This is a genomic window from Corynebacterium sp. NML140438 (assembly GCF_001875725.1).
Classification (GTDB): Bacteria; Actinomycetota; Actinomycetes; order Mycobacteriales; family Mycobacteriaceae; genus Corynebacterium.
Map to the genome: position 1 here is coordinate 1 of NZ_MLCQ01000025.1, position 52,822 is coordinate 52,822.

The 52,822-nt window shown below is 58.8% G+C and carries 73 protein-coding genes and 4 tRNA genes (1 of these 77 cut by a window edge); 19 read left to right on the plus strand and 58 right to left on the minus strand.

Translation table 11 applies throughout. From position 1 onward, the window contains the following. Window positions 1-165: 165 nt before the first annotated feature. The 5 genes from BJP08_RS08025 to BJP08_RS08045 all read left to right on the plus strand — a co-directional run bounded on the left by BJP08_RS08025 (window position 166) and on the right by BJP08_RS08045 (window position 2,480). Window positions 166-594: a hypothetical protein gene (locus BJP08_RS08025; protein ID WP_143110065.1), complete on the plus strand. Its 429-nt coding sequence runs from the start codon at window positions 166-168 to the stop codon at window positions 592-594. Further along, window positions 587-916 (plus strand): hypothetical protein, encoded by a 330-nt coding sequence (locus BJP08_RS08030; protein WP_071569112.1) that lies wholly within the window; start codon window positions 587-589, stop codon window positions 914-916. Before BJP08_RS08025 ends, BJP08_RS08030 begins: the two co-directional genes overlap by 8 nt. A 5-nt stretch (window positions 917-921) precedes the next feature. Further along, the gene (cmrA, locus tag BJP08_RS08035; protein ID WP_071569113.1) at window positions 922-1,728 is read left to right on the plus strand and encodes a mycolate reductase; all 807 of its coding nucleotides are present in this window, start codon (window positions 922-924) and stop codon (window positions 1,726-1,728) included. After that, window positions 1,729-2,364, plus strand: coding sequence for an oligoribonuclease (orn, locus tag BJP08_RS08040; RefSeq protein WP_071569114.1), 636 nt, complete (start codon window positions 1,729-1,731; stop codon window positions 2,362-2,364). It abuts the gene before it with no gap. Window positions 2,365-2,407: 43 nt separating this feature from the next. Next, a tRNA-His gene (locus BJP08_RS08045) sits at window positions 2,408-2,480 on the plus strand. 218 nt (window positions 2,481-2,698) lie between these two features. On the opposite strand, the gene BJP08_RS08050 is transcribed toward BJP08_RS08045, so the two are convergent. Next, a complete protein-coding gene (locus BJP08_RS08050; protein ID WP_071569181.1) occupies window positions 2,699-3,871 on the minus strand; it encodes an Ig-like domain-containing protein in 1,173 nt (390 codons plus the stop codon). Window positions 3,872-4,088: 217 nt separating this feature from the next. Between BJP08_RS08050 and BJP08_RS08055 the strand changes: the two genes are divergently transcribed. Then, window positions 4,089-4,164, plus strand: a tRNA-Lys gene (locus BJP08_RS08055). 104 nt (window positions 4,165-4,268) lie between these two features. Further along, window positions 4,269-4,832 (plus strand): nicotinamidase, encoded by a 564-nt coding sequence (locus BJP08_RS08060; protein ID WP_071569115.1) that lies wholly within the window; start codon window positions 4,269-4,271, stop codon window positions 4,830-4,832. 50 nt (window positions 4,833-4,882) lie between these two features. On the opposite strand, the gene BJP08_RS08065 is transcribed toward BJP08_RS08060, so the two are convergent. Next, window positions 4,883-5,158 carry a DUF3618 domain-containing protein gene (locus tag BJP08_RS08065; RefSeq protein WP_070361996.1) on the minus strand — a complete coding sequence of 92 codons (276 nt, stop codon included), beginning with the start codon at window positions 5,156-5,158 and terminating at the stop codon, window positions 4,883-4,885. Between the two features lie 70 nt (window positions 5,159-5,228). Here BJP08_RS08065 and bcp point away from each other — a divergent pair, with 70 nt between their 5' ends. The 4 genes from bcp (at window position 5,229) to BJP08_RS08085 (ending at window position 7,073) form a co-directional block, all read left to right on the plus strand. After that, window positions 5,229-5,720 carry a thioredoxin-dependent thiol peroxidase gene (gene bcp, locus BJP08_RS08070; protein ID WP_071569116.1) on the plus strand — a complete coding sequence of 164 codons (492 nt, stop codon included), beginning with the start codon at window positions 5,229-5,231 and terminating at the stop codon, window positions 5,718-5,720. Window positions 5,721-5,738: 18 nt separating this feature from the next. Then, window positions 5,739-5,957, plus strand: coding sequence for a hypothetical protein (locus BJP08_RS08075; protein WP_071569117.1), 219 nt, complete (start codon window positions 5,739-5,741; stop codon window positions 5,955-5,957). 745 nt (window positions 5,958-6,702) lie between these two features. After that, on the plus strand, window positions 6,703-6,828 hold the full coding sequence (locus tag BJP08_RS11890) for a hypothetical protein (RefSeq protein ID WP_255364804.1): 126 nt from the start codon (window positions 6,703-6,705) through the stop codon (window positions 6,826-6,828). Between the two features lie 2 nt (window positions 6,829-6,830). Continuing rightward, window positions 6,831-7,073: an AlpA family transcriptional regulator gene (locus tag BJP08_RS08085; RefSeq protein ID WP_071569119.1), complete on the plus strand. Its 243-nt coding sequence runs from the start codon at window positions 6,831-6,833 to the stop codon at window positions 7,071-7,073. A gap of 81 nt (window positions 7,074-7,154) precedes the next feature. On the opposite strand, the gene BJP08_RS08090 is transcribed toward BJP08_RS08085, so the two are convergent. The 47 genes from BJP08_RS08090 to BJP08_RS08295 form a co-directional block, all read right to left on the minus strand. Then, entirely contained in the window at window positions 7,155-7,457 is a 303-nt protein-coding gene (locus BJP08_RS08090; protein ID WP_071569120.1) for a hypothetical protein, read from the minus strand. Next, window positions 7,433-7,849, minus strand: a complete 417-nt coding sequence (locus BJP08_RS08095; RefSeq protein WP_143110066.1) for a hypothetical protein — start codon at window positions 7,847-7,849, stop codon at window positions 7,433-7,435. The genes BJP08_RS08090 and BJP08_RS08095 overlap by 25 nt, the downstream gene beginning before the upstream one ends. Window positions 7,850-7,901: 52 nt before the next feature. Beyond that, the gene (locus tag BJP08_RS08100) at window positions 7,902-8,192 is read right to left on the minus strand and encodes a hypothetical protein (RefSeq protein WP_071569122.1); all 291 of its coding nucleotides are present in this window, start codon (window positions 8,190-8,192) and stop codon (window positions 7,902-7,904) included. Continuing rightward, window positions 8,193-8,954, minus strand: a complete 762-nt coding sequence (locus BJP08_RS08105) for a peptidoglycan recognition family protein (RefSeq protein WP_071569123.1) — start codon at window positions 8,952-8,954, stop codon at window positions 8,193-8,195. A gap of 30 nt (window positions 8,955-8,984) precedes the next feature. Continuing rightward, complete coding sequence (locus tag BJP08_RS08110; RefSeq protein WP_071569124.1) at window positions 8,985-9,563, minus strand: carbohydrate-binding protein; 579 nt, start codon at window positions 9,561-9,563, stop codon at window positions 8,985-8,987. 47 nt (window positions 9,564-9,610) lie between these two features. Continuing rightward, on the minus strand, window positions 9,611-9,967 hold the full coding sequence (locus BJP08_RS08115) for a hypothetical protein (protein ID WP_071569125.1): 357 nt from the start codon (window positions 9,965-9,967) through the stop codon (window positions 9,611-9,613). Between the two features lie 28 nt (window positions 9,968-9,995). Further along, window positions 9,996-10,346: a hypothetical protein gene (locus tag BJP08_RS08120; protein ID WP_143110067.1), complete on the minus strand. Its 351-nt coding sequence runs from the start codon at window positions 10,344-10,346 to the stop codon at window positions 9,996-9,998. A gap of 418 nt (window positions 10,347-10,764) precedes the next feature. Further along, entirely contained in the window at window positions 10,765-13,146 is a 2,382-nt protein-coding gene (locus BJP08_RS08125) for a hypothetical protein (RefSeq protein WP_071569127.1), read from the minus strand. Continuing rightward, entirely contained in the window at window positions 13,139-14,119 is a 981-nt protein-coding gene (locus BJP08_RS08130) for a hypothetical protein (RefSeq protein WP_143110068.1), read from the minus strand. The genes BJP08_RS08125 and BJP08_RS08130 overlap by 8 nt, the downstream gene beginning before the upstream one ends. 138 nt (window positions 14,120-14,257) lie before the next feature. Continuing rightward, on the minus strand, window positions 14,258-14,965 hold the full coding sequence (locus tag BJP08_RS08135) for a hypothetical protein (RefSeq protein WP_071569129.1): 708 nt from the start codon (window positions 14,963-14,965) through the stop codon (window positions 14,258-14,260). Then, a complete protein-coding gene (locus BJP08_RS08140; protein ID WP_071569130.1) occupies window positions 14,966-21,076 on the minus strand; it encodes a phage tail tape measure protein in 6,111 nt (2,036 codons plus the stop codon). A gap of 22 nt (window positions 21,077-21,098) precedes the next feature. Then, window positions 21,099-21,716: a hypothetical protein gene (locus BJP08_RS11195; protein ID WP_083428481.1), complete on the minus strand. Its 618-nt coding sequence runs from the start codon at window positions 21,714-21,716 to the stop codon at window positions 21,099-21,101. A gap of 3 nt (window positions 21,717-21,719) precedes the next feature. Continuing rightward, window positions 21,720-22,076 carry a hypothetical protein gene (locus BJP08_RS08150; protein ID WP_071569131.1) on the minus strand — a complete coding sequence of 119 codons (357 nt, stop codon included), beginning with the start codon at window positions 22,074-22,076 and terminating at the stop codon, window positions 21,720-21,722. 96 nt (window positions 22,077-22,172) lie between these two features. Continuing rightward, window positions 22,173-22,229, minus strand: a tRNA-OTHER gene (locus BJP08_RS08155). 102 nt (window positions 22,230-22,331) lie between these two features. Beyond that, window positions 22,332-23,330, minus strand: a complete 999-nt coding sequence (locus BJP08_RS08160; protein WP_071569132.1) for a hypothetical protein — start codon at window positions 23,328-23,330, stop codon at window positions 22,332-22,334. A gap of 3 nt (window positions 23,331-23,333) precedes the next feature. Further along, entirely contained in the window at window positions 23,334-23,741 is a 408-nt protein-coding gene (locus BJP08_RS11435) for a hypothetical protein (protein ID WP_143110069.1), read from the minus strand. 15 nt (window positions 23,742-23,756) lie between these two features. Then, a complete protein-coding gene (locus BJP08_RS08165) occupies window positions 23,757-24,110 on the minus strand; it encodes a hypothetical protein (RefSeq protein WP_071569133.1) in 354 nt (117 codons plus the stop codon). Beyond that, entirely contained in the window at window positions 24,097-24,462 is a 366-nt protein-coding gene (locus BJP08_RS08170) for a hypothetical protein (RefSeq protein ID WP_071569134.1), read from the minus strand. Before BJP08_RS08170 ends, BJP08_RS08165 begins: the two co-directional genes overlap by 14 nt. Continuing rightward, entirely contained in the window at window positions 24,462-24,884 is a 423-nt protein-coding gene (locus BJP08_RS08175) for a Gp19/Gp15/Gp42 family protein (protein ID WP_071569135.1), read from the minus strand. The genes BJP08_RS08170 and BJP08_RS08175 overlap by 1 nt, the downstream gene beginning before the upstream one ends. Before the next feature lie 12 nt (window positions 24,885-24,896). Continuing rightward, the gene (locus BJP08_RS08180; protein WP_071569136.1) at window positions 24,897-25,250 is read right to left on the minus strand and encodes a hypothetical protein; all 354 of its coding nucleotides are present in this window, start codon (window positions 25,248-25,250) and stop codon (window positions 24,897-24,899) included. Window positions 25,251-25,252: 2 nt separating this feature from the next. Continuing rightward, the gene (locus BJP08_RS08185; RefSeq protein WP_071569137.1) at window positions 25,253-26,182 is read right to left on the minus strand and encodes a hypothetical protein; all 930 of its coding nucleotides are present in this window, start codon (window positions 26,180-26,182) and stop codon (window positions 25,253-25,255) included. Window positions 26,183-26,205: 23 nt separating this feature from the next. Continuing rightward, on the minus strand, window positions 26,206-26,595 hold the full coding sequence (locus tag BJP08_RS08190) for a DUF2190 family protein (RefSeq protein WP_071569138.1): 390 nt from the start codon (window positions 26,593-26,595) through the stop codon (window positions 26,206-26,208). A 9-nt stretch (window positions 26,596-26,604) separates the two neighbouring features. Further along, window positions 26,605-28,047: a head maturation protease, ClpP-related gene (locus tag BJP08_RS08195; RefSeq protein ID WP_071569139.1), complete on the minus strand. Its 1,443-nt coding sequence runs from the start codon at window positions 28,045-28,047 to the stop codon at window positions 26,605-26,607. Next, a complete protein-coding gene (locus BJP08_RS08200) occupies window positions 28,047-29,411 on the minus strand; it encodes a hypothetical protein (protein WP_255364805.1) in 1,365 nt (454 codons plus the stop codon). The genes BJP08_RS08195 and BJP08_RS08200 overlap by 1 nt, the downstream gene beginning before the upstream one ends. 12 nt (window positions 29,412-29,423) lie before the next feature. After that, complete coding sequence (locus BJP08_RS08205) at window positions 29,424-30,998, minus strand: terminase large subunit (protein WP_177221740.1); 1,575 nt, start codon at window positions 30,996-30,998, stop codon at window positions 29,424-29,426. Then, a complete protein-coding gene (locus BJP08_RS11665; protein ID WP_083428483.1) occupies window positions 30,946-31,326 on the minus strand; it encodes a hypothetical protein in 381 nt (126 codons plus the stop codon). The genes BJP08_RS08205 and BJP08_RS11665 overlap by 53 nt, the downstream gene beginning before the upstream one ends. Before the next feature lie 121 nt (window positions 31,327-31,447). After that, window positions 31,448-32,218, minus strand: coding sequence for an AAA family ATPase (locus tag BJP08_RS08215; protein ID WP_071569141.1), 771 nt, complete (start codon window positions 32,216-32,218; stop codon window positions 31,448-31,450). A gap of 204 nt (window positions 32,219-32,422) precedes the next feature. Next, entirely contained in the window at window positions 32,423-32,848 is a 426-nt protein-coding gene (locus BJP08_RS08220) for a Panacea domain-containing protein (RefSeq protein ID WP_071569184.1), read from the minus strand. Next, window positions 32,841-33,752 carry a hypothetical protein gene (locus tag BJP08_RS11440; RefSeq protein WP_143110071.1) on the minus strand — a complete coding sequence of 304 codons (912 nt, stop codon included), beginning with the start codon at window positions 33,750-33,752 and terminating at the stop codon, window positions 32,841-32,843. Before BJP08_RS11440 ends, BJP08_RS08220 begins: the two co-directional genes overlap by 8 nt. Window positions 33,753-33,895: 143 nt before the next feature. Next, window positions 33,896-34,471 (minus strand): hypothetical protein, encoded by a 576-nt coding sequence (locus BJP08_RS08225; RefSeq protein ID WP_071569142.1) that lies wholly within the window; start codon window positions 34,469-34,471, stop codon window positions 33,896-33,898. Window positions 34,472-34,630: 159 nt separating this feature from the next. Continuing rightward, window positions 34,631-34,795 carry a hypothetical protein gene (locus tag BJP08_RS11670; protein ID WP_177221741.1) on the minus strand — a complete coding sequence of 55 codons (165 nt, stop codon included), beginning with the start codon at window positions 34,793-34,795 and terminating at the stop codon, window positions 34,631-34,633. Continuing rightward, a complete protein-coding gene (locus tag BJP08_RS08230) occupies window positions 34,792-35,058 on the minus strand; it encodes a glutaredoxin domain-containing protein (protein WP_071569143.1) in 267 nt (88 codons plus the stop codon). Before BJP08_RS08230 ends, BJP08_RS11670 begins: the two co-directional genes overlap by 4 nt. Before the next feature lie 30 nt (window positions 35,059-35,088). Beyond that, entirely contained in the window at window positions 35,089-35,883 is a 795-nt protein-coding gene (locus tag BJP08_RS08235; RefSeq protein ID WP_071569144.1) for a site-specific DNA-methyltransferase, read from the minus strand. Beyond that, window positions 35,883-36,383 carry a single-stranded DNA-binding protein gene (ssb, locus tag BJP08_RS08240; RefSeq protein WP_071569145.1) on the minus strand — a complete coding sequence of 167 codons (501 nt, stop codon included), beginning with the start codon at window positions 36,381-36,383 and terminating at the stop codon, window positions 35,883-35,885. The genes BJP08_RS08235 and ssb overlap by 1 nt, the downstream gene beginning before the upstream one ends. 141 nt (window positions 36,384-36,524) lie before the next feature. Next, window positions 36,525-36,650 carry a hypothetical protein gene (locus BJP08_RS11895; RefSeq protein WP_255364806.1) on the minus strand — a complete coding sequence of 42 codons (126 nt, stop codon included), beginning with the start codon at window positions 36,648-36,650 and terminating at the stop codon, window positions 36,525-36,527. After that, window positions 36,647-37,096 carry a hypothetical protein gene (locus BJP08_RS08245; RefSeq protein WP_071569146.1) on the minus strand — a complete coding sequence of 150 codons (450 nt, stop codon included), beginning with the start codon at window positions 37,094-37,096 and terminating at the stop codon, window positions 36,647-36,649. The genes BJP08_RS11895 and BJP08_RS08245 overlap by 4 nt, the downstream gene beginning before the upstream one ends. Beyond that, entirely contained in the window at window positions 37,093-37,899 is an 807-nt protein-coding gene (locus BJP08_RS08250) for a helix-turn-helix domain-containing protein (protein WP_071569147.1), read from the minus strand. Before BJP08_RS08250 ends, BJP08_RS08245 begins: the two co-directional genes overlap by 4 nt. Continuing rightward, window positions 37,896-38,225, minus strand: a complete 330-nt coding sequence (locus BJP08_RS08255; protein WP_071569148.1) for a hypothetical protein — start codon at window positions 38,223-38,225, stop codon at window positions 37,896-37,898. Before BJP08_RS08255 ends, BJP08_RS08250 begins: the two co-directional genes overlap by 4 nt. Beyond that, on the minus strand, window positions 38,222-38,503 hold the full coding sequence (locus tag BJP08_RS08260) for a hypothetical protein (protein ID WP_255364807.1): 282 nt from the start codon (window positions 38,501-38,503) through the stop codon (window positions 38,222-38,224). The genes BJP08_RS08255 and BJP08_RS08260 overlap by 4 nt, the downstream gene beginning before the upstream one ends. Window positions 38,504-38,513: 10 nt before the next feature. Continuing rightward, complete coding sequence (locus BJP08_RS08265) at window positions 38,514-39,338, minus strand: ERF family protein (RefSeq protein ID WP_071569150.1); 825 nt, start codon at window positions 39,336-39,338, stop codon at window positions 38,514-38,516. Continuing rightward, window positions 39,338-40,234: a YqaJ viral recombinase family protein gene (locus tag BJP08_RS08270; RefSeq protein WP_071569151.1), complete on the minus strand. Its 897-nt coding sequence runs from the start codon at window positions 40,232-40,234 to the stop codon at window positions 39,338-39,340. The genes BJP08_RS08265 and BJP08_RS08270 overlap by 1 nt, the downstream gene beginning before the upstream one ends. Beyond that, window positions 40,231-40,617: a crossover junction endodeoxyribonuclease RusA superfamily protein gene (locus BJP08_RS08275; protein WP_071569152.1), complete on the minus strand. Its 387-nt coding sequence runs from the start codon at window positions 40,615-40,617 to the stop codon at window positions 40,231-40,233. Before BJP08_RS08275 ends, BJP08_RS08270 begins: the two co-directional genes overlap by 4 nt. Next, window positions 40,604-40,828: a hypothetical protein gene (locus BJP08_RS08280; protein WP_071569153.1), complete on the minus strand. Its 225-nt coding sequence runs from the start codon at window positions 40,826-40,828 to the stop codon at window positions 40,604-40,606. Before BJP08_RS08280 ends, BJP08_RS08275 begins: the two co-directional genes overlap by 14 nt. Continuing rightward, on the minus strand, window positions 40,828-41,208 hold the full coding sequence (locus BJP08_RS08285) for a hypothetical protein (RefSeq protein ID WP_071569154.1): 381 nt from the start codon (window positions 41,206-41,208) through the stop codon (window positions 40,828-40,830). The genes BJP08_RS08280 and BJP08_RS08285 overlap by 1 nt, the downstream gene beginning before the upstream one ends. Next, the gene (locus BJP08_RS08290; RefSeq protein WP_071569155.1) at window positions 41,175-41,669 is read right to left on the minus strand and encodes a hypothetical protein; all 495 of its coding nucleotides are present in this window, start codon (window positions 41,667-41,669) and stop codon (window positions 41,175-41,177) included. The genes BJP08_RS08285 and BJP08_RS08290 overlap by 34 nt, the downstream gene beginning before the upstream one ends. Continuing rightward, the gene (locus BJP08_RS11675; protein ID WP_177221742.1) at window positions 41,666-41,836 is read right to left on the minus strand and encodes a hypothetical protein; all 171 of its coding nucleotides are present in this window, start codon (window positions 41,834-41,836) and stop codon (window positions 41,666-41,668) included. Before BJP08_RS11675 ends, BJP08_RS08290 begins: the two co-directional genes overlap by 4 nt. 130 nt (window positions 41,837-41,966) lie before the next feature. Then, window positions 41,967-42,200 carry a hypothetical protein gene (locus tag BJP08_RS08295; protein WP_071569156.1) on the minus strand — a complete coding sequence of 78 codons (234 nt, stop codon included), beginning with the start codon at window positions 42,198-42,200 and terminating at the stop codon, window positions 41,967-41,969. A gap of 205 nt (window positions 42,201-42,405) precedes the next feature. On the opposite strand from BJP08_RS08295, the gene BJP08_RS08300 reads away from it, so the two are divergent. Further along, on the plus strand, window positions 42,406-42,597 hold the full coding sequence (locus BJP08_RS08300; RefSeq protein ID WP_071569157.1) for a hypothetical protein: 192 nt from the start codon (window positions 42,406-42,408) through the stop codon (window positions 42,595-42,597). Window positions 42,598-42,612: 15 nt separating this feature from the next. On the opposite strand, the gene BJP08_RS08305 is transcribed toward BJP08_RS08300, so the two are convergent. Continuing rightward, the gene (locus tag BJP08_RS08305; RefSeq protein ID WP_071569158.1) at window positions 42,613-42,831 is read right to left on the minus strand and encodes a hypothetical protein; all 219 of its coding nucleotides are present in this window, start codon (window positions 42,829-42,831) and stop codon (window positions 42,613-42,615) included. Window positions 42,832-43,088: 257 nt separating this feature from the next. Between BJP08_RS08305 and BJP08_RS08310 the strand changes: the two genes are divergently transcribed. Continuing rightward, window positions 43,089-43,751: a hypothetical protein gene (locus BJP08_RS08310; protein WP_143110072.1), complete on the plus strand. Its 663-nt coding sequence runs from the start codon at window positions 43,089-43,091 to the stop codon at window positions 43,749-43,751. Between the two features lie 804 nt (window positions 43,752-44,555). On the opposite strand, the gene BJP08_RS11445 is transcribed toward BJP08_RS08310, so the two are convergent. The 4 genes from BJP08_RS11445 to BJP08_RS08330 all read right to left on the minus strand — a co-directional run bounded on the left by BJP08_RS11445 (window position 44,556) and on the right by BJP08_RS08330 (window position 46,500). Then, a complete protein-coding gene (locus BJP08_RS11445; protein WP_143110073.1) occupies window positions 44,556-45,017 on the minus strand; it encodes a hypothetical protein in 462 nt (153 codons plus the stop codon). Next, the gene (locus BJP08_RS08320) at window positions 45,018-45,797 is read right to left on the minus strand and encodes a phage antirepressor (protein ID WP_071569161.1); all 780 of its coding nucleotides are present in this window, start codon (window positions 45,795-45,797) and stop codon (window positions 45,018-45,020) included. Between the two features lie 221 nt (window positions 45,798-46,018). Further along, window positions 46,019-46,219, minus strand: a complete 201-nt coding sequence (locus BJP08_RS08325; RefSeq protein WP_071569162.1) for a hypothetical protein — start codon at window positions 46,217-46,219, stop codon at window positions 46,019-46,021. A gap of 47 nt (window positions 46,220-46,266) precedes the next feature. After that, complete coding sequence (locus BJP08_RS08330) at window positions 46,267-46,500, minus strand: transcriptional regulator (RefSeq protein ID WP_071569163.1); 234 nt, start codon at window positions 46,498-46,500, stop codon at window positions 46,267-46,269. Window positions 46,501-46,647: 147 nt separating this feature from the next. Between BJP08_RS08330 and BJP08_RS08335 the strand changes: the two genes are divergently transcribed. From BJP08_RS08335 to BJP08_RS08350, 4 genes are all read left to right on the plus strand, one after another. Then, window positions 46,648-47,145 carry a hypothetical protein gene (locus BJP08_RS08335; protein WP_071569164.1) on the plus strand — a complete coding sequence of 166 codons (498 nt, stop codon included), beginning with the start codon at window positions 46,648-46,650 and terminating at the stop codon, window positions 47,143-47,145. Further along, on the plus strand, window positions 47,126-47,515 hold the full coding sequence (locus BJP08_RS08340; RefSeq protein WP_071569165.1) for an ImmA/IrrE family metallo-endopeptidase: 390 nt from the start codon (window positions 47,126-47,128) through the stop codon (window positions 47,513-47,515). The genes BJP08_RS08335 and BJP08_RS08340 overlap by 20 nt, the downstream gene beginning before the upstream one ends. Next, window positions 47,512-48,831, plus strand: a complete 1,320-nt coding sequence (locus tag BJP08_RS11450) for an HIRAN domain-containing protein (RefSeq protein ID WP_071569166.1) — start codon at window positions 47,512-47,514, stop codon at window positions 48,829-48,831. Before BJP08_RS08340 ends, BJP08_RS11450 begins: the two co-directional genes overlap by 4 nt. A 101-nt stretch (window positions 48,832-48,932) precedes the next feature. Continuing rightward, entirely contained in the window at window positions 48,933-50,051 is a 1,119-nt protein-coding gene (locus BJP08_RS08350) for a site-specific integrase (RefSeq protein ID WP_071569167.1), read from the plus strand. 19 nt (window positions 50,052-50,070) lie between these two features. Here the strand turns inward: BJP08_RS08350 and BJP08_RS08355 are convergent. Continuing rightward, window positions 50,071-50,154: transfer RNA gene (locus BJP08_RS08355), tRNA-Leu, on the minus strand. Between the two features lie 194 nt (window positions 50,155-50,348). Here BJP08_RS08355 and BJP08_RS08360 point away from each other — a divergent pair. Further along, entirely contained in the window at window positions 50,349-50,822 is a 474-nt protein-coding gene (locus BJP08_RS08360) for a hypothetical protein (RefSeq protein WP_071569185.1), read from the plus strand. Window positions 50,823-50,835: 13 nt separating this feature from the next. Then, a complete protein-coding gene (locus BJP08_RS08365; protein WP_071569168.1) occupies window positions 50,836-51,204 on the plus strand; it encodes a DUF3817 domain-containing protein in 369 nt (122 codons plus the stop codon). 10 nt (window positions 51,205-51,214) lie between these two features. Here the strand turns inward: BJP08_RS08365 and rdgB are convergent, their stop codons facing one another. The 3 genes in view from rdgB to BJP08_RS08380 are tightly spaced (at most 23 nt apart) and all read right to left on the minus strand, a layout consistent with a single transcriptional unit that may run on beyond the window. After that, entirely contained in the window at window positions 51,215-51,838 is a 624-nt protein-coding gene (gene rdgB / locus BJP08_RS08370; RefSeq protein ID WP_071569169.1) for an RdgB/HAM1 family non-canonical purine NTP pyrophosphatase, read from the minus strand. After that, window positions 51,835-52,566 (minus strand): ribonuclease PH, encoded by a 732-nt coding sequence (rph, locus tag BJP08_RS08375; protein ID WP_070478462.1) that lies wholly within the window; start codon window positions 52,564-52,566, stop codon window positions 51,835-51,837. The genes rdgB and rph overlap by 4 nt, the downstream gene beginning before the upstream one ends. Window positions 52,567-52,589: 23 nt before the next feature. Further along, window positions 52,590-52,822, minus strand: the 3' portion of a protein-coding gene (locus BJP08_RS08380; protein WP_071569170.1) for an MBL fold metallo-hydrolase. It continues 544 nt past the right edge of the window; 233 of the gene's 777 nt are visible here — the last part of the coding sequence; its start codon lies beyond the right edge, outside the window; the stop codon is at window positions 52,590-52,592.

Below are 52,822 nucleotides of genomic sequence, written 5' to 3' on the forward strand. Positions count from 1 at the left end.
AGGTGTCAACCACCACCCCAGGTTGTTTCCTCGGGCTAAGTGTCAACTATGTCGCGGCTGAGGTGTCAACCATCAGGAAGGTTCTCGCAGGCACGCCGTGTCAACTATGTCGTGACTTCGGACACTGCTGGGGGCGCTTTTTATTACCCGATGTACCATGGCGCCATGTCCGTCTCTATCTCTTCCGCTCACGCCCGCGAGTTGCTGGCCACAGCGCATGAAACCGAGGAGCGCACCCGGGAGAAACCGGCCGTTCCTTGGGGGTGGATCTTGTGCGCAGCGGTCTGCTTCGGGGTGAGCCTGCCGCTGATCTTCGTTCTCGACCAGTTTTGGCCGTTCCTCCTGTTTGTACCGTGTGTCGGGTGCATCATTGTTATCGAGCGCCGGAGGTCAAACGGCGTGCGCTCAAGCATCCGACAGCCGATCAAAGAGGACCCCAAAATGTCGTTGCTCCCCTTCGGTGTGTACTTCCTCTGCATATCGCTCTTGCAGGTCGCCCCGCTCCAGAACAAGGTGTTCTCGAGCCTACTCGGTGCGTTCGCGACCGTCGTTTTCGTCGTTACGTACGTGAGGAGCTGGAGGAGCAATGCCTGATATTTTGTTGCAACCCTCGTGCTTGAGCATCTGCGCCGCACTCTTTGCCGCCGAGGCCACCACCAGCGACGTCGGCGCCGCGGAGAACAAGGAGATGCACCCCAAGCGGCTGCGTACTCTCACTCAGCTAGATAGCGACGCCTACCTCACGGCCATCAACGCACTCAAAGAAGCCGGCTACGTGTCCCTCTTTACGGACCGCAAGGCGAACCCGGACAAGAACGTGGACTGGGTCTCTCTGACCGCTACCGGTGCCCGCGCATACCAGGACTGTATCGAGGAGTTGCGCTCGATTGCGGAGTCGGGCAGTCGGGTACCCTGAGGTGCATGACATTTCCCTCCCCAACTACTGATTCGTTCGCGCTGATTACCGGCGCTTCGCAGGGCATCGGTGAGGCAGTTGCGCGCCAACTTGCTGCTGCTGGCTATAACGTGCTGCTGGTGGCGCGTCGAGAAGCGGTGCTGATGCAGCTTGCCGAAGAGCTGGCGCATGCGCACGGTATCAACGCCGAGGTCTTCGCAGCAGACCTGTCCAAGGAGCGCGACGTGACCGCGCTGCTGGACTACATCGGGCAGAAGAAGATCACCATCTGCGTGAACTCCGCCGGTATTGCGTCGTTTGGCCCGTTTATGAAGCAGGACTGGAACTACGAGACGGACCAGTTCAACCTCAACGCCACGGCGGTGTTCCGCATCACGAAGGCGGTACTGGACCAAATGGTGCCGCGTGGCGAGGGTTCGCTGTGCAACGTGGGCTCGGCAGCAGGTAACATGCCGATCCCGAACAATGCCACGTACGTGTTTACGAAGGCGGGCGTCAATACGTTTACGGAGGCGCTGCACTACGAGCTCAAGGACAGCGGCGTACACTGCACGCTGCTCGCGCCGGGGCCGGTGCGAGAGGCAGAAGTTCCTGAGGAGGAGCAGTCGATCGTGGACAAGGTCGTGCCGGACTTCCTCTGGACCACGTACGAGTCCTGCGCGAAAGACACCATCAGCGCGATGCGTAGCAACAAGCGCCGCGTGGTGCCGGGCCCGCTTTCCAAGGTGATGGATTTCGTATCGACGTACGCTCCGCGCGGCGCCCTCGCCCCAATCATGGGGCGGTTCTATGCACAGATGGGAGAAGAGTAAATGGATGTCCCTGCAAAAAACGACCGCATCGTATGGGTCGACCTGGAGATGACGGGTCTGGACACGTCCCGCCACGTCATTGTGGAGGTCGCAGCGCTCGTCACCGATGCGCAACTTGAGATTCTCGACGAGGGCCTGGACCTAGTGGTCCACGCCACCGAAGATGAGCTCGCCGAAATGGACGACTTCGTGCTGAACATGCACACCGAGAACGGGCTCCTCGACGAGATCCGCTCCTCCTCCGTGTCCATCAAGGAGGCTGAGGACGCGGTCCTCGCGCTGATTGCAAAGCACTGCGACCCAGACCACCCAGCGCCGCTTGCTGGCAATTCCATCGCCACCGACCGGTCATTCATCCGGGAGCAGATGCCGCGTCTCGACGCCGCCCTGCACTACCGCATGATCGACGTCTCCACCATCAAGGAGCTGTCACGCCGCTGGTTCCCGCGCGCCTACTACAACCAGCCCGAGAAAGGTCTGGCGCACCGCGCGCTCGCCGACATCGTGGAATCCATCCAGGAGCTCGACTACTACCGCCGTTCCGTGTTCACGCCGGACCCAGGCCCGGATTCCGAGCAAGCTGCCGACGCCGCAGCCGCCGCACACGCCCACTACCAGCGGTTTTTGCAATCTTAGGCTTTCGTTGTAAAGTAGTTCCCGCTGTTGAAAAACAGCGATGGTGGCTGTAGTTCAGCTGGTAGAGCACCAGGTTGTGATCCTGGGTGTCGCGGGTTCGAGCCCCGTCAGCCACCCCGAGAGTACCCCGTGACCTGCACAAACAGGTTGCGGGGGACATTGCTTTCAACGGCAGGTACGTTAAGCCAAGAATTGTTCCCGGGGCTTTCGATGAGCGGGGAACATTCTTCGTGGACAGGCGTCGCGAACTCGGGAAACGCGAATGGCGGTCGCCCGGAATGGGCCTGAAACCCAAAAAGCTCCCGGGCTCGGGAACTTTTTCTAACAGACCGGCTTAAGCGTTCGGGTCCTTCGACCCACCAGAGCGCTGCTCCCAGTCCAGGTTCCAGTAGCCCAGCCCGTCATAGCCGTTGAGTGTGCCACCGTTCGTATTCTTCACAACGACCGGGTCACCCCGCTTCACGGTCTCCTGGAACCACTGTGCATCCGCGTACGTCGCGTTGACACAGCCGTGCGACTGGTTCGTCGAGCCCATCGCCCACACCGCCCACGGTGCCGAGTGCACGTAGATGCCCGAATAGGACAGCTGGGTGGCGTAGTCGACCGAGGTGACGTAGCCGCCCTGCCCCAGCCCGAGGCCGAAGGTGCGGGAGTCCATCACCAGCGAGGTGTGTTCGTCGCCAACAACGTAGGTGCCGTTTGGAGTGTCGTATTTGAAGTCGGCACCCAGCGAGACCGGGAACGAACGGATCTGCTCGCCGTTTTTGTACACGCGCAGCACTTTCTCGTTGTTGTCGATGACGGTTTTCACCTCATCGCCGATCTCGAAGCTGGTCTCGTTGTCCTGCGCACCGTAGACGCCGCCGCCGAGGTCCTTACCGTAGAGGTCCGCAGTGACCTTCACCGTGGTGCCCGGCTCCCAGAAGTCCTTCGGGCGCCAGCGCAGCTCGTACGGGTCCAGCCAGAAGAAGCCACCCTCGGTGTCGTTCGAGGTCTCGACGTCGATGAGCTCCTCGAGCGCCTTCGTGTCCTGGATGGGGACGTCGAAACGGAACGTGATTGCCTGCGCAACGCCGACCGTCGAGCCTTCGAGCGGGCCCATGTACACGTTCGTGGTTGCGGTCGGCACCACCGTGGAAAAGCTCACGGTCTTCTTCTGACCCGCCCTATCCTTCGCCACGATGGTGTAGTAGCGGCCGTACCCAAGCGGTTCGGTGACTTCCCACTCGGTGCGGTCGTCGTTGAAAGACGATTCGATAACCTTGCCGGCCTCGTTGGTCATCTCGACTTCTTCGAGCCCGGCTTCAGACTTCACCGTGATCGGGTCGAGAGGCTCGACATCCGTCTCCTCGTCCTTCACGGAAAACGCTGGAGGCTCTGGCTTCACGGTCGTCTGACCAGTGGTTTCCGCCACCTGATTGATACCCTGACCCGCCCCGGACGAGCAGCCAACTACACCCACCGCCAACACGGCGACGAGACCAACACCGATGAGAGACCGCCGCATGTTTGTCACGTTTCTCGCTTCCTCACAACACCCGAAGTTTTAGCAACCAACAACACTATCGCCCCAGCGCAACGAAACGCTACTCTGCATCGACCCGAAACGATAACCGTTCCATAACGATCGAAAATAACCACGCTGACCTGGCGATTTTACACCTTGCAAACCTTAGTGTTACTGTATTCAACGTTGCCAACGAGGACAGCCTCCGAGACAACAAGCGCCATTAGCTCAATTGGCAGAGCAACTGACTCTTAATCAGTGGGTTCGGGGTTCGATTCCCTGATGGCGCACCACCTTAGCCCTCTGGCCAGCGGGATCAGTACCGCAGGCCAGGGGCTTTTTCGTATCTTAACGGCAATCCGGCCTACGCGCACACAACAACGACTAGGCTATCGGCATGACTATCGCTTGCATCCTTGTTGATATCCAAAATGACTTCTGCCCCGGTGGCTCCCTCGGCACCGCGAAAGGCGATACCGTCGCTGAGGGAGTGCGCAAACTGCTCGAGGAACACGGAGACGACTACGACTTCGTACTCGCCACGCAGGATTGGCACATTGATCCGGGCACACACTTCTCCGAAAACCCTGACTTTGTGGATACGTGGCCAGTCCACTGCGTCGCTGACACCGATGGCGCACAGCTGCGCGCGCCGCTGGCGTCGATAAGCATTGACAAGTACTTCCGGAAGGGCCACTACACTGCCGCGTACTCCGGTTTTGAGGGCATAACTGACGGCGATGTGCTGCTCGGCGATTGGCTGCGTGAGCACGGCGTCACCACCGTCGATGTGTGCGGCATCGCGACCGACCACTGCGTACGCGCCACGGTGCTCGACGCCCGCAAGGAGGGTTTCGACGTCCGCGTCCTCGCCGACCTGTGCTCCCCCGTCGACGAGGAGCGTGGCCAGGCGGCGCTGCGTGAGATGGAAGAAGCAGGGGCGACGATCGTCGCGAAGTAGCAGAAAACCCCGCTCCTCAACGTGGAGGGCGGGGCTTTCTTCTGCGCGTTTTAGCGCTGAGACAGGAGCTCCTGCAGCTTCTTCAGCTCGCTCTTGCGCTTGCGGCTGTTAAACACCTTGATGCCCACAAGTGCCGCGACGCCAACGCCAATGCCGATCAGGACCTTCTGGACGGTCTCGTCCTGCAGCCAGTTGGCAGCTTCGCTCTTCGCGCTGTCTGCAAGGTTGGATGGCTGAGCGCGGTCCGCGAGCTCATCGAGGGTGCTAGCGAGCTTCGAGCGGGTCTCTGCAAGGCTGCGCTCAATGTCATGAATATCTCGTGCCACGATCTACATACTCCTAGATGTGTTAACTATTTACAGAACTTCCAACCAATCTAGTGTAAAACGGGGAATTATGACTGACAACATTCGACTCGAACAAGGCGACACCGCCCCCGTATTCACCCTGACCAGCGACAAAGGCGACACCGTATCGCTCGCAGACTTCGCCGGAAAGCGCGTTATTGTCTACTTCTACCCACGCGCTAACACCCCTGGCTGCACCAAGGAAGCCTGCGACTTCACCGAACACCTCGAAGTATTTAACGACGCTAACATCGCCGTCGTCGGCATCAGCCCCGACAAGCCAGAGAAATTGGCGAAGTTCCGCGAAGACCACGACCTGAAGATCACCCTGCTTTCCGATCCGTCCAAGGAAACCATGACCGCCTACGGCGCGTTCGGCGAGAAGAACAATTACGGCCGCATCGTGCAGGGCGTTATCCGCTCGACGGTCCTCGTGGGCGCCGACGGCAAGGTTGAACAAGCACAGTACAACGTTCGCGCAACCGGTCACGTCGAGCGCATCCTGCGCGACTGGGACCTGAATGCAGCCACCGACGCATAAGATGCTATCTTTGGCGCCGTGGATAAGAATACGACGCCAAATCAAGACCCCTACCTCAAAGACGAGTACAACCCTGATCGCCCTGCCGAGCCCAAGAAGCAGCGCGCGATAGTCGCAACGATTGCGATTGCTGCCTTGGTGGCCCTCGGCGGCTGGCTCATCTACGGACCAGAACAGGAAGACACACCTACCCAGTCGACGGACGGCTCCGTCGAGTTCCCTATCGACGCTCCGTAGTTTTGCGGCTTCCGCCTCTCAGCTTTTGCGGCGCACACAAAAGAACCTCCGACACTGCGTCATTTGCAGTCCCGGAGGTTCTTTCCTCTTGTGCGCCCGGTGAGACTTGAACTAGCTATGTGTACTTTTTGAAGGTGCCTCGTTACCTGCGTTTTTGCTGGTGGCGGGGCATTTTTACTGTTTTGCCACTACGCCGTTTTCCGGGCGATTCCGGGACATTACGGGGCTTTTTGTAGTCAAAATGCAGTCACAAAATCCGCCCCGATCATCACCGTATACAGTAACGCGCCCACTACATACAGTGACGCCCCAAACACAAGAAGACCCCCACCTGAGTATCTAGCCAGAATGGGGCCAGTCGGGCTACAGGGGTAGTTTTTCTGCGGGCTCTTGGCATACTGCGGCGCGATCGAGTCCGGCGTCACCAAGTGTTCGAGGGTGTCGGCGAGCCAAACTGTCCACCGCTTAATAACAGTCCAAACATACGAAGCAATCACATAAAGTCCATTACAGCACTTGACACATAACGCATATTTACGTTATACTATGTGTATTGAGTCAATGAGACTCACGAACAACTAGATAGAGAGGAGGTGCAGAGATGTACACAGACATCATCGCAACAATCACCCTGATTGTGATGATTATTATCTGGCTCGACACTCGCAAATAGGGAAGCCCCCGGCTAGCCGTAATAGCCGGGGACAACCCCACCCCCTCAACACTACACACGAAAGGACCCACAATGACATTCACACTCCTCGGAGTCGGCACCGGCATCATCACCACACTCGCAGGTGCTAACCCCCTCTTCGCCCTCGCCTTCCTCGCCGTCGGCTACGGCATCGACAAAAACAAAAAGAAGGCATAACCATGCACCCCATCATCATCGACGAACACACTGGCAAACGCCTCTTCAACAGCGCAGAATGCGCCGAATACATCGGCGTATCCCCCCGCACCTGGTCCAACTACTACGCGAACCATCGCACCCCCGAACCCGTCGCCACATGGGGCAAATCAGCCCCACTATGGGACGCCGAAGAAGTAAAAACCTGGCACGCAGCACGCCCAGGCTCCCCCGTAAAAGGAAGCTCGAAACACTCCACCGACTAAAGCAAAAAGACCCCGCCAGACACACCTAGTGTTGGTGCGCCCGACGGGGTCTTGATACTTCTCGCCACATTGGCTTCTTGCCTACAGGTCGGCCTCCACGGACTCATGCACATCGATCCGCAGCGCGGGATAGCGCTGGCGGACCTGCCGCAGAGCAGCAAGCGAAAAGTTGTACTTCACTTCCAGCGCCTCCTGTGCTTCCTCGAGCTTCGCCACACGGTCAAGCAGCGTTTTCAACAAGTCCTGCATCTGCCGCTGCGCAGTATCCACCGTGTCCTTACCCCGCACATCAGCTTTCGGCTTCTCACGTGCCGTCAAAAAGCCAAGATAGGCCGGGATTACTGCCGCAAGGACAAGGGCTAAGCTCTCCCAGAACTGTTCCATGCTCTCGCCCCCTTCGGGTCTGCTCGAATATCAAGCGTGATCTCACCGCGCTTCCCCCGCCACACTGCCCACATCGTCATCACAGCCAGCGCCAAATACACACTGCCGCGCTCTAAAAACGTTGCGAGCGAGTCAGGAAGAAACGCCATGCCCCACAGGCTGATCAGTGCCACCGACAGTGCCAGCGTTATTACCCCGGCTGTGCTCTGATGCCACACAGCAACCACGAGGCAGGCCACACCGAGCACGACCGCCACCGCAATCCACGCAGCGACTGGAAGCCCAATCAACGTCAACGGGTGCGGGCCTGCTGGCCCATGCCGAATCAGCCAGCCCGCACCACGAGCCAGAAAACACAGCCCAAGGATCAGCAGCGCGGTGGCATCGGTCATCAAAAAAGCCCGCAGCTTGTAGGCTGCAGGCCGACACCTCAACGGCAATTTATCAATCGGCATAGCCACCACCACTTGTAGCCGCCTGCTCAAGTCGTGGTGCCATTGACGGGGTCATCGCGTCACGTGTAAACCGATTCACGATAAACCCCACTGCAGTGGCGAGTGCCGTCAAGACGGTGCCAGTCGTGGTGTTCTGCCAATCCGTGGACTCGCCCAGCTGTGCAAGGACTGCGACGACACCTGTCAGAACGATGATGATTGACCCCTTGTATCGACGCCACCACGGCTCGGAAGCAATTACCTGTTCTGCGACCCGGGCTGTCAAAGAATGCTGTCCCATCTACCGCACCCCCTTGGTGTCCTTGAAGCCGTCGATACCGAGCTTCGCGCCGATTGCCGCGACCGCATCAACGAGAGTGCGCCCGCCCAGCTGTGGCCAGCCGGGGTACTTCCCTAGCTCGCCTGAGCCAGTCAACTGTGCTTTCGCGTCCTTGCCGTAACGCTTGGCTTCGTCAAGCGCTGCGACCTGTTCAGATCCAAACATGGTGATTCCTTTCTCTTCGGGTTGTGACTGTTTTTCGCCCATCGCGTCGTACCAATACTGCGCACGGGCGATGTAGGCATCGTGGTACTTCCCGCCTGGCCGAAGGTGATACGGGCAGCCCGTCATGCCACCTGACTCAATGGAGTGAAAGCGCACGTTTTTCCCACTAACCGGGCGACCAAGCTTGTAGTAGCGACAAATCGCGGCAACCAGGTGCGCACCAGCCTCAAGGGTCTTCTCACTGATAGGCCAGTCCTGCGCCGCACCACCACAATTGGAGTGCTCAATAGCGATAGTCTCCTGGTTGGAACGCTGATTCGCGTTGGCCCACGCGGTATCGCGATCCCATACGGCTTGGCCGATCACCCCGTCACGGTCAATGCAATAGTGCGCGGACGCTGGCCGGTCCTGCCACACCCGCACACACTCCTTGACCCCACCGACCATTGCCATGTGATGCAAGGTGACGTGGCGGATGTTTTGCCCGCCACGCCCTGGGGTGAAGTGTTTTCCTGTCAGATGCACAAGGTCTGGCTCGAGTGTGAACCAATCTTTCATCGTGTCCTCCTTTGGGTATAAAAAATGCCCCTACGGTAGGGGCTGAAATAGGGCTTCCGATTCGTTTGGCGGCCAGTCTGCCGATGTGGTGTGGGGGCTGAGGACGCGGTACTGCTGACCCTGGTATTCGACCACGTCGCCCTCCTGCACGGGCAGGCCAGGCGCGAATTGGATGACAGCGGACGCCGTGTTCTCGTCTGGCGCGGTCTTCGGGGTCACCATGTCAGTGATGTCGCGCCAGATTTCCTCGTCCACGCCGTGTGCTCCTGGCTCGAGGCTGTTGAGCCCGAGGGCCCGCGACTCCCAGAAGTGGTTGTTGTGCGTGATGACGTTCCCGTGCAGGTACGCCTTTGCACGGTCGTTTAGCGGATTCTCCCAGGCTGGCACCTTGTCAGGGTGCGCTACGGCGTCCTCTACTGTTACCGCAGCGGGTCTTTCGATCAGCCCCGCGTCCTGCAGCTCCGAAATCAGCTCAGCTTGTGCCTGTTCGATTTTCGCCTGCATCTTTCTACGCGGCTCCTCTGTCAAGGTGATCCACGTGCGCAGGGTGGCTAGGTCCTCGAATGGGATTGTCTGCACTACTGCTTGGGCTTCTTCTAGCGTTGCCAAAATGTTCCTTTCATTAGTAGGTGCCCTGCGCAGTACCTGCGTAGGGCTTAGTCTTCTGCAGGGATGGGCATAATCACGAACGAGAACGTATCCGACTCTGTTGCCTGAGCTGCCCGCAAGTAGATATAGGCGCTATCCGTTGCTGCTTCGACAACGTTGATGCCGCCGGGATTTTCACGCCACCATTGCACATCACGCTGCCTCTCTCCATCTACGAGGACGAGTGTCGTCGTCCCCTCGTAGGTGCTGGTCAGCTGCACATGTGACACCCCTTTTGGAATGCTGATGCGGGCGATTGAGCTGCTCTGGTACTTCTTGCCAGCGACAATAATCGGGTTGCTGTTCGGTTTTCCGGCCATGACTACGGAGTACGGCATCAAGCCGCCAAGGTCTGGGCTGTTCATGCCGCCACCCCCTGGGCTACAGCGGGAACTAGGACGCAGGAATCTGGAAAATCGTCACGCCCAGCAGCGTTGGCTTCGACGGGTCCTCCGTTGAAACGAACGGGCGCACGGTTCCCGCCGTGTCCATGATGACTCGGACGATTCGGCCCTTGTGCGGCCCATTCATCCCGAATAAGACTCGCGACCCGGCGTAGAGCGACATCCACCGCTCCTCGTCGAAATCCAGCATGATTTGATGCACACCGGCAGGTAGCCAAAAATCGGTGGCCGTGTCTTTCGGCCCACGACCGGCGACGATCTGGCCCGGAGTACCGCCCTCCGTACTGACAGGCTGGATGACCAGGGAGCGCATCCAATCTGCTTCTAGTGGTGTCGTCACCTACACCACCACCCCAGCTGCTAGACCGGATAAATCGTGAGCGTCCCTCTGTGATCCTCGGCCACATCCGACGCAGTAGCTGCAGGCCGGATGTACACCACGACTTTCTCCCCGGGTTTTGCCCCGACTCTGACAGTCGCTCCCTCCCCCCCCCGTTAAATTCGGCGAGTTTTCGCCAATGAAAGCCCGCGCCAGTATTGTGATGATGCCAAATCTCAGCCTTTTGCGGCCCCGACCAGGACGCAGATACCAAGCTCGGACCCTCCAGGCGGTAGTGGTCGCCACCATCGACCCGCATCAGCTGGTCATTCCCAGCTTGTCTCACCAGTGTGAATGACACTGGCATCGCAAAATCAAGTGATTCTGTCATTTCTCCTCCTTAAATTGATAAAAGGGCACCAGGTAGTGCCCTGTAGGGTTAAATATCAAGCCCAAGCTTGCGGTACTTCGCCCGTATTTCTCCCCACAACCTTTCTGTCGCAGGGGTTATCCCCATAGGCAGTACGACCCCCCGAATGTTAATGCCGAAGAGACCTCCTCTCACGATCTCTAGCTGCTCAGCTGAAAATCGAAACACCATACCGGCGTTGTCAAAATCTTCCGTAATCGTCGTGACAATGGGATCGCCCTTACTTGGAAATACCGACATTTTTACAAGCGCGTAGCCCAACATATCTACACCACGTTTCCTCGGAATCCTGACAAAGACAGAACTCGAGCTAACACGTTCAGGTACATCAATGCATTCGTCCAAATCTGCGCCATGTCTGGTGGCCCACCTCATCCCGCCAGATGCCGTGCATTCCATACGCAAAGGCAGTGGCTCCGAACCGCGCATGCTAGCGTGGTTCATCTCAATTGAGTACTTCGCTGCCAGCACCGCCTGGTCAAGCTTCTTAATCGCTTCCCCGTTTAGCTGGTTCGCCTCCAACGCCGATTCCGCAGCTTTCGCGGCCCGCTCACCAGTCTGCGCCGCGTGCATACCCGTCTGCGCAGCAAACCCAGCAGCAGCACCAACCGCACGCACCGCCCGATTCGTCGCCCGCTGCGCATCCTCCAAATTCCTGGTGATCGCCTCGAGCTTCGCCTGCGCATCCGCAAGCTTCTCATCTGCAGCACGCAAATCCTCGTTGATTTTGTTCTGCAGCTTCGTCGCATCTTTCAGGTTGGTAATCGCCGCGGAGTTCTTCTCGTTCGCCTCCGACAGCTTGTGTGTCGCGGCCTCGAGCTTCGCCTGCGCTTGCTCCAAAATCACGATGGACTCTTTGTTTTTCTCCGCAGCGTCCAGCGCTGATTTCGCTGCACGCGACGCATCATCCGCCGTCAACTGCGCATACATCGCACCCATCGACGCAGACCCGGCTGCAGCGCCTGCAGCCTGCACACCACGCGCCACGGCCTTAATCGCCTCACCATGCGCCTCGGCAATCTCACCGTGCATCTCCAGCACACCCTGATGCAGCGCGAGGATCTTGTTCTGCTCCGCATCAACCTTGGAAAGCAGCTCCTTTGACTCCTCCTGCAGTTGCTTGAGCTTGCGCCCAGCCTCCGTCGACGCGGACTGCGCCTGCGTCTTCAGATCACTGACCGACTCCACAGTTGCTAGCGCTGCATCAGCCTGCTCTTTCGCCTCCGACGCATACCGCTGCGCGTCAGCCACAGCACCTGCAGCACTCTGCGCATGCGACTGCGCCTGACCCACGTACTTGCGCCCGTCAGCAATCGCCTGCTGCGCCTGCTGCACCGTCGCAGCCACCTTCTCCCGCACATCCGCAGCCTCATCCGTGGCCTGCCTGGCCTGCGCAGCCGCCGACTTCGCCGCCTCAGCATTCGTCGACGCCTCATCAGCCAGCCCACGCATCTGCTCATTCGCAACACTGATTTGTGCCTCAAGCGCGGACACCTGGGAATGCAGCACCGCTATTTCATCGCGCAGCGTGGAGTTCTTGTCCAGAATCTCGTCCGACTCGGAAAGCAAGCGCTCCATCTCCGCCAACGCGGACTGCGCATTCTCGTACGCCCCTTTCGCTAACTCATAAGCATCAGCAGCCTCTTTCGCGTACCCACGGCCCTTTTCCTCCGCTGCAGCAGCACCATCAAGCGCCCTCCGGATCACCCCCTCGGCATCATTGACCGCCGAGAGAGCCTCATTAGCCGTGGACTTCGCAGACTCCGCCGCAGACACAGCCTTAGCCGTCTGTGACTCCAGGCCTGCGACCTCACGCCGCGACTGTACCGCCGCCTGGCGCAACGTCTCATTCTCCGCGAGCCTGGCTTCATCATTCGTGAGGACTTGGCCGCCCACGTGGACTGCCCAGTCGTTCTCGTCATGGTCGGTGACTTTCGGCTCAATACGCGTCACCGGCAGAGGCACGCGACGCCCCCAAATCTCGACGGTGGCGAGGTCACCCTGCTCGAAGTGCGTGAACGGTATCCACGGCCCCAAGCCCGCCTTCGTGATGTCCGACTCGAGGAAGAAATCACCCTCCACACGAGCCGCAGCGTCAGTGAGCACCTTGTCCACGTCCGATGCAGGCACCCAATCCGGGTCCGTCGTATCCGCCGCGGTGACGTTCACATCGGCGCGCACGAACCGGCGGGCAAACCCACCCACACGATGCCCCGCGGGTGCGAGTGACGCGACGTAGCCCAGCTCATTACCTGGTGCTGCGAACTTGTAGATGTCGTTGATGTCAACGTCCTCCGGCACAGACAGCTTGTAGCTGCCGAAAGCCGACGACGCGACCGGCTTAAGCACCGTCACTGTCGCCTGGTCTGCGACGAAATACGGCCTAGACATGAGCAACCTCCTTGACAGTCAAAACAATCATCGCGTGCGGGAATGCGCGGTACGCCAGAGTGCGCTGCGACGCCCCCTGCGAGGGGCTGATGTCCACCTGCTGCGGGGTCATGGACGAGGTGGCTTGATTCCAACAACGCACCGGCTTATCCCCCGGCCACCACACACGCGCGCCCAGAATCACGCCAGCATTCCTGGCTTGTGCTGCGACCGTGTCCCACAGCGAACCGTCCGCCGCGTCCAAGGAAATGACCGGAGTGTTGTCGACCTCCGGCACCTCAACCACATGGAAAGGATCATCCACCCAGCGGGTGCCATCCGGATCCGCCTGCGTCATCATCATCGCGTCCAACGACTCCTGCGCCAGACGGCGAATCACGAAGCCCGCCTTGCCTTCTTTCCACCGGAACATGGCTTGCCCTGCGAGCTCGACGCGCGCCATCGACCATGCGCGGGAATACTTGAGCTGCGACTCGTCCGTGGTCTTCTCGTACGGCTTTGCCGCCCACCAAGCGGCGGGCCACGACACCGCAAAAATGGTGTTCCATACGTCGGCTGCGTTGAGCGCCGAAATGGTCATGGTCTGCGGCAGACCATCGTTGTCCGGGTCCTCCGCGGACGCGGTGATGATGACGCCGCCACGCCTGACGATGCCGCCGTCCTTACCTCGCCACGCCGCCAGCAGCGTGTACAAGGTCGGGTTGACCTCGAGACGCCCCGACGCGTCAATGTGGTCGAGCTCGTTGGCGATGAGCAATTGGTAGGCGCGCTGCTGCTCCCCCGCCGGGGTCATGACGGGCATCGTGAAGCTCACGTCGGGTGAGTCCATCCACTGCTCCGGCGCGGTTACACCGTCCGTGGTGGCGTCCGGCAGGGTCATAAGCGGGTTGCCGTCGGCATCACCCAATCCCCACCATTGTCCGCGCTGTGCCACGACGTAATCGACATGTTTTGACCAGGCGTCCCAATCCATAATGTGGTCCCCTCTCTATAAAAGTGGCGGGGTGGACGAACCCCGCAATTTGCTTAACGTCCAATTAATCGTCACAGTGACGTAACGTCCCTATATGGTTACAGTGTCGGTTTTCGTCACAGTAACCCAATAGTGGGTTTATCCCCACGGATTCGCCACCAACAGTTCCCACACCAGCTTTGCCCCATTAGGCAGCGACCAGGTTCCCGTCTCGCCCGGCTCCACGCCCTCCGGAAACGCACCATCAACCATGAGCCCCTCCGGGGCGAGGTCAACCAACGGTGCGACCGACGAGGCGGGCAATTTCCACGACGCACCCGACGGGCCACGCACCATGCCACCAGACCCGGTATTCACAATCCGCGGATACACGGTTGCATCACCCACATTCGCCACCGTCGTAGACGTACGCGAACTCGACCGGAACAGGCCAGTCGAGTTGAACACCGGCACCGCCAGACTCATCTGCGTGCGGCGGCGCGCATCCACATCCACGCCAGGCAGAACGCCCGCAACCACGTCCAGAAAAAACGCGCCCTGCGGATGGTCCGCCTCCACCTTGAACGTGCACATGCCATCCCAGCCACGACGAAACTCGCGATACACCCGCTCCATCTCATCGCCATTCTGGGCACGCAGATAAAACGTGATTTCCTGCTCAATCGCCGCAAACCGGCGCTTGCCCGGTAGCACGCCAGGACGCCCTGGCCGCGACAAATCCGACCGGCTGGCCACACCGCGCAGCTCCCGAAGATTGCCCTCCGGGGCCAACACCGGCTCCGTCAACGGCGACCCGGTAAGCACGTAGGTCTGGCCAGTCGCCATCGTCAACTCAACGTTGAGCATTTAGATACCTCCAATCCTACGTACCGTCGCCACCGTCGATGCCTTACGCGTCATACCGCGAACATTCGAACCAGCAGTGACCTCAGCCACCAGCTTGTCCACCTGGTCCGCGGTGTACATAGCCTCGCCATCCAGCGCGATATGCACCTCCTTGGCGACCTGGTCTCGCACACCCGGTGTCGCCACCGAGCTATCTAGCTTCCAGGTCACGCCGAGGTCCGCAGCCGAGGTCGCATTACGGTTCGCCGCGCGCAGATAATCACCGCGCAGCTTCTCGTTGCCCTTGGCAAACGCCTCCGACGTCTGGTTGAGCGACGTGATCGCTTTCTCTAAACCCGCGATGGTTTCCTCGAGCGGCTGCGTCTTCCCATACAGCTCCACCTCATTGGTGAAGTCCTCGATGGTGCGCCGCATATCCTGCGCGTCATCACGCGCATCCCAAATCGGCTTAAGCGCTTCATTGGTCCGTAGCTTCTCCTCCGCCGCCGCGAGCTGCGGCAACTGAGACCGCAACACCGCCATGGTGTCGCCGCTGCGGAACGCGGTCTCACCCATGAGCCGTAGCGTGCGATTCAACGCCTCCTCGTCAATTTGCACGCCCGTCTCATTCATGAGCGTGCCCAGCACATTGCGCAGCGAATTCACCTGAGCGAGCTGGCCGCGATACTCATTCGCAAACTGGCCGTTAGCACCCATCTGGTAGCCCCAACGGCCCAGGATGTTCTTATCGAGCGCCTGCTGCGCCTCGGCAAGCTCCGCCATAACCTTAGCGATCTGCTCCATGCCAGTCGCGTCCTCGAGGTCGACGCCGGCGACTTTCGCCGACATCTTAATCAGACGCTCCTGCGCGGTAAGCAAATCCTGCTGGTTGCGGAAGTTCTGCAGCGCTGCCTTACGCGCTGCGTCCTCCGCCTTAATCACGGACAGGCGCGACTCAAGCTCACCCTTGAGAGCTGTGGCCCGCGCCGACTCGTAGGCATACAGCTTCGAAATCGCCGTGTCACTCCACTTGTCGAGCATGCCAGCCGCCACATCCGCCTGGAACTGCATGTAAGAGTCCCAGTCCTCGAACAGACCATTAGCACGAATAGCACGAGCCTTAGCCTGCGCCTCCAACTCCTTGTCCAAGTCCTGGCGAGCCTTCGCCACGCTGATAGCAGACTCCATCTCCGCAGATGCCTTATCAGCCACAGCCACCCGCAGGTTAAACATGGCGGTGCGCTGCTCCATGAGCCCACGCACCAACTCCTGCTGCAGCGACGCAACGTTCTGCTGCATCGTCGCCACCAGCTTCGCGTACTCGGCAATCGTGCCGAGCCCGTCTGCCAGTGTCTTCAACGCTTCCAGCTGCGCCTTACGCACCCGCTCAATGATGTCCTTGATGAAGCCCACGATCTTCTTGATGATGCCGATCGCCTGCTTGAGCATGTCAACGGCAACACCCAAAGACAGGCCCGCAGGCCCAACCATGGACGCAGCACCACCCAGCGCGGACGTGACCGCGCCAAGGCCTTGGGAGACTATCGCAGCCGGGGCGCCCATAGCGGTGAGCTGGCTAGCCAGCCCCTCCGCCATCGGCACCATGCCCATGATGGACTCCTGCGACAGCAGGACGATGTTGTCGAGGTCCTGCGCTTGTGCTTTCTTTGCCGCCACGAGCTCCTGCTCGGACTTCTTCACGGCCTCGTTAGCCTTGGTGATTTCCTCCTCTCTCTTTGTCGCGTTCTCCGCCGCGTTGTCGGCCTGGTCCTCACGCACCCGCTTGAGCTTCTCTTCGGCGTCGGCCACCTTGTCGGCAGCCGCAGCGCGCTTCTCATCCGAATCCGCTTCGGCCTGCTTGGCCTTAGCTTCATCAACAGCCTTTTGTGCATCGTCGAGCTTGCGTTGCTCGGCCTTCGACAAGCCGCCCTCATCGTTCATGAGGTCCTCGAGTTCCTTGCGCGCGTCGGCGAGGGCTTTTTCTTTCTCGGCGATGGTGTCGAGGTGACCAAGTTGTCGGTCGCGTGCGTCCCAAATCGCGGACTCGCCGTCAACAACGGCTTTGATGATGTCCTGGCCGGGTAGGTCCAGGCCAAGGTCGAAGAAGGCGTTGACTCCGGCGCGCGCGTTGATGCCTTCAATCGTCTTCGGGTCGGCGGCTTTCGCCAGCCACTCCTGCGCACCCTCCGCGACGTCCGCCAGCACATCCGTCTGCGCCTTGATAGCAGGCACGAGAGTACCCACAGACCGGATAACGTCGGCGAGCGTCTTCCACTGCGCCGCATTAAAAACCGGCTCGGGCGAGCCAGACTTATTGATGGCCATGGCGCCGTGCTCAAGCCAGCCGCCATTATCAAATAGGCCCAGCTTCGGCAGGATACCGCCCTCGGCGTAGCCGTGACCGTGACCCCACATAGTGGTGAGGTCGGTTCCGTATCGACCTTTGTAGTAGCGCAGGGCCGCGTTCATATTCGCCCACGGGTCACGACGGTCATCCGGCAATTCCGGGTCACGGTGAGCAGCAAATGTGCCAGGGATAATCTGCAGCAAACCAACACCAGCAGACTCGCCCGTGCCGTTCACATCCACAATCTGCTGAGCAATATCAGCATTACCACCAGACTCCGACATGATCTGCGCCAGCATGGCATTAACCTGCGCCGGGTCATCGGCATTGAACCCCTGGCGACGCATAGCAGCCATAGCCATTTCACGCCATGATTCCGCACTACCTGTCGTACCCGATGCTCCTGCATAGCTTGTTGCCTCGTCGGCTTTGCCGAGAATGAAATCCTTAGCAGCAACCCATGCCTTATCAAAGAAGGCAGAAGGAAGATCACCGATAACACCAGGAGCATTGAACCCTGAGATTTTGCCCTTAACAGCATCAATAATGGGGTTAAACAGGTCGGTTACGCGCTCCTTGATAGAGCGGAATACAGCCTTAGCGCCGTCCCAGACCATCTCCACCATATTCTTCGGGTCACCCAATGGCTGCTGCGATGCCACGTGAACGTGGTTACGGTGAGCATTCATAGTCCCCGCACCATAGAAACCGAAACCGTCACCAACGTCTTTGCCATGTTTCACGTTGTGGCTGAACGGGCTATGGATAAGCTCGAGCAAGCCTTTTCCGTAGTTGTTGAAAAGGTTCATGGCAGCAGACTGCATTTGCGGAGTGTCGTCCGTTCCATTCGAAAAGTCCACGGCGAGACCCTGACCATGGTAATCATTCGAATTGCGCAGCGTTGATGTGATTGTCATCATCGGGTAGTACTTGTTGACCCAATCGGTGATGGACCCGATGACGCCGCCAGCGTAGAACCCTCCGATTTTTCGCTGGTCATCATCATAAAGGTACTGTGCGACACCCCGCTCGCCGCCCATTCGGGCTGCTGCGTTGACGCCATCGACCCAGGCTGTGCCGAGGACGCGGGTTGCTTCGGGCCGCATGACCGCTTCTCCACCAGACAGCCCAATCGACATGCCAGTTTTCGGTTCGATGAACGTGTACGGGTCCCGGCCTGGGGTGTACCCGGGAAGAATGCCACCACGGGCAAACTTGATTTCTTGCAACTGGTCGAGGCCGACAAGACCTGCAACTGCATTCCATGCCTTACGGATACCGCCGTTATATACAACGTCCACGACAAATTGCACGGGTGCTTTAGTTTTGTCTTTGATTCCGTCCCAGATTCGACCGATAGCGTCCACAGCAGTCTGGAACCAGCCTTTGACCGTATCGAGTCCGCGACCGAGTGGGGCGAAGACGTTTCCATCGATCCAAGTCCAACCGGCATGCAGCATATCGCGCATCCAATTCCACTTATCGACGAGCCAGCCGATAGCTTCCTGCGCCCGATTCCACAGATTCACATAGCCCTGAATGGAGCGCATGATGACGTTGTCCCAAATCCAGGACACCACCGTGACGAGGACACCGTAGAGCCAATTCCACTTATCGAATACCCAGCCCAGGGCCGAAGAAACAGCAGGCCACAAAGTATCCGTGAAGAACGACGCCAACGGGACGAGCACGTTATCGCGCAGCCAGCCCCACACGGCTGTCACCGCGTCGAGCATTGCCTGCCACTTATCAGATACCCACGTAAGCACCGAATCAATCGTCGGCCATAAAGTCTCTGTGAAGAACGCACCCAGAGGCCGGAATACTTTCTCGTTCAGCCATTCCCAGCCAGCCGACAATTTATCGACTACCCACTGCCAACCATCGGCAAGTGCCGCGGTGAACTTCGACCACAGCTCACGCCCAGTCTCCGTCTTCGTAAAGAACCAAATAAGGCCAGCAGTCAGAGCAGCAATCGCCGTTACCACAATGCCGATAACGTTGGCCTTCATCGCAAGGTTCATGCCTTCCTGGGCAGCCTTAGCGAGCTTAGTCGCCGTGGTCACGGCCGTCATGCCAAGTGACCACGCTTTCCACACACCGCTCGCAGTGCCTACCGCGGCAAGCAGTGGCACCAAGTAATCCTTATTCTTAAGTATCCACTCGCCAAGCGAGGTGAGCTTCCCGACAACGTTCTCAAGCACCGGTCCGAGTTGCTCCGCAAAAGACGCCGCCAGCGGCATGACCTTATCAATCACTAGCTGCATGGCAGGAGCAATAGAATCAAAAATCTTAGACGCTACCGGCTCCAAAGCAGCCAGCGCATTCAGCTTGAATTGATCCCAATTCTCCGCAAAGTCGGCAGTTTCCTCCGCAACACCATTAATAGTGTCCGACGTCGCACCAGTCGCAGCCATGAAATCATCAACTGACAGCGTGCCAGTCTTGACAGCGTCCACAAATTGCGCAGCGCCACGAGTACCGAAGATTCCCGACGCCATATCAATCGCGCCAGCGTCGTCACCCGCGTTAATAAGCTCCTCGATACTGCCAATCGTCTCTTTCAGCGCCTCCGGTGCATCACGCCCCTCGGACGAAAACTCCGCGAGAGCGCGCTGCATCGACTGCAACGTCTTATCTGCATCAAGACCAGCTTTATCCATCTGGCCTACCAAGGCAGCAGAATCGGCCATATCGAACCCAAAGCCACGCAACGACGGGCCAGCCTTCACAGCGGAGTTCGCAAGCTCAGACACCGACAAGCCAGTAGCCTGCGACACCTGGAACATTTTGTCCAACATGTCAGGCATGTCCTTGGCCTCTACACCGAAGCCGTTCATAGCCTGAGACAGCGAGTTAATGTCAGCGTCGACGCCGAGCTCTTGCAGCTGCAGCATCGACCGCGTCATATCCTCAAGCGGCTTACCCGTCAGCCCCAGGCGGGTATTCAGATCCGCGGCGGTTGAGCCAATGGCTTCGAAGTCCCCACCAATGCCCACAGACTCCTTCGCGACGTTCCGAATATTTTCTTTGAGCGCCTCGAATGCTTCACCCGTCGCACCGGTCCCGGCGCGCACCGTGTCCCACGTGTTGTCGAAGGTTGTTCCGACCTTGACCAGGCCCGCAAGCCCACCGGCTACAGCACCGGCCGCCACAGTCATGCCAGTCTTAAGCTTGGCGCCAATATCGTGAAACGAGGTTCCAGCGTCGTCGGCTGCGGCTTTCGCTTTGTCCATTTCTTTGCGAAGGCCGCCCATAACGCCCTTATGGCGGTCTTCCTCATCCTTTGCGGACTTCTGCGCATCCTCAAGCTTGCCGACTGTTTTAGCGTAGTCCTCGGCCTGGTCCGCAGCCTTCTTCTGCGCGGCAGTGGTGTCCTGCTCCGCCTTCTTCAGCTTCACATTCGCGTCTGCGACCTTGGCCTTGGCGTCCTCGAGCTTCGCGAGCTCCTTGGTTCCAGAATCGCCCTTGGCGAGAGCTTTCTGGTAGTCCTCCTCGGCGGCTTTTTGCTTCGCAATGGCAGCCTGCACCTTCTGGCGAGCAACCTCTTCCTTACCTGCAGCAGACTCTGCGGCCTTGCCAAGGTCATCGACTTTCTTCTTCGACGCCGCGGCCTGACGCTCGAGAGACTTCACCATGTCATCCGCAGTCTTCTGCACCGCGCCCGAAGCCTTTTTCGACGCCGCCTCCGCAGGCTTCACAAGCCCCTTTTCGATACGCTGCGTGATTCCCTCAAACGTCGGGACGAACGGGACGGACACCCAGCCGAGTGCGTTGTCTGCCATTGTGAAGTTCTCCTTTTATGATTTATCCAGCGGTCAAACCACGTGCTTGCATGCGCGCCATCGCCGCCTGCTTCTCCGCCTGGTCCTTGCGGTCCTTACGAGCCGTAAGAAGCGGGTGCTGCTGCCCGGTCAAAGCACCGAAAATTCCGGCGAGAATGATCGACTCCGAAGTCAACGGGTCAAACTCCGATGAGGTCTCCGCCCAGAACAAGGAATCTGGGCGCCGCCGTAGCCCCTCCATGAGAATCGCCAGCCTGCGGGTTGACAATTTGCCACGCGGCCAGTCCCCCAGGTCCACCTGGTAGAAGTGCTGCAGGTCCGCTTCCACGAGCTCGAGGTAATCCACGACCCGCGCCAGAATCGACAGGCGTTCACGGTTAATCCCAATCGCCACAAGCCACGCCTCCACCAGGCGACGAGCATCACCAGCACGTGGGAACGCTAACCCCCACGACATTTGCGAACGGGCAGTCATAAAGTTCGGGTCCAACCCTTCACCCCGCAGCAAGGCGATAGTCGACTCAAAGCCCGCCATGATCGGGTCGGCCACGCCCTCCATGTGGACGGTTCGGCCAGACCCCAGCCGAACATCAAACTTGACGGTGCGCGCCCCCGCGGCTTCAACCTCGAGAGGCAACACAGGCTAGTCCTCGTGGTCGATAGTGTTCTCCACCGCGCCCACAGCTTCGCCGTACGCCGTCGACACAGCCTCGTAGTCACGAACCTTGGCACCGGCGTTCTTCAGCAGGAAACGCGACTTCGCGGTAAGTGCACCGGCGAGGAACGTTGCGTAGTTTCCGCGCTGGGCGTGGTCAAGGAGTTCGAAGTCGAGGTCCTGGGGGTCCTTGATGGCTTCGAGGGTGACCTTGTTGCCGTTGGCAAGGGTCACGGAAAACTCGATGGTCTCCACGGTCGTGTCGGCTGGGGTGTTCGTGGTCTTTTCGTCGGTGTTGTTTTCGACGACTTCCACCTTGTCGCTAGTGGTCTTTCGTGTAGTCATGTGTGGTCCCTCCAATAGGTTTAACAAGGTGGCCCCTAAAACGATTTGAGGTGTTTTCTTCCCAGGGACCACCCGAAGATGGAAGAAAACACCAAGTGCGGATAGCAGGAATCGAACCTGCGCCCTCATGCTCTGCCACTGAGCTATATCCACAAGCGGCCCGCGCCCAGATGAATCACTCAGGCGCGGGCCTAACCAATTGCCGTACATTACGGCGCGAGGACGTCACCCTCGCTATTTACCGACGTACCCCCGTTACTTCACGGTGATGGTGGTAGAAGAACCGCCCTCGAGAGAACCACCATTGGCAGTGACCGCGGACGCGCCATTGACGGTGTACGGACCGCCAGCTTTACCGGTTACAGTGACGCCAGTAGCACCAGCGGTACGCAGTGCCGCCTGGATGGTGGCGCCCGTAGCGTTGTAGTCCTGGGCGGCGGTCGTGTGACCGTCTGCGGTGATGGTGAACGTGCCACCGGAAACACCAGACGGCAGGGTCACGGTCTTAGCGACCGTGGCCGTCTCACCGGACTTGGGATCCTTGAAGTTGATAAGGTCCACACCGTCGACGCCCTTAGCAACCTCATCAGTTTCCTTGACGTAGACAACGCCCTTCTCTCCACCCTGCGGGACGAAGGCATCACCGGAGGCGATCTTGGACTCGAGGTTATCGATGTCCTGGAAGATCTTCTTCTCAACCTTCACGACAGCATCCTCCGTAATCAGGTAGTAGTTCTCCTCAAACATGACCTCATCGTCACCATTGATGTAGTCAATATTGAGAGTGTGCGCAGTCGGGTCATTGCCCTGGTTACGGTCAGCGACCGTCAGGTTGGCCTTTTCACGAGAAACCTTGATGCCCATAACTCCAGACTGGAACTTGTGGACACGGGCGACATACGCCTGGGCAACCTCGTTGGTGTGCTTGCGGTACAGCACGGAATCCTGGTTAACGGTATCCGGCCATTCGATGTAGTCGAGAACCGGGGAACCAGGAATGAGGTCAACGGAGCCCGTGACGTCACCCGCGGTGTAGGACGTTGCTGACTGACCACCAGTGAGCGGGGTCTTGTTCGAATCGACGTTGCGAGTTTCGTTCCAAGTGGAATCATTCGGCTCAAGACCAGCGGAGTGCCAGCCAGGGCCGAACGTGCCGGTCTTAATGTCAATTGCGGGGTTCTCCCCGAAATGCATGAGGACTTCCTTGTCCTCGAGGACTCGAATGTTAAGGCCCTCGGTACGCTTCTGCGCCATGATTTATACAACCTTTCGTGTTGTGCCACAGCTGTAGGAGCATGTGGCGACGTACCCGCCCTTGAGACTGTCCGGGCCAACGATGACGCCGGTAGTGCGGGTTCTGGAAATGGAAAGACCCAGCCCACCAAGCGGACTGAGCAAATACTCGTTAATGCTGCGCCCCACACGCCGCGCAATCGCATACGTCGGAGCGTGGACACTTACCCGCACGAGCTGGCGGTCATGCCCGGTATCCCGGACCTGCGGTGCCCCATCCGCGACTACGACAGCAGCACCCATAGTCGGGTTCCAGCCTTTCGGTAACGAGTGCTCACACACCGTCACCTCACTGGGTAGTGCACGTCGTAGCTGCGCGTACAGCTTTTGGGTCGGATCCTGAGAAAACAGGAATCCTGCAATTGAGTCCATAGGACACCTCCCCTGCTACTCCGGCGGGTTCAGCTGCAACCCAGCCGCATGAATAGCATTCGTAATAGCCCCTAGCCTGGCTTCGAAAGCCACAGCGTAGGGATGGTTAATGAGTAGGACTGCACGTTGACGCCCGACACGGTTCTCGCCCACCTCGACGTTGAACACCTCGGTCTGCGAACCATGGGTGAATCCGGCGGTGTCCGGCGTGAGTTCGCGCTTATCGGCGGGCCACGCCGCCTGCACAAATTCGGAGACTTCCTCCGCCGCATCCTGCGCCTGGGCCGCAACCTCTGGCTGCGCCAGCAGCTTGTCGAACGCGTCCTCGTTCCAGTGAAACGTCGGACGGTAGAACTTAGAGCCCGCCATCGTCGGACACCTCCGCAGCCACCGCGGTGAACACAACCTTGGGACGGTGACGTGACACAACAGGCCGACGCCCCGGCGAGTAGTCGAAGCCCCGTGCCTGGACGATGTACACGCGGCCGCGAATATCGACCCGCGCCCCGTCCTCCACGACAGCGCCAGGCGGGGCGTACACGGTCAGCCGGTTCACGTCCGCCGTGAAATAGCCATCGTCCGTGACCTCCGAATCACCGGCAGGGCCAATGACACAGTGCTCAATGGTGGCCACGACCTCGTTGCTCAGCAGCTTGCCGTAGTCGGAATACGTCGGCTCGCCCAGGACAGTGACAGTCTCCCCATGCTGGTCTGGAAACATCAACGGATCCTCTCCGGCCAGCACGCCGGTGGCGGGAACTTGCCCCGCGGACCACCTGGCATGCACAACCCTAGGTCGAGTCGCTGCTGGTCCGTCAGGCGGACGCCACCCCAGCCGACGGAATCAACATCAGCGAAAGTGATGGAATCTGACTGCGGTCCAGTCGTGGAGCTCGCGGAGCGCATGCCCACGTTCGGGCCAACGAGCACTGCGGCGGACACCATCTCGCGAATCACGCGGCGCACCACAGCTTCAAGCCACGACGTGCGCGCCAGCTCATCATCGAGTGTGCGCCCACAGCGCTGGAACTCCACCTCGAGGTATTCCACCGCGTCCGCGATGAGTGCCTCTATGCGCGGCTTCTCCGACTCGTCCAGTGGCCGAGGAAGGCGAGCTTCAATCTCGGAAACCTTAATCTCCATGAGATGGCCTCCTTACTGCGTCGCCGCGATAATCTCCTGCTTCGACAAGCCCTTCACCTCAACGCCCAAGGATTCGGCGTACTTACGCCACGTATCCACCGGGGCAGTCTTAGCCGGACGCTTGACGTCCTCGACAGGCTCATCGTCGGCGTACTCATCCTCAGACTCGTCAGTGCCATTCGCGTCCGCGTTCTCTGCGTCCTCGGCAGGCTCTGCGGTCTCCAGCTCAGCAATTTGCACAGCCGCCCCAATGCGAACAAGGCGCTCAGCCCACGGCGAGTCATCTTCTACGATGTCACCCTCGACAAAGTTCTCCCAGTCGGCACCCACCTTTCGGCGAGCCCAGGCAATCAATCGGATCTTCATGATTAACCCTTGATGCCGGTGATCCAGGCAGCGGCCTTCGGGTTATGGACTGCGAGGACGCGCTTCTGCGACAGCTTGTAGCCCACCTTGTCGTGACGCGGCTCATCAAACGGACCGGTCATTGCCAGGCGATTCGTGTGGGAGACAAGGCCCGGCTTGTTGTTCTCGTCGATGACGAGGATGCGGTCCTTGTACCAGAACTTCGGGATGATGATCTGCAGACCATTGAATCCGCGAGCAGTCACACCCTTGTAGCCCGCAAACACCGGATTGGTGTTGTCCAGGTTGCCTTCGTAGGCCGAACGCAGCTCTTCCGTCTTGATGAAAGAAGAAGCAAGCGAGCGAGGCACAACCATCGCGGTCGGGTCGAAACCGTAGGTGGCTTCGGACTGAACAACATCCGGGATCTCCGCATCAGCGATCTTCTCGATCGCCTTATCCGTGTCGCCGAAGATGTCCGCATCAGAAGTACGCCAGCCTGCGGCGGCGGCCACAGTACCAATGTCGGACTTCTCGAGCACGGACTTAAGGCGCTCGTAATTGGAGTAGGCCGCAGCATTGCGGAACTGAGTCAGGGAGCGGTTCACCTGGTCAACCTTGTTCTCGTCACGCATCTCGTAAGAGATGTCGAGCCAGCGGCCTTCTTTCTCCGCAGCTGCGACAATCTTGCCAGCAGACACCGGCAGCGTGGACGGGTACTCCGCGAATTCTGCGATGGTTTCCAGACCATCGACGGTGAACGGTGCGACGTCCTTCTCATAGGCGATGGAGCCGTTGTTATCTCCTACGTCTTCGAAGATAGCAGAGACCAGATCCCACTCTGTGAGGTATTCAAGAATGGGCTTGATGAACAGCTCCGGCATGCCCAGCAGCTCGGAGACAGAAAACTTCACGCCATCGTGGATGGAGTGAGTGGTAATCGGGGTAGTCATTTTTTTGACGTTCCTTTCAGGGGTTAGTCCAGGCGAACCAGGGCGCGAGTTGCAGACGGGGCTTGGTCGGTCACGACGCCAACCACTGAGCCAGCGGAGTAGGCTTTTGCCTTGCCTTCTGCGTCAGCGCCGACCTTGTCGCCGAAGGTGAGCTGGGCGGTAGTTTCGAGGTAGACCTCCATGCCGGAGTAGGCGACTGCCACATGCTCCGGCTTCTGCACAACGAGGTTGTTGTCCTCCGGTGCAGTCTGCGGGCCACCATCAGTAATGGCCACGCCGATAACCTTTTCTGCGTCAGCAGTTGCGGGCTCGACACCACCGTCTCCGGCCATGACGATCTGACCGCCCTTGATGTCCTTGACGGCTTTGAAAGTACGAGGGCCGCGCTCGGTAACAATGTTGATTGCGCTCATGATTTCTCCTTAGGGGTTGAGGTTGAGAGCGCGGACGATAGACGCCTTACGCTCGTCAGAAATGGTGTTGGGGTTTTCTCCGTCGTCGGTATCGTCGACGCCATAGCCGATCTCGGCACGCGGCACCGTATCCTTCGGATTCGAACCGTAGAGGTCACGGGCGATCTGCGGGTCACGCTTCATCGCTGCGACAGCCTTGCCACGCAAAGACGCGGAAATACGGCCGTCTTTAACCCAGGCATCGACCTCGGAAACAAGCTTCGATTCCTTGTCGCGCTCCATGGCCTGCCAACCGAACTTCGCCGCAGCCTTAAGCTCGTTGTAGGTCTCGCGGTCCAAGGACACGGCATCACCCGCGAGCTCGCCCGGAGTACCCGGCGCGGCGGGCTCCGCAGGCGTCGGCTCCGGCTCATCGTCGGCAGCGGCCTTGATGGTCACACCGGCGGTAAGCTCCGTCGGTTCACCTTCACCGGACTGGACGGGGACAGCGAGCGCGAGCTGCTCGCCTGGCTCCTCGTTCGGTGCGGTCACGGTGATGACGCCGGTGTCCTCAGCGACCTCGGCAGTCCAACCGTCTGCGACTTCACCCAGGGCGAATGTCAGACCAGACGGGACCTCACCAACCGGGGTGATAGTTGCCTTGCCAGTGGGCACGACCTGCGTGTCTTCCGGGTAGGAAAGCTCAACCTCGGTGTTGACCTGGACGGTTTCATTAAAAAAGCCGGAGAGTGCGTTCTGCACGTCCTCCGGCTTCTTGCCCAGCTCCTTAGCGAGCTGATTCAGAATGCTCATTGCATCCTCCTCCTGCCCATTGCTGGGCGTAGTAGTTTCTTCGTCCCCGGTTCCCGACCGGTGGACAGGACGCGGCGGTGGCGCCGCAGCCCGGTTAGCGAACTTGAACCGACGCCGCGCCAGCTTCGCCGCTGGCTCCGGTGCCGTGGATTTCTCAGCGATAACCTCATCGGCCAGACCTGCGGCCACAGCTTCGTCGGCGGTGTACCAGGTCTCGTCGCTCATGGCGGCGAGCCAGTCCTCGACAGTGCCGCCAGCCTTGGCGGCGTAGATATTCGCGAGCTTCGTGTCCTGGCGCTCGAGGTCCTTCAACGTCTTCGCGACCTCGTCCGCGTTGCCCTCCGCCCACGTCCACGCACGGTGAATCATCAGCTCGGAGGACGCGCGCATGAGCACGCGGTCCGCGCCGCCGACCGCAATGAACGACGCGGCGGACGCGGCGAGCGACTCCACAATCACCGTGACTTCGCCGCCGTCGTAGTCCTTCAGCGCGTTCATAATGTCGATGCCGGCGTACACGTCGCCGCCGCCGGAGCTAATGCGCACCGTCACGTCGCCCGTCATGTCCGCGAGCTGGCTCATGATGCTCTTCGCGGTAATCGAGTTCTCCGGCTCCCAAAAGTCCTCACCGATGGTGCCGTACATCAAAATCTCGTTCATTACTCACCTCTTTCATCGGTGGTTTGGGTTGCTGCTTCCACTGGAACGGTCGCAGTGGTGGTCCCTTCGTCCGAGGCGTCCGACAAGCTCACGCCGAACTGCTCCTCGAGCGTTTGCCGGTCCTTCTTCGACTGCAAGGCGTCCGTGAGTCGCTGCTTCGGCGGCAGCACGTAGCGGCGGCGAAGGTCTTCCTCGAGGTCCTTATCCGCGAGAATCAGACCCGCGTTCTTCAGCTGCGCGAGATCACCCGGCGCGATTTCCTTCTTTGAAGCGATCGGGTCCAGGGTGATGCGCGGCATGAGCCCGTCATGCTCTGGGAATGCCACACGCACCAGGTCCTCCACCACATGCTGGGTGGCGACGTCGGCGATCCACTCGGCGGTGGTCTGCAACGACTGGATGAACAAGTCCGACTGGGTTTCCGCCAACGCGTAACTACCGCCCTTGCCCTCCAAATTGAGGAAGTGCGCCAGCACACTCTTAGCAATCATGTTGTCGTGGTACGTGATCGCCTCACGTGGTGACATCAACTGCCCATTAACGCCAACAAGTGACAACTTCGCCTTCGCCGGAATCGCAGCACCCGCAGTCTTCCCGGCCCGGATACTCGACGCGATTTCCTGCCCAGCGCGAATATCCGCCTCCGGGTCGAGTGCAAGCTCGCTTCCCTCGTAGACCGGCACGCCCATGCTGTTGCGGTCAATGGCGTTGAGCTCCATGCGCAGAAGCTCATCGCGCAACTTCCAGTGCTTATACGCGGGGCGCAGAACAGACTGTCCAATCCACTGGCTACCGATGTCGTCAAACACGTAACCAACGAGACGCGAGACTGGAATCTCCACCGGCTCCGCGTTCTTCACACCAGCTGTGGCCCGCTGCTCAATGGACGCGAGTCCACCGTCCGCGGCGACCTTAATGCCGGTAATCGTGCCAGGCCAACGCGGAGCCAACTTCACCAAATGGTCACGACCATCACGACCCGGCGCATACACCTGCTCAAAAAACATGTGGCCAAACTGCAGTGCACGCAAAGCGTCCTCGAGGTGCTTGTCCCACGACACACGGCCCGTGCGCGCCGCCACCGGCTTGCCGGGATCCTCACCCTTGACATGCATACGCAAGTCTTCGGCAACCAGCGCCACGACTTCCTCCGGCGCGCCATTCGGATCCAGATACCAGGTAGCACGCCGAATCGGCAGCATAACAGCACGCAACACCGACTTCACCTGCGCATCCTCACGCCCCATCTTCGCAAACACACGAGACGACGCCGGGAAACGCAAAGCCCAGTTATCCTCCGCCAAAGCAGTATTAGACACCGTGCGCGCAGCACCAACCTCACGCTTCACCAGTGGCTCCGTCATGACCACACCTCCTTAAAAATCAATACCCGCAGCACGAGACACCCCCACCGAAGCAACAGCAGCCGCCGAACCAACAAAACGCCGCTTCGACTTCACATCCACTTCCGCAGGAATCGCGTACTCCTGCAGGCCCCACACCGCGAACGCCGCAGCATTCAGAGCGGACACGTTGCCCTTGTAACGGTCCAAGCTGCGGTAGCGAGACGTAGAGCGTTCCTCCGCCACAGCCCACGCAGCCACCCAACGCGGATCGTCATCATGAACGATCCGACGCTCGGCAATCATCCGCAGGAACAGCTCATACGCCGCCGACACTTTGCCACCCGTCAACACTTCCGGGGCAACCCCGGCATGCTCCAACGGATCAATCAGCGTCGCGACCGGACCAGAGCCATCAAGCAACAATGCCAGCGGGTCATTCGCCGCGATAGAACCACGCGCCGACGCCACGAGCTCATCCCGCTTAAAGTCCTCATGCGGCGACAGAGTCAGGAACACGCGACCATCGCTCAGCCGTACCGCCGCGACCATGCCCACATGCTCACCATCCGGCGTCGTGTCAATGGCAACCACGTTGTCCGCAGTCGCGCCCTCCGGCGTGCCAGCCAACGAGTCCCACACGTCCGGGGCAATGATCGGTGTGAACTCGTCGAGGTCCTTGTGCGTGAACCACTCGCCCCAGCCGAGCGCTTCGACGCCGAAGTTGATGCGGCCTTCTTCGGTGTTCATGCGGCGCATGATTTTGCGCATCTTCTTCGCATTCGAAATCACGCCATACGATGGATTAGCCACCCGCCACGTCTGCTCATCCTCCGGATCCATATCCTCCGGTGCCGCGTACTCCGACAAGTAGACCGGCTCATTTTCGTCGAACTCCGTGAGCGCCTGCTCGCGCATCGACGAGAGCACGCGACCGTTCGCGTGTTGCGGGAAGTCACGATGCACCGACGAAGACATGAAGAACACCTGCGGGTCCTCCGCTGCCTGGACAAGGAAGGCCAGCGCCGCCATCTCCGAGTCCGTCAAGTTGTACGCCTCGTCGTAGATAAGCAGGTCGACCTTCGTCAGGCCACGGCCAGCGTCCTGAGAGCGGGTGGTGAACACCACGCGCCCGCCATTCGAGAGGAAGATCGTGCCACGGCCCTGCGAGCACGTCTTCGACGTGACCCGCTTCGACAGAAACTTACGGCTACGAACAATCTTCCACGTCTGCTCCCACAACTCCTTGGCGGTCTCCCACTGCTGGGCAGTAAACAGGACGTTCTGACCAAGGACGAAAATACGGTAGATGACGATGAGCGCGACCAGGAGGGACTTGCCGTTCTGGCGCGGGCAAATAAGCACCGCATCGGAATGCACCCACGTGCCGTCAAGGCTCGTCGCGTTGATGGCGTTGATTTCGTGGCACTGCCATGGGAAAGCTGTAAGCCCGACGCGACGGGCCAGCTCGATGTTCTTACGCCCGTGCTCGTGAATACCCGGCGCTTCACACAGATTCAGCGGAGTTTGCTTGCCCGTGAGCATGGGGAAATCGTCACAGGTCGGATAGTCCTCCCTCTTCGTCCTCTCCATCGTCGTCGTACTCACTGCGCCTCCTAGCGATCTCCACAATAAGCTGTTTGAACACGGTCTCTGTCTGCCTTTGCTCGCGCAGCACACCTCCGACTTGTAGGACGAACTCGCCTTCCATATCGGTCGGCAGCAGTCTCCCCCACTCGCGGTCATCCCGCGTGGCCATGCGATGCAGGCGGTCGAGCCGGTCCTTGACGCGGCACGCTTCTACAACCAATGCGGTGACATCGGCGGGGTCTCTGGGGTCGTTCATGTGCTCCCAGAGGTCGCGGCCACCACGTTCGAATGCCTCCATCTCGTAGAGGTTTTCCAAGTGGTCCAATTCCTTGGAATCTCCCATCATTTCAAACCTCCGTTAGCACTGGTCAACGAAACTTTTTGGCCGCGTGTAAAAAATCCTCGGACTCGGAGTCATGAGGGCAGGGGTCCGCTGGGGTACCCCCTTAAGATTTAGACCACCCGGTCTATTTCCATACGAACGCCGCCGCGTCGCCGTCCTGCTCGCCACGCCGCAGTGCCTGCGCGCCCGCCTGCGGGGCTAGCGACTCCGATGGGTGCTTCCCGGTCAGCGCGGGGCGTCGCGCGTCGTAGCGACCGTCCTGGCGCTGCGAGTTACAGCGGCTATGCAGCAGCCGATCTGGCTGCTCGCCGTTGCGGGCTCCATGCGCGTTGGAGTGGTCGGCAGCGAGTGCTTGACCATCCCAGTTACGCCGCTTGTCCTTGTGCATCGGCAGTCCGCACCACCAGCACGGCTCACCGTCGCGCATAGCGAGCAGCAGGCGTTTGCGCGGCACGTCGTGCGCGTGGTGAGTGTAGCCGCGTTCACGGGCGTTCTTCTTCGGCTTGGCTTTCCGCTCGTCGTACCACTTGGCGGCGGCGATGGCGGAACCATACGGGCGCTCCTGCTTGCAGCGTGCCATGACCGTCTTTTTGCCGGGGTCGATGGTGTGGAATTCGGCACCGTGCTTGGTGTACTCGGCGCGCTGCTTGCCACTGGGGTTGGTGTGTATCAACCAGACGGTGACCTCACGTGTGAGTGCGGTGTCGATGGCTGCTTGTCGTGCTGCCTTAGCGACGGCTAGGACGTCGCCGGTGTGCTCGTGGTTGCCCATCGGCTTACCCGCCAGTACGTTGGCCAGGTGGTCAAGGTCAACGATGATATCGCCGTGCTGGGCGTGCTCACGCACGAACGTCGACTTCCCTGCTGCCGGAGGACCCATTATGACATGCAGCATGTGGTCCTCCCCTCGTATTGTGTCCGGCTCCGGTCGTGAGCCGGTGGCCTGCGTCTGCCCGCTTAGAACCATGACCGATGGAATTGTTGAAGCGGTCGCGGGTAGTTGGCGGCAGGACTGAAAAACGCGAAATACCCCCGAGCTGGTCGAGGGTATAAGTTGTCGTCGCGTCGATTATATCACACAGCGTGACAGTGTCTAGAGCTACTCCGCGTAGTACCGCCTCATCTCTTCTTGCGTGATTTCCTCATTATGCCACGGAGCGTCCTCATGAAAATTATCCAACCACGGATCTTCTTCGTGCGTGCGATTTCGAAGTTCCCACCCAGTTAAGCCTCCAAACGCTTCACATACACTGTCAATAACGTCTTGATCTTCTTCTCCCAAAGGGTGACCATCGTCGGCGTTAAGATCTTCAGCGTCGATCATGTATTGGCCACGATGCTCATTAAAGAGCTCGTATACAACAGGACCGTGAGTCCATGCATGTATCGTCTCGTCGAACATTGGGCGGTCATGCCAGGCCAAACAATATGCCTGGCAGTAATAGACAAGCTTCTGGAGCTTCATGGTTGTCATCTCGCCGAAGTTCTCCAGAATGTAGCGAGCGACGTCGATCGAACTAGGCATCGTGATCATCTCCCTGCTTTTCCGCTTGAACTATTCTGCGCTTAGGCTTGGACGGCCTAATTGGTTTCCGCCTTATGCTCGACTCTACTTGATCCCTTTTAAATTTTGGTTCTGGCACGTGTGTTGCGCCATCCTGCAGTGCTAATTTCAAAAGTGGGATAAACGCTTTAATGAGTCTGTGTCGTCGTTCATCAAAAAAATTCTCTTCAGTGGAGTCACAGGTCAGCATCGCAAAAGTTTCATTGTCCTCGTCTCTAAGTGCAATATTGACAAATGATTTGTAGGCAGGGCGATTCACTTTACCTTTGTAGTAATTATCCTCGCCTAAAGCTACGAACTCTTCTGGCGAATTGCAATAGTATCGTCCAATTCGGAATAGCTCGTCAAAGAATTCACTTCCAGGCGGCTCCGTTGAATTGAAGCTCAAGCGAGGAAGATCGCTCCGTCCACCCCTTTGAAAGACGTAATTTTTAAAAGAAACAGTTGCTTCTTCCTCTGTGTCGGAATTGAATTCTCGTTCTACATTGGGGTCCCCGTCTGCTTTTTCTTTTCGCTCACCAGAGTCTTTTCGGTAGAGGCAAAGTCGAACACAATTATCTTTCCCTTCAGGTTCGAGAAGTCTCCGTAGCTCATCCAGCACTGTTTCGATATATATTTTGGCAAGTTTGTCATCGGGCGGTACTGATGCTGCATAACTCAGCCTTGAATGCGATTTATCGATAGCACGAACAAGGCCGTCAAAATCTGTTTTAGATCGGGCATCCAGTTTATCCTTATCAGCGTTTCTTAGAGCCCAAGAGCCTGCCGCAAGAAATGGGGCGAGCACTGCCGATACTGCACCTACAAAATCCGGACAAAACAGCGGTAACCCAGCAGCTCCCGCGCCACAAATACCGGACGCCACTGTGAGAATCGTAGAGGCTTTTCCATAGTGAGTTCGGGAGCGTCCAAACCATTTTTCTCGTCTTTCGCGCGTGAAGATAGCCGAGCCGTTACTGTTTTTCCCCACCTGAACCTCACCTTGTTCTGCTTGATCTCTTTAACATGTTATCCCAGTGCCTGAATCACTTTGGACAGTCGGTAGAGGTTCTGCCCGACGGCATCCTTTTTGGCCGTGATCTTGCCCCTCTCGGCCCATTTCCTCAGTAGTTCAGGCGTGATCTGGTACCCCTGTCGTCGGAGTTTGTAGCTGATGGTTCGTGCGGTGAGCCAGACTTCCCCATCGTTGCCATTTTTACTATCGCCGACGGGTCGGCATCGTTGGCTGATGATGCGCTGTTGGTCGCGGAGCTCATCTACTAAGTCGTTGGCCCAGTCGAGTTCTGACACTGCCTGGGCGTAGAAGGCTAGTTTGCAGCAGAGCGCGACTGCCCCAGCTTCGTCGTCCCGGACCTTGACTCCAATGTCGCTGAAGGCGTTGAAGGCAACTTCGCGGAGTTTGGCTGACTGGTCGAGGTAGCAGGCAACATACAACCAATTGCCTGGGGATTGTGGACCAGGCCGCGGCTTCATAACGCGAGTCTCGGGTGGTTTGGGGCGGGAGTATTTGAGTTCGTTGAGTTCTTGGTAGAGGTAGGCAAGGCTACGGGCGAGGTGTCGGAGTTGGTACATGTCAACACTCATGTTGTCTCCTTTCGTGTCTGCGGGTGATGAGCTGTTTGAAGCATTCTGTTTCACCTGGCGGGATTGGGTGGTTGATGGTCAACAGGAACGTGTTGGGCTCCATGTGTCCGCAGGCTGGGCAGATGTGGTGTGCTTCGTCAGTGGTGAACAGGGGTTGGGTCATTGGTTGTCTCCGAGGATTCCGGCGAAGAGGATGATGAGGTCTTTGAAGGTTTCGAGATTGGTGTTGGGGTCGAGTCCTGCCCCGGTCATGGTGGTTTCGGCGTAGTGGATGATTTCTTGTTCCAGTGGGGTGAGTTGTCGGCCTATCCGGTTACGCGTCATGGTTGTGCCTTGATGCGTTCGCGAGTTTCGTCGAGGTGGGTTTGACTCATGCCTGCCCATGTGGCGATGGGGTGGTCGTTGTGGGTGATTTCGACGAGTGGGAGTTCTTGCCATCCGTGGTGGCGCATTTCCTCGATTTTGTTGGGGTGGTTGTCGAGTTGGCGCACGGAGACAACGGCGCCCATGTTGGTGAGTGCTTTGATGGTTGCTTTGCATTTCATGCAGTGTGGGCGGGTGTAGACGGTTGCGTTGATTGGGTTCATGGTTGTGCTCCTTAAGGTTGTCTTGTCCGACTATGCGCTGGTGCGCCGTTTCGCAGTGTTTGCGCTGGTATCCCACAGCGGCAAACCCTCTTCTACGGAGGGGTGCACCTGATTGTTAAAGGCGTGGCAGAACTCCTTTTTGATTTCGAAGCCGTAACCTTTACGGCCCAGGTTTTCCGCCGCAATGAGAGTTGACCCACTGCCCGCGCACGGGTCGATGACCACATCGCCGGGGTCTGTGAACAGGTATATGAGGCGTTCGAGTAGTGGTACCGGTTTTTGAGTGGGGTGCACTTTTGGGGTTTTGCGGTCTGGCACCCAATCCATCACATTCATCACCATGCGCCCCTGATTGTTGAATTTGGGGAGGCGTTCACGGTAGAAGATGAGTGCGTATTCCGCGTTCCCAACAACCCTCATGTTTGCTTTCAGCACTTGTGGGCTGGTGCGTTTCTTAAACACAAGGTTGATGTAGCGGTTGAACCCGTACTTTTTTGCTTCCTCAATCAGCGGGAATTGCTGCTCGAATGAGCAAAACACGATCATGCAAGGAGATTCGCCACGCACTTTTGATTCTGGTTTCAGCATTCGTGTAGCAAAGTGCATGAACTCCGGTACTTTGAAGTTCTTGTCAGTGTCGAAAAACTGTTTTCCTGCTAGGTGCGATTCGCCGTTTTTGTTGTCCCCATCGACATACCACAGGGGGCTTGATCCGTAGGCGTTTGTGCCGAGGTTGTAGGGGATGTCTGCGATGATGAGTTGGGCTTTGGGTACGGCGTAGCGTTTGAAGTTTTGGAAGTGGTCGTTGTGCAGTATCGCAACCATTAGAACGGTGGCTCCTCATTGTCGCTCTGTGCGAACCCGCCCGTGTTCTGTGGCTGGCTGTTGCATGCGTCTTGCTGCCCGAAGCCGCCGGTTGGTGACTGGTTGCGGGTGTGTGTCTGCTGGCCAGCGTTGTTGTTGGTGGTGGCGCGGTGGACGTTGGCGACGGTGTAGGCCAGGTTGGGGCCAATCGTTGCGATAGTGACGACGTAGGTGGTGCGTTTCTCACCGTTTTTGGTTTCCCAGTTGTCTTGTCGCAGGGTGCCGGTGATCACCACGGGCATGCCCTTGGCGATGGTGTCGGCGGTGTTGGTGGCGAGGTTGCCCCATGCTTCGCACCGCAGGAAGGTGACGCTGTCGTCGACCCACTGGTTTTGTTGTTGGTCCCAGCGTCGCTTGTTGCAGGCGACGGAGAACGTGACGACGGCGTGGCCTTGTGGGGTGTAGCGCAGTTCGGGATCGGAGGCGATGTTTCCGGCGAGTTGGACGTGTGGCAGTGCCATGGATGTTGGTTCCTTTCTAGAAGATGGTTTTGGGTTGGATGAACAGGGGGCCTTGCAGGTTTGCTGCGTATGCTTTGGCGTGTTTGGCACACAGTGGGGGTTGCCCGGTGCCTGGTTTGGTGCAGGGGTGCCAGCGGCACGTTATCTGTCCCAGTGGTCGATGGTGTCCGGCTGGTTGCACGATGGAGCCTCCTTGTCTTGGTGGTCGTCGTTGTTGGCGAGGTGCTCGACCCACTTGAGTCGCTCCTTGTCGGGGTCTGGGGTCATAGTCTGGTTTTGCCTTTCCAGTTGGTTTCGATGATTTTTTGCACATCGAAGTTTTGTTCGGGTGTTGGTTCAGGTGTTCGCCTTGCTGCTTCGAGTTGCAGCCGGTGTGTGCCGGTGGCGATCTGCTTGTCGATGGTGTTGCGTCGCTGCTGTCGCATCGCGTCCCAGCGGGCCTTGAGTCGAGGGTCGGTTTCCTGCCTGTCTCGTACTCTGCGGGCGGCTTGGATGATGTCGGCAGGTAGCGGGATGGCGTCGCCGTGTGGGTGGCAGAAGTACTCACCAACGGCTTCAATCCACAGGTTTTTCCATGGTGGGAGTCCTGATCTGCGCATGGTGTAGCCCCAGATGCGTGGCCGGTCGGGGTCCGGGTTGGGGAATCTGGGGTTTGCTTGTTTGCAGGTGGCGAGGACTTCGGCGGCGATGAGTGTCCAGTCGTCGTTGGTCATGGGTGTGCCTCGATGATTGTGTGGCCGGTGGTGTAATCCGGGCCTGTGTGGGCCTGTGGCGTGTTTGGGAGCCAGTCGGTGGCCCGTGTGCCACGGCGGGGCTGCCGGTCACTTGTGGGCGCGCCTGGGGCCGGTTTTCGGGCCGGTAACGGTTCATCACCCCAGCGGTCCTGGTGTAGCCACGTCGCCGGGTGTGGAATGAACCGCTTCTCCGGAAGATTCGGGTCCGTGGCGAGACGACGAGCCCCGGCAAGGATTTCCTCGACTGGTGCTCTGGTGCATGCCCGGAGGAATTCGGATTCTGCTTTCCGCTTGCCGACGCGCCTCGGATAGATGCCCCAGAACTCATCGAAGTGAGCATGTTGGTTCTTGGACGGTTCAGGATGGTTATGGACGGTTTGTAGGACACCCGTGTCCGGTCGTTCGACCTGATTTGTCCGGTCGTTCGACCTGATTTGTCCGCCCGTGGTGTCGTAACTGTCCGCCCGGTCATCGTGTCCGCCCGGTCCGTGTGTCCGGTCGTGGATGTTGATATCCCAAACAGTTGGTCGCCGATCCGCCCGATAATGCGACACCAAATCTTGGTCCCCGCGACGGATCACCCTGCTTTCCTCAAGCGCTTGCAGCTTCCGCCGCACGGTGCGCACCGAACAGCGCGCCCGCGTCGCAATCCATTCCTGCGACGGGAACGCTCCACAACCGCGGTCATCAGCACGATCCGCGAGCGCGTAGAGCACCGCGAGTTCCCCTTGGTTTTCCACGGGGGCCTCTTCCATCACCCACAGCATCGCCTTCAAACTCATTGTCTTCCTCCTTTCACGACCTCGCCCGACCTGGTCAGGTAGAGCAGTTTCCCGTTCCGGTACAGCACCGGATGGTGCGCCGGTTCCCTACTGCCACGCACAAGAAAACCCCGCTCATACGATGCGGCGGGGTGTGCATGAATCCAGGTGTGGCACTGGTGGCAAATGTGCAGCAGGTTCTCCACTTCGTGCCTGCCAAGCTGGCTTCGTAGCTTGCGGTGATGCAGATGCTCGGCCCTGCCCGTACAGGCTGCGGCGAACATGACTTCGCAGTAGCCACCAGCCCGATTGATGACTGTTTCCGCAACTTCGGTTGGGATAGTCATGCGCCTTCTCCCCTTCCTGCGACGCCGTACATGGCGCGCACTGATGCCCCGATGGACTGCATGGCCCGAAGCTCCCCTTCGAGGGCTTTCGCGAGCCGGTCAGCGTGCTTCATCTTCACCTCGGCAATATCGCGGGCTTCACGCTGCTGCATCGTCGCCAACGTGGCCTGTTGTTCACGGTCCTTGATGGAGCCTTCTGCAGCCAGATACGCCCCGGCGTAGGCCCGGTCGAAAGCTCTATCAGCGTCCTTGAACTCCTGCAGAGCTTTCGAATACACACCCACCCCGTTAGCTATCCTGTTCGACAGCGTCAGGATGTTGTGTTCCACTTCCACCGGATTCACCGGATGCGGTTGATGCTCCATCTTGGATCGCCTTTACCTTCTGTTGGATTTTCAGCTTCAGCTCGTCCCCGGCGGGCCCGAGTGCGTTGGCGGACTTCCACATGTCGCGTAGCTCGGCAACGTCGGTGCAACGGGCTGCGTTTTCTTCGAGTTGGCGCACTGCCTTGAGTTGGCCGGCTGTCGGGCCCTGCGGTTGCTCTTGGATGTGGTTGGTGTCCGAATACTCGTCCGGGTCCGGTTCATCCGTGGGTAGGCACAGTGCTTGCAGGAGTGCGGTGCGGTAGGCCACGGAGTGTGCTTTTGCGAGCGCTTTGTCCTGGTAGTCGTTGGCTTCACCAAACACCACAACCGGGCGAGGCAAACTGTCGCACATAGGGCCAAGGAAGTTCAGCTCGTAGCGCAACAGCACCTGTGTCTGCGTCTTATTGCCCGCTGGCACATGCTCATGCTTCAGCAGTTCCACTGTGAACTGTGGCAGTACGCCGTGGGTGCGTAGTGCTGGTCCGACGGCGTTCATTACCCCGTCGATGCCTCGGAAGTTGTAGCGCTGGTGCTGGTTGTAACCGTCTTTGCGGACAGCTTTCACATCTGCCATGACACGCGCCAAGGCGATATGTACGGGCACCTGCTCCGGGTCTTTCCGTACTGGGGTCTCGTTGGTCTCCGGCGTGGGTTCTTCGGGCTGGGCTTCTGCTGGGGTTGGCTGCGCTTCCTGTTCAGGCTTCGCCTTCGCTTCCTGCTTCACCGTCTTCGTCTTCGTCGTTGCCATTACGCGCTCTCCTTAATCCGCTTGATACCTACCCTGCGAGACCCCGCCACCTTGCGAGTGCGGTACTGCTCCCACAACTCCGCGTGGTCCTGCTTAAACGCCTTACTGTCAAACCCCAACGACGGGGCTGTTGTGGACACCGTCAGCTTCCAACCAGCCACCTCATCACTGGCCGAGCCGCCAACAAGGTCACCGATCTGCTGCTTCAACGCTGTTTCTTCCTGGCGAAGGACCGCGGTTTGCTCTTGGACTGCTGCAAGCTGTGTGACGAGCTGTTCAAGCGCAAGCGCGTCATCGAGTGAGTCAGCCCCACCCATCCAGTCAGGGCGCACCCCGTCGAACACGAACCGTGACAGCTCCTCCGCAACGGCCACCAATTCGGCCTGCAGCCTCGTGTCCGGGTCGATGACTTCATGGGTGATGTCGCCCGGTACGAAGTCGTTATGCTGCTCGGCGATAAGATGCCAGCGTTTCGCCCCGGTGATCCACAGCGCCACCTGCACCTGGCACAGGTACTTTTGGTAGGCCGGGTTGTCCATGATGGGTACGGTGGTGGTCTTGAACTCGGCGCCCTCCTCGTAGTCGAGAGTGAACGCATCCGGCGAGGCTGACACACCATCGCGGACCACCATCTGCTGTGGGTCCGTGTTGAGCACCAGGGCAGCATTCACGAAGAGTTCTGCGTACTGCGCGAGCACTGGTTCGCGCTCATGCCCCCACCGGGTGTACACGTTGCCCTGAAAGTGTTCGACACCTGTCTTTGTATCCCTGATTCGTTCCCAGTTCGCCACCGTGCGCGTGGTGTAGGCGCTAGCCACCTCCGTGGCTGTCACGAACCGTTTCCGCTCCTCAAGCCACGCTTCGTGCGAGGCCGGGGTGATGATCTCAAAACTCACTTTGTGTTTCCTTCCTGTTCAATCTCCAACCACATCGAGGCCGGAGTACCTTTCTTCGCCGGGTGAATCACCGGCATTACTTTCGTCATAAACTCCGGGGTGTCATCGACCACCAGCCCGGCATCAACAAGCCCGTCACAGAGCGCCTTCAACGTTGGGACCAAGTTGTCCGCGTCGCGACGCCTGCTATCACGCGGGCGGTAGTGCAGCGACACAGCACACTTGCCCATGGCTGGAAGCTTGTGCGACCTGGCACGCATGCAGGCTTCGTGACGGACTTGTTTGACGAGTTTCGCTCGCTGCGCCCAATGCCCGAACCGCTGATTCGCGGTCAGCGGAGGCTTGGTGAAACTCAACGGGATGATCCAACTACGCGTCTCCATCAAGTTCCTCTTTCTTCACGACGAACTTGACCCTGGCGGACCCAGCGATTGCGAACATCTCTTTACTGGTTAAGTCACGGTCCTCGTGTTCAGGCATGTTCGTTTTCCAGATGCCTTCCCAGTTCTTGACTGCCAGCCACCGGAACCCAAATTCGGCGGCGGTGCCACACGGGGTGGAGTCGTAATCCTCAACGGAGGTAAGCCAACGCATTAGACCACCTCCACAGGACCGACAAGCCGGGTGACTAGCTGGTAGCCCTCCAGCCCGTGGCGTTCAGCGGCTTCTTCTGCATCTAGATGTGAGTCAAACCAGGCAGATTCCTCTGGGAAGTACCACCAGTCCTCACTGTCCTCCAGCCAATAATCGTGGAGGGGCCTCAGATGCTTCCCACCTGCATAGACTTCGCGGCGGATTGCCCACTCCGTACGCAGCCCGGCGACGGTTTCCACGGCGTCGTAAAAGTCCGTCATGTCCGCCCGTTCATGCAGGCCACCCCACACGTCACTGTCATTCGTGCGGTCTAATCCTGCAATCAGCTGCTGTGCTTCCTGCGGGGTCACAGTATCCGCCCCCAGCGCAGCACCGTCCATGGGCCGTAGTACGCCATATCGTTGGATGACCTATCGGTGTCCACCGCGCAAAGCCAAACGGCTTCGTTATTGCGCACCCAAGGTGAAGAACCCGCACGCGCAACAATCGTCCCCAGGGGCGCGTCTTTAAAGTCTTGTTCAGTCTTGAGTATTGTCGGGTGGTCCGGGTCCTCGACCAGTCGGTATTTCTTCCCGTTCGGGGTGAGAGAGTCCGGCACCCAAGACCAGTCATTGCAGATAATCTCCTCGCCCACGTCGTGCCACATCATCACGACCTCGTGCCCGTCCGGGGTAGTCGCCCCCGCCAAATGGTGCGCGTCGTCATCCCACTCAAGCTCAGCCATCGTCGGTTCCGGAAGTAGGTCGAGTAGGGCTTTCGCGGCTTCTCTCTCAACCGGGGACGCGCTCGATTTCGCGCCTTGTGCCCACTCGCGGGCACCCCTAATCGAATAATCAGTCATTGTGTTCCTCCTTGGTGTGCCCAAGCCGCCTGCTGGCCTGCCTGGAATCCTGCGTTGTATGTCATGGGGTCGCCGGTGTGGCCTAGTACGATTCCGGCGATGAGGCCGAGCGCGCCGAGCGCTACAGCCAGCCTGTTTTTGCCTTTCAGCTTTTGCTCAATAGTCATGTGCTGCTCCTTAGACGTATGCCAACTGCTGTAGGACCACTGGCGGTAAAAACGGCCAGATAACGTCGAGTACGGAATGAATCGCGAGTTGTGCGGTAATTAGGTCCATTGGGGTTCTCCTTTGTGGGGGCTATGCGACTGTTTGGCCGTCGAGGAATGGCCTGAGTGACTGGATCGGGATGCGCCAGTTGCCACGGTCGCCGTCACGCTGCGCTGGAATGTCCTGGCCTACACGCGGTAGGATTTCGTCGTAGTCGCGTCCGACGAGGCGGGCGAACTCAGGCGCTTTGAGCACGAGCTTTCTTTTGCCTGTGGCGGCTTCGACGAGGTCGAGCAGTTCGCGGTTGGTGATGCGGTGGTTCATCGGCTCCACCTCATCCAGAACGTGTGGCGTGGTTTGCGGTGCCTGCCTTTTCGGCGGCAGAAGAGGTTGCGTAGAATCATGGGTGGTTTCCTTTCGATAGAGACCAATTGATGGCCCCCGCGTATGGTTGCAGCACAGCGGGGGCCTTTGTCGTGGTTCACTCATTCTGTGGGGGCTGCTGGCCCCGGGAAGGAGGTGAACGTAGATGAAGCTCACTGATGAGGAGAATCACCAGCGGTTGCTTGACTTGCAGTATTTGATGCAGGAGGCGATCAAGCTCCAAGAGGAGCACGAGCCGAAGGAAGACGTTGATCTTCGACTCCTCGAGATCAACAAGCGCGGTCTCGAAAACATTGATCAACTCGTAGCTGAGTCGAAGCGGAAGCTTCGCGGTTAGCGGCGTTTTTTGCGGTCAGTCCGAGGTTGTTGCAGCAGCCTCGGGCTGGCCGTCCTCTCCGAGGAGGATTGATACAAATTCCTCGATGAGCGATGCACAATTCGTGAGAATCTCAGCGTGTTGATCGTTTCCGACGCCTTGCAGGGCGATGATTTTGATCACCTCGAGGTTCGTGTGGATGCCTGTGCTGATTGCTTTCTTCCGGTGGGGGTTGAGCTGTTCTGGTTTAGACATAGGCGAGTTGCTCCAGGATGTGTGGGGGCAGGATCGGCCAGGTCACGTCAAGCATGGTATTTCGCGCGATCTGGGTGGTGATTGGGTCCATTGGTGTATCTCCTTTGCTTTTGGTTATTGGGGGGCAGCGCGTACCTCGCCCGGAAGAGCGGGGTCATGGGTACGGCTTACGCAGGGGGAACTGTCGACACCTGCTACCCCAGTGCCCGTGGGAAGGCTCGAACTTCCCTGCCTGCCAGTCGGGCTAAGATTGCTGCATGGCTAACCCTGCAGAGTTACTGTTCGACATATTCAAGAGCTGGAACAGCAATAGCGCTCCAGTCAAGGCTCGGAATGATTCAGATGCGTTACCCCGTCACCGTCTTGCGGTGGCACACCTCAATGACATCGAGCGGCTGCTCGACATCATGCACAGCGACGGCAAACGCGTCTTCACCTACAAGAAGCGATTCCCGCAGTGGGTGAAAATCGTGTTCAACTACCCGCGCGATTGGCAGCACAATTACGGCACCATTGAAGATGGGGCGATGGAATCACTCGAGAACCTCATCGACACCATGGACAGCTACGTACCAAAGATGGACGAAGCCAGGTTCGACGAATTGAAGAAGTACCTCGACAAGGTTGAAAAAGCGCTTCACGACGACGACTCTCTAAGTGCTGCGGTGACAGCTGGCACGATGGCGCTTGTGCACAACCTGCGCACGATTCTTGACCAGTACACAGTCTGTGGTGACCTGCAGTTAGAACAAGCTCTTGAACGCCTACTAGGCAACCTGGCGAAGGTAACGCTGCGCAGTAAGCACGCTGCCAGGTGGCGCACGCTTATCGACGAGTTCGTGTTCCCCTACGTGGTAGGTCAACTGCCTGAATTACCCGCTGGCGGGTTGTTGTCCGCAGTCGCTGAACTCGGTAGCTAATGTCAAGGCTTCTTCGATGGCTTGGTCGATGACCAGCCCCGCAGGGACACCTTCAAGGATTCTGGTTTTGATGCGGCGCAGGGTGTCGTGGACAACAAGCAGTTCCATGCGTGTTGCGTCCGTTGGGCTGAGGCCCATAGGGGTCACCTCACTTTCATTGTTGTTGGGGTTGATGGGAGCGCACCTCCGTTGACGCTGTTTCCTCCTGTTCTGCGCGCCGAACAGGGTTCCGACGCCCCCTCGTTGGGGTAAGTGTTAGCGTTCGTGATGATGTGCTCCTGGTGCTGTGTGCAGGACTTGCACCTGCAGAGTGGCTGTTTCACAGCGTGTGTTTTTCGTGCCCGGTTACGCGGTGTTGCCTCACCCTTGACCCGCTACGGTGGTTGGGTGGTTTCTGCCTGTCGGCGCGTAGGGTCATGGCGATCTAAGACACACGCTCGCCTACGCAAGTAGTTCCGCTGGGACACGTCCCCGCCTACCGTTCTACGGCGGGGGTGGTGCTCTCTGTTGAGTTTTCAAATATCGTTTCCGTTGGTGCCGACACCTATTAGGGTGTCTGGTCACGTGACGAAATAATGTGGTGCAGGGGTGCACCTAGTGCCCGGCGCAGGAATCGAACCCGCGCTACACCATCGGGCTAAAATTCAGGAATGGATTGGAATCTCTTTGTTGCTTCGCTCAGTTTGGGATTTGCTCCAATAACGGTGTGGCTTGCACGAAAGCAGATAAAGCTCGAGAAAGTGAAAGAAACTTCATATTCAATAAACACCAATCTGAGGCAAGCAGAACAACTAGACCTATCGGTTAAGCACAACGGGATTTCCCCACTTCACAGGTTTTCCGTTTGGGCGAAGAACGACGAGAAACATCAACTTCTACATGAATGCCCAGTATTTGCGCCTGGAGATTCGCTAGAGACAAAGAGTCTTCCTCAATATCCGGATGAGATTCTCGTGGCTTGGTTTTCTCCACGCCCTTCAGGCCATGGTCTCCAATCACACGCGATCCGTATCCAGTATCAGCAGAGGCGACAAAAACAGATTGAGGAGTGGAAGTATTACTGGTGGACACCGCCCCGGTTGTGGATCCGTAAGCGTCTAGGAAAATCTCAGTTGAATTCTCTTGAGAAAAATCCGACGAGGTTTCCGATTGGCCGGTGGAAGCCGCGCCGCCGCGATATCCAGCGTCCGAACGATAGGCCCGGGTGGCCACAATGACTCCAACAGCAATAGACGTTAAAATTCCACACCACACAAAAGGGGCCATTTACGCCGCCTCCTCAATCTGAAATCGGCCATCCATAAACCGGGCAATGAAGTACTCCTGACCCTTTCCCGTCACCTTCGAAGTTTTGGACAACGAGGTGTGACCATCGGAATGAACGACGGTGGTTTCTTTAACCTTGAAAAGCCCAAGTTCCATCGAGCGTTGAGTTGGCATGTTCCAGTCAGTTCCTTTCCGATTAATGAGGAACCCGTTTTCACGAAGCCACTTAAACAAGCGTGTGCCACCAACCTGAATGCCATTACCCCTGAGGATTTTTGCCAGGTCCCCGACCAGGATGTGGGACTTTGACGTAGACACTGCGTCAGCAAACAACACCTTCGGACGATCTGCCTCCGCTTGCGCTTCTAGCTCAGCCCGGCGCGCCCGCTCATCCTTGAGGCTGGTGGTTAGCCGGATGATGAAGTCTGGGTCGGTCAGGGCTGCTTCGGTGGCTTCTGGCGTGAGATACCCGCCACGCTTACGAATCGACGGAAGGACCTCGTGGGTAACCCAGCGCTTGAACTCACGAGCAGCGGGGATCTTCGAACCTAGGATTGCGGAGTACAAGCCCGACTCGGTGATGGTGGAGACTTCCTGCTCACCGCCAGGGGTACGCACTGAACGCGTACCCTTTTCATCTTCATCTAGGCGGCGAGTCATGTCCGAGGCCATGCGATAGCCGAGCACCTTGGCGACGTCACTAGCGACCCATCGAGGCGCACCGTCCTCCACGAGCACTCGGACCTCATGGCCTTGAAAGTCAAACGGTTGAATATTCATTGTGGTAATCTCCTTGTTGTAAATTTCTTGGAGTGCCCCGCGTTTCAGCGCGGGGCTTTTCTTATACGTGCTTCACTTGTTTTGGGGATACTTCCCCAGAAAGTGAGGTGAAGATTGTGGATAAAATTCAAGCCGCTAAAGCAGCCGCTGCTTGTGCAGGATCCGCTAAGACGGCAGCCAGCACCGAACACGAGCGCCAAATGGCAGACGGATTGTGGTATCTAGCTCTTGCGATTGCGGAAGATTTCAACGACAAACGCAACCCGCGTAGCTAGGAAATAAAGCAACTCTGATGTCACGGCCTCGCATTGACGCTTCTTTTCACTGCGCCATGCAATTGCAGCCCATTGCTTCGGAGTCGGCTCCCATCGCGATTCCCTCGGCATGCCAGCGCCGGGGGTTTCCTTGTTCTTGTCGATCATTCTGTAAACTCCTTCTTGCTCAATCTCCGCCCCCAGCGGGGCTTTTCTTATGCGGCGGTAGTCGAAACCTGCGCAACGTCCTCCACCAAGACATATCCAGCACGTGCTCCCAAGGCAGCGAGAGCGTTTAGCACGTCCGGCTGTGGCTTCCTGCTCTTAAGCGCCCGGCCCCAGGTGGATCGCGATAGTCCAGTGCGCTGCGCAAGTTCAACGGTTGACCCGATTCGGTTAGCTCGCTTCACTCGCTCAACCTCATCAAGACTGATAAGAAATTGAGTCATTTTGTCAGCTCCTTTCGTTCGCTAGATTCAATCATGATTCATTAGCTCGTAACTGTCAAGTTTTTGAAATGTTACAGATTCACGCATGATGCAAACGTAAAGGCTGCAGGGCTTGCGTGGCTCATTATTGACCCATATACTTATGGCATGATCGACTACAGAGACTGGTTTAGGTCCGCGACGGGACGCAGGATTACAGCCGAAGAAATTGGAGAGATTCTCGGACTTTCACGCCCCTCAGTAACGCGACGGCTAACTTCCCCCGGCGGACTATCAGCGGATGAAGTAATCGCCGTTTCCAGGGCAAGCAACGTGAACCCGGTTGAAGCGCTTGTTGATATGGGGCACCTAGAAGCGGCGGAGGCTATGGCGTTCCTTGATTCCGATGGTCAGCTTGTTGAAACAGCCGACGAAGGCGAACTCGCCCTCGAACTAGCGCGCCGCCTCAACCCCGCCACCCGTGCTAATGAGATCGACGAACTCGCTGCGCGCCGTTCGGACACGCCCGCCCCCGTGTCCGACCCGGCTGCTAATCATGATGACGGCACTGTCCGCGACTTCGACTGGGACATCCCCCATGCCGCAGACAGCTCCCCCGACGAAAATGAAGAACGACTGAAACGAGGTGAAGACCCTGTCGACTAACCTCGACGCGCTTATCGACGTAGCCGAGGCCCGCGGTTACCAGGTGCGGTGGCATCGTGGCGGGCCGAAGGCTGCGTGGATACCTACGCAGAACATCGTGACCGTGCGCGTCGGTATGGACGATGTGACCACCCTCTGCGCCTTGGCGCACGAGCTAGGCCACGCCTACTACGGTGACCCGCCAGGCCACCACGGGGCGCACGAGCAGCGGGCGGACCGGTTCGCTGCGCGCCTCCTGGTCTCCCCCATCGACTACGCCGCAGCCGAAGCACTCTACGGACCACAGCCCCAACTCCTCGCCCACGAGCTCGGAGTCACGGTCAAAATCCTTAAAACTTGGATCACTCTCTACGAAAGGACAGCAGCATGAGCACCTGTTACCAGCTGCCTACAATAAATTCAGACTGGTGTAACGTGCCAATTAAAGGCGAGTATTACCACCAAGATGAGCTCCGAAAGGCCGCATACAGCTCAAACAGCGATGGCTCCCATGAATACCGTTTCAAAGTAACCCTGGTGTGTGAACCAGACAATCCACATTCCAGATCTGGCAAAGCAATCTCCGTCAGGAACGGAAACGACGTTCTCGGCTACCTGCCTTCCGAAATCGCGAAAGACTACTTCCCAGAATTTGCTCGAGTCTGCGCAAGTGGAGCAGTCGCCGAAACCGCAGCTCGATTATGGGTGGCTCGTGACCTTTTCAGTCCAGATCCTAAAATGGAGTTAAGCGTCGCGCTTCTCGAACCGGGCCTCAATGTACCTTTGAATAATCCACCCGCAGATGGCTGGGCGTTGATCCCCTACGGGAAACCATTTCAAGTAACCAAAGAATCCGATCACCTTGATGTTCTCCAGGATTACATTCCCGAATCCGGCAAAGGCCCATTGTTTGTAACGCTCCACAAAGAAAATTTAGGAGTCAAGAATATCCGTGTTGGCATAGAAGTCCGGCTCGATGGACAGCGCATCGGCGAACTAACAAAGGCATCTGGGGAAAAGATGCTGCCCGCTATCGAGCATCTAAACGCCCAGGGGCTCGATGCCGTTTGTTACGCAACCATTCAAGGGTCGGCAGTAGCGGCCGAAGTAACCCTCCACCTACTTCGTTCCAACGAAATGGATGATGAGGCCTTGCACCCTGACCCGGCTCCGCTTCCCCGTCTTGTTGAGTTCGAACCGGACCCAAATGACTATGCTGTCCCTAACGCCTATCGAGGCCAAGACGAGAAGACTCCTAATACACCTGAGCATGAGCCGGTTGTCGGTTCCTCCCAGATAACGCCATTCGCACCAACAGAGAATGTAGCCGTTATGCCAACCGAGGGCGCTGCCCCCTGGGAAATGCTGTTACAACCGGATGATTCTGAGCGTGCTACGCCTTTCCAGCGCGGGTATGTGAGAGGGAAAATCGGAAGCAATTTCCCGAACAACAGGGCGCCCCGAATCGATTACGCAACAGTGAACCAATGCTCAAACATACTCGAGTACTTCGGCGAGTCCTCTGCGCCGCTCTACACAGATGGACGCAACTCTAATGCCCTCTGGTGGACGTTGATGATCGCCATATTCATAATCGTCGGGTTACTAGCAAATATCCCTGTAATCGGACAAATCGCCGTTGTAATGTGGCTCGGATTTATTGCCCACCATTTCATAACAAGACGAGGATTAAAGCCCCCATTTTAGCAAACCACAATAAAGCAAAGGCCGCCCCGGCGCTCACAGCGACCAAACCGAAGCGCCAGGGGGCCACCTATCCAACCCAACAAAGGAAGGACACACCCATTATGGCAAGTATCTCGCCATACACCACAAAATCCGGCAAACGCTGGCGGGTCCAATACCGCGACCCGGCCGGGAAAGTCCGCTCCAAACGCGGCTTCACCCGCAAAACCGACGCCCAAACATGGGCCGACAAAAACGCCGTCGCCGTCGCAGACGGACAATGGACAGACCCCGCACGCGGCAAACGCACCATCACAGACCTCTGGCCCGCCTGGTGGGCAACAAAACAACACCTCGAACCAGGCAGCCTCGCCGTGATGGAACCATCCTGGAAAAAACACGTCAAACCAGTCTGGGGTGCCCGCCAAGTCAACTCCATCCGCAAATCGGAGGTACAAGCATGGCTAGGTGAGCACAAGGACACACCGTCGACGATTCGGCGCGCGTTCGGCATCTTAGCTGGCATTCTCGACCTGGCGGTGGAAGATGGCGCGCTCATAGCCAACCCCGCCCGTGGAGTGAAGCTGCCGCGTAAGCCGGAGCCGAGGAAGGTGTACCTCACGCCGGAGCAAGTGTGGGCGCTCGTGGACGAGTGCTCGCAGATGAAGACGGCAGTCGCGCTGGCGGCGACGTGCGGCACCCGCTGGGGAGAGACAGTCGGTGTGCAGCCGCGAGACCTCATGGTGGAGCAGTCGCGTATTCGTCTGCAGCGAGCGGTGAAGGACGCCGGCGGTCAGATCAGGGTCGGGCCACTTAAAGGGCATGAGGCGCGGGTGATCGCAGTGCCGCGTTTTGTGATGGACGAGCTGGCCTCGCTTGCCGACGGTTTGGCGGCAGACGAGTTCATCTTCAAGAGGACGAACGGGGGCCTGTGGGGCTCGCTTGACAAGCATGATTTTTTCGCTCAGGCGGTGGGTCGTCTTGTGTCGCGCGGTGAGCTGCCGGAGCGGATTACGTTCCATGGGTTGCGGCATGTGGCTGCGTCGTTGATGGTGCAGTCTGGGGCGTCGGTGAAGACGGTGCAACGTCAGTTAGGGCACAAGTCGGCGGCGCTCACGCTCGACACGTATGCGGAGTTGTTCGACGGTGACCTTGATGAGGTGGCTTCACGCATGGGTGATGTTTTTGCGGATGCAGCCAAAATGCAGTCACGGAGCCCTGTTTTGCGGGTGGTTATGTAGTTTTACCTGCGGTAATATGTGGTGCGCCCGGTGAGACTTGAACTCACACGTCAAAGACACTGGAACCTAAATCCAGCGCGTCTGCCAATTCCGCCACGGGCGCATAAAGCGCCTTTCATCCTACACACTGCACAAGAGGGCACAAACCAGCAGGAAGGACCCCTGCGCTTTGGGGCTGCTGCGATCAAGTCGGAGGAGGATTCCGCCCCGCGGACACTCGCAACCGCAGAACAGGCATCGGGGCACAAAACTTGTCGAAGGGGGCGTCGATAGGTGGTGTTGCTAGACTGTGGCACTGTGAGCGAGCAGAACAGTTTCCCAGGTGAAGAGGGCGCGCCGAAGCGTCGGCACGTTCGGGTTCGCGCGTGGCACATAGTGTTGCTTATCGCCGCGGTGGTTACGTGCTGTCTGCTGGCGTACTGGCAGTGGACCCGCTACCAGTCCGGGACGGGGACGTTCCAGAACTTGGGGTACGCATTGCAGTGGCCGTTCTTTGGCGCGTTTTTCGTCTACGCCTACAAGGCGGGACTGAGGATGGAAAACGAAAAGATTGACGCGCTGAACGCCTCGGGCTCGATGGATGAGCTCTATGAGGCGGACCTGGCCCGTTACGGCTCGGATGGCAGCCGCGAGCCTGTGGAAATTGATGAGGATTTCTTGCCGGAGCGCCCTACGCTCGATGTGGAAGAATACAACTCAATGCTCGCACCACGCCGTCGTACTTCGATGGAGCCAAACAGCGAGCCACCGAGCGAACCGAACAGAAAGTAAGAGGCATGAAAGCATGACCCAGCCGCAGCCAAATGCAGCCGCACCCAAGATTCACCCGGAGCGTCAGCGCCGAGTAAAGCAAGCGCTCACGGCGTTCTCTGTCGCAGCGTGGACGACAGGCATCCTGCTGCTCCTCCTGTGCGCACGCATGATTATGCAGTACCTCCTGCACATGGACGTGTCCATGCTGGAGTGGGTGGCACGCGTGCACGGGTTGGCGTACATCCTGTTCCTGGTCACCTCGCTCAACCTGGGGCTGAAGGCTCGTTGGGCTGCGCAGACGTGGGCGGTGACCGCGATTTCTGGCGTCGTCCCCTTCTTGTCGTTCTGGGTGGAGGCGAAGCGCCGCAACGAGGTCACGCGCACGTTCCAGCTGCGCTAGCTGCCCACGCCTAACTGCGCAGCGCCGCGATGTGCGGTGCAAGCGCCCGCAACGCCGTCCCACGGTGTGAGCGGGCGTTTTTCTCTTCCGGGGTGAGCTGCGCTGACGAGCGGCCGGGGGTGTCGGCTGGTTGGAAGATCGGGTCGTAGCCGAAGCCGTGCTCGCCCTTCGGCGCTTCGAGCAGGCTACCCTCCCAGCGGCCCTCGGCGGTGAACTCCTCGCCCTGCGGGGTCACGAGCGCACAGCAGGACACGAACGCCGCGTCACGCTGAGCGATGTCCGCCATCTGCGCGAGCAACAAGTTGTTGTTCGCGGTGTCGGTGTCTACGGCGCCGTGCTGCCCAGCATGCCCAGACCAGCGGGCGGAGAGCACACCCGGCATCCCGTTGAGCGCGGCGACGGCCAGGCCGGAATCGTCCGCCACGCACGGCAGCCCGGTGGCTGCTACCCCGGCGCGCGCCTTGATCAGCGCGTTCTCCTCAAACGTCAGCCCGTCTTCTTTCGGCTCCGGGTACGGCTCCACGTCGCCGAGGGCGACGAGTTCCACGCCGTCGATGCCGCAGTCGTCGAGTACCTGCTGGAGTTCTTTGAGCTTCTTTGCGTTATTAGACGCAACCAGCACCCTTACCGTCATGCCAGCGCGGCTTTCTGCGCCTGGATGAGCTCGTTCAAGCCCTTCTGCGCCACGTCGAGCATCTGGTTGAGCTCCTCGCGGCCGAACAGGCCGTGCTCGCCGGTGCCCTGGATTTCGACGAAGTTGTCGCCCTCCTGCATGACTACGTTGAGGTCAACTTCAGCGCGGGAGTCCTCTTCGTACGGCAGGTCGAGGCAGACGCGGCCGTCGATAATCCCTACGGAGACTGCGGCGACTGGCGCGAGCAGCGGCTCACCCGGTACGACGCCGCGTTCTTTGAGGACGGAGATGGCGTCCGCAAGCGCGACGTACGCGCCGGTGATGGAGGCGGTGCGGGTGCCGCCGTCGGCTTGGAGGACGTCGCAGTCGAGCTGGATCGTGTTCTCCCCCAGCTGGCGCAGGTCCACCGCGGCGCGCAGCGAACGCCCGACCAGGCGAGAGATTTCGTGGGTGCGGCCCTTCACCTTGCCGCGCATCGATTCGCGTGGCATGCGCTCGTGGGTTGCGGCCGGGAGCATGGAGTATTCGGCGGTCAGCCAACCTTCGCCGGAATCCTTCTTGAAGCGCGGCACGCCTTCCTCGATGGAGGCGGTGCACATGACGCGGGTGTTGCCGAACTCTACAAGGACGCTACCTGCCGGGTTCGAGGTAAACGAGCGGGTGATACGCACCGGGCGCATTTCGTCGAGCGCGCGCCCGTCTGCGCGCAGAAAATCAGAAGTTGTCATGCCCTCCAGGGTAACGCACTGCGTTACAGCTCGAAGCAGGCGCCGGGCTCGCCGAGCACCGTCGGCCCGCCGAACTCGCGCGCAGCGGCCTCAAGCGTGGCCTGCTGGTCCGCCCACGGCTGGATGTGCACAACCACGAGCTTTTTGACGCCCGCTTCGCGCGCAATCCGCCCCGCTTCTTCACCAGACAGGTGCATGCCGGGCGCCATCCCCTCGGATGTCGGACCCCAGGCGGCCTCGCAGAGGAAGAGATCCG

Bases quoted from the DNA above. Each gene is read 5' to 3' on its own strand.
- BJP08_RS08025 (WP_143110065.1), top strand. From the start codon at position 166: ATGTCCGTCTCTATCTCTTCCGCTCACGCCCGCGAGTTGCTGGCCACA.
- BJP08_RS08030 (WP_071569112.1), top strand. From the start codon at position 587: ATGCCTGATATTTTGTTGCAACCCTCGTGCTTGAGCATCTGCGCCGCA.
- cmrA (WP_071569113.1), top strand. From the start codon at position 922: ATGACATTTCCCTCCCCAACTACTGATTCGTTCGCGCTGATTACCGGC.
- orn (WP_071569114.1), top strand. From the start codon at position 1,729: ATGGATGTCCCTGCAAAAAACGACCGCATCGTATGGGTCGACCTGGAG.
- BJP08_RS08050 (WP_071569181.1), bottom strand. From the start codon at position 3,871: ATGCGGCGGTCTCTCATCGGTGTTGGTCTCGTCGCCGTGTTGGCGGTG.
- BJP08_RS08060 (WP_071569115.1), top strand. From the start codon at position 4,269: ATGACTATCGCTTGCATCCTTGTTGATATCCAAAATGACTTCTGCCCC.
- bcp (WP_071569116.1), top strand. From the start codon at position 5,229: ATGACTGACAACATTCGACTCGAACAAGGCGACACCGCCCCCGTATTC.
- BJP08_RS11890 (WP_255364804.1), top strand. From the start codon at position 6,703: ATGACATTCACACTCCTCGGAGTCGGCACCGGCATCATCACCACACTC.
- BJP08_RS08085 (WP_071569119.1), top strand. From the start codon at position 6,831: ATGCACCCCATCATCATCGACGAACACACTGGCAAACGCCTCTTCAAC.
- BJP08_RS08090 (WP_071569120.1), bottom strand. From the start codon at position 7,457: ATGGAACAGTTCTGGGAGAGCTTAGCCCTTGTCCTTGCGGCAGTAATC.
- BJP08_RS08095 (WP_143110066.1), bottom strand. From the start codon at position 7,849: ATGACCGATGCCACCGCGCTGCTGATCCTTGGGCTGTGTTTTCTGGCT.
- BJP08_RS08100 (WP_071569122.1), bottom strand. From the start codon at position 8,192: ATGGGACAGCATTCTTTGACAGCCCGGGTCGCAGAACAGGTAATTGCT.
- BJP08_RS08105 (WP_071569123.1), bottom strand. From the start codon at position 8,954: ATGAAAGATTGGTTCACACTCGAGCCAGACCTTGTGCATCTGACAGGA.
- BJP08_RS08115 (WP_071569125.1), bottom strand. From the start codon at position 9,967: ATGAACAGCCCAGACCTTGGCGGCTTGATGCCGTACTCCGTAGTCATG.
- BJP08_RS08125 (WP_071569127.1), bottom strand. From the start codon at position 13,146: ATGTCTAGGCCGTATTTCGTCGCAGACCAGGCGACAGTGACGGTGCTT.
- BJP08_RS08130 (WP_143110068.1), bottom strand. From the start codon at position 14,119: ATGGATTGGGACGCCTGGTCAAAACATGTCGATTACGTCGTGGCACAG.
- BJP08_RS08135 (WP_071569129.1), bottom strand. From the start codon at position 14,965: ATGCTCAACGTTGAGTTGACGATGGCGACTGGCCAGACCTACGTGCTT.
- BJP08_RS08140 (WP_071569130.1), bottom strand. From the start codon at position 21,076: ATGGCAGACAACGCACTCGGCTGGGTGTCCGTCCCGTTCGTCCCGACG.
- BJP08_RS08150 (WP_071569131.1), bottom strand. From the start codon at position 22,076: ATGACTACACGAAAGACCACTAGCGACAAGGTGGAAGTCGTCGAAAAC.
- BJP08_RS08160 (WP_071569132.1), bottom strand. From the start codon at position 23,330: ATGGCGCAGAAGCGTACCGAGGGCCTTAACATTCGAGTCCTCGAGGAC.
- BJP08_RS11435 (WP_143110069.1), bottom strand. From the start codon at position 23,741: ATGGACTCAATTGCAGGATTCCTGTTTTCTCAGGATCCGACCCAAAAG.
- BJP08_RS08165 (WP_071569133.1), bottom strand. From the start codon at position 24,110: ATGGCGGGCTCTAAGTTCTACCGTCCGACGTTTCACTGGAACGAGGAC.
- BJP08_RS08170 (WP_071569134.1), bottom strand. From the start codon at position 24,462: ATGTTTCCAGACCAGCATGGGGAGACTGTCACTGTCCTGGGCGAGCCG.
- BJP08_RS08175 (WP_071569135.1), bottom strand. From the start codon at position 24,884: ATGGAGATTAAGGTTTCCGAGATTGAAGCTCGCCTTCCTCGGCCACTG.
- BJP08_RS08180 (WP_071569136.1), bottom strand. From the start codon at position 25,250: ATGAAGATCCGATTGATTGCCTGGGCTCGCCGAAAGGTGGGTGCCGAC.
- BJP08_RS08185 (WP_071569137.1), bottom strand. From the start codon at position 26,182: ATGACTACCCCGATTACCACTCACTCCATCCACGATGGCGTGAAGTTT.
- BJP08_RS08190 (WP_071569138.1), bottom strand. From the start codon at position 26,595: ATGAGCGCAATCAACATTGTTACCGAGCGCGGCCCTCGTACTTTCAAA.
- BJP08_RS08195 (WP_071569139.1), bottom strand. From the start codon at position 28,047: ATGAACGAGATTTTGATGTACGGCACCATCGGTGAGGACTTTTGGGAG.
- BJP08_RS08200 (WP_255364805.1), bottom strand. From the start codon at position 29,411: ATGACGGAGCCACTGGTGAAGCGTGAGGTTGGTGCTGCGCGCACGGTG.
- BJP08_RS11665 (WP_083428483.1), bottom strand. From the start codon at position 31,326: ATGATGGGAGATTCCAAGGAATTGGACCACTTGGAAAACCTCTACGAG.
- BJP08_RS08215 (WP_071569141.1), bottom strand. From the start codon at position 32,218: ATGCTGCATGTCATAATGGGTCCTCCGGCAGCAGGGAAGTCGACGTTC.
- BJP08_RS08220 (WP_071569184.1), bottom strand. From the start codon at position 32,848: ATGCCTAGTTCGATCGACGTCGCTCGCTACATTCTGGAGAACTTCGGC.
- BJP08_RS08225 (WP_071569142.1), bottom strand. From the start codon at position 34,471: ATGAGTGTTGACATGTACCAACTCCGACACCTCGCCCGTAGCCTTGCC.
- BJP08_RS11670 (WP_177221741.1), bottom strand. From the start codon at position 34,795: ATGACGCGTAACCGGATAGGCCGACAACTCACCCCACTGGAACAAGAA.
- BJP08_RS08230 (WP_071569143.1), bottom strand. From the start codon at position 35,058: ATGAACCCAATCAACGCAACCGTCTACACCCGCCCACACTGCATGAAA.
- BJP08_RS08235 (WP_071569144.1), bottom strand. From the start codon at position 35,883: ATGGTTGCGATACTGCACAACGACCACTTCCAAAACTTCAAACGCTAC.
- ssb (WP_071569145.1), bottom strand. From the start codon at position 36,383: ATGGCACTGCCACACGTCCAACTCGCCGGAAACATCGCCTCCGATCCC.
- BJP08_RS11895 (WP_255364806.1), bottom strand. From the start codon at position 36,650: ATGACCCCAGACCCCGACAAGGAGCGACTCAAGTGGGTCGAGCACCTC.
- BJP08_RS08245 (WP_071569146.1), bottom strand. From the start codon at position 37,096: ATGACCAACGACGACTGGACACTCATCGCCGCCGAAGTCCTCGCCACC.
- BJP08_RS08250 (WP_071569147.1), bottom strand. From the start codon at position 37,899: ATGAGTTTGAAGGCGATGCTGTGGGTGATGGAAGAGGCCCCCGTGGAA.
- BJP08_RS08255 (WP_071569148.1), bottom strand. From the start codon at position 38,225: ATGACTATCCCAACCGAAGTTGCGGAAACAGTCATCAATCGGGCTGGT.
- BJP08_RS08265 (WP_071569150.1), bottom strand. From the start codon at position 39,338: ATGGCAACGACGAAGACGAAGACGGTGAAGCAGGAAGCGAAGGCGAAG.
- BJP08_RS08275 (WP_071569152.1), bottom strand. From the start codon at position 40,617: ATGGAGACGCGTAGTTGGATCATCCCGTTGAGTTTCACCAAGCCTCCG.
- BJP08_RS08280 (WP_071569153.1), bottom strand. From the start codon at position 40,828: ATGCGTTGGCTTACCTCCGTTGAGGATTACGACTCCACCCCGTGTGGC.
- BJP08_RS08285 (WP_071569154.1), bottom strand. From the start codon at position 41,208: ATGGACGGTGCTGCGCTGGGGGCGGATACTGTGACCCCGCAGGAAGCA.
- BJP08_RS08290 (WP_071569155.1), bottom strand. From the start codon at position 41,669: ATGACTGATTATTCGATTAGGGGTGCCCGCGAGTGGGCACAAGGCGCG.
- BJP08_RS11675 (WP_177221742.1), bottom strand. From the start codon at position 41,836: ATGACTATTGAGCAAAAGCTGAAAGGCAAAAACAGGCTGGCTGTAGCG.
- BJP08_RS08295 (WP_071569156.1), bottom strand. From the start codon at position 42,200: ATGAACCACCGCATCACCAACCGCGAACTGCTCGACCTCGTCGAAGCC.
- BJP08_RS08300 (WP_071569157.1), top strand. From the start codon at position 42,406: ATGAAGCTCACTGATGAGGAGAATCACCAGCGGTTGCTTGACTTGCAG.
- BJP08_RS08305 (WP_071569158.1), bottom strand. From the start codon at position 42,831: ATGTCTAAACCAGAACAGCTCAACCCCCACCGGAAGAAAGCAATCAGC.
- BJP08_RS08310 (WP_143110072.1), top strand. From the start codon at position 43,089: ATGGCTAACCCTGCAGAGTTACTGTTCGACATATTCAAGAGCTGGAAC.
- BJP08_RS11445 (WP_143110073.1), bottom strand. From the start codon at position 45,017: ATGGCCCCTTTTGTGTGGTGTGGAATTTTAACGTCTATTGCTGTTGGA.
- BJP08_RS08320 (WP_071569161.1), bottom strand. From the start codon at position 45,797: ATGAATATTCAACCGTTTGACTTTCAAGGCCATGAGGTCCGAGTGCTC.
- BJP08_RS08325 (WP_071569162.1), bottom strand. From the start codon at position 46,219: ATGATCGACAAGAACAAGGAAACCCCCGGCGCTGGCATGCCGAGGGAA.
- BJP08_RS08330 (WP_071569163.1), bottom strand. From the start codon at position 46,500: ATGACTCAATTTCTTATCAGTCTTGATGAGGTTGAGCGAGTGAAGCGA.
- BJP08_RS08335 (WP_071569164.1), top strand. From the start codon at position 46,648: ATGATCGACTACAGAGACTGGTTTAGGTCCGCGACGGGACGCAGGATT.
- BJP08_RS11450 (WP_071569166.1), top strand. From the start codon at position 47,512: ATGAGCACCTGTTACCAGCTGCCTACAATAAATTCAGACTGGTGTAAC.
- BJP08_RS08350 (WP_071569167.1), top strand. From the start codon at position 48,933: ATGGCAAGTATCTCGCCATACACCACAAAATCCGGCAAACGCTGGCGG.
- BJP08_RS08365 (WP_071569168.1), top strand. From the start codon at position 50,836: ATGACCCAGCCGCAGCCAAATGCAGCCGCACCCAAGATTCACCCGGAG.
- rdgB (WP_071569169.1), bottom strand. From the start codon at position 51,838: ATGACGGTAAGGGTGCTGGTTGCGTCTAATAACGCAAAGAAGCTCAAA.
- rph (WP_070478462.1), bottom strand. From the start codon at position 52,566: ATGACAACTTCTGATTTTCTGCGCGCAGACGGGCGCGCGCTCGACGAA.